The 57,671-nt window shown below is 68.8% G+C and carries 36 protein-coding genes, 1 tRNA gene and 1 pseudogene (1 of these 38 only partly in view); 9 read left to right on the top strand and 29 right to left on the bottom strand.

Annotated elements, in window-relative coordinates; all coding sequences use genetic code 11:
• Nucleotides 1–364: the 3' portion of a LacI family DNA-binding transcriptional regulator gene (locus WMF44_RS22520; RefSeq protein ID WP_437301162.1), read on the top strand. 662 nt of this gene lie to the left of the window's left edge; 364 of the gene's 1,026 nt are visible here — the last part of the coding sequence; the start codon falls outside the window, past its left edge; it ends in the stop codon at nucleotides 362–364.
• Between the two features lie 206 nt (nucleotides 365–570).
• Here WMF44_RS22520 and WMF44_RS22515 read toward each other — a convergent pair whose 3' ends face one another.
• The 4 genes from WMF44_RS22515 to WMF44_RS22500 form a co-directional block, all read right to left on the bottom strand.
• The gene (locus tag WMF44_RS22515; protein WP_437301161.1) at nucleotides 571–1,806 is read right to left on the bottom strand and encodes an MFS transporter; all 1,236 of its coding nucleotides are present in this window, start codon (nucleotides 1,804–1,806) and stop codon (nucleotides 571–573) included.
• A 128-nt stretch (nucleotides 1,807–1,934) separates the two neighbouring features.
• Nucleotides 1,935–2,807, bottom strand: coding sequence for an alpha/beta fold hydrolase (locus tag WMF44_RS22510; protein WP_437301160.1), 873 nt, complete (start codon nucleotides 2,805–2,807; stop codon nucleotides 1,935–1,937).
• Between the two features lie 141 nt (nucleotides 2,808–2,948).
• Complete coding sequence (locus tag WMF44_RS22505) at nucleotides 2,949–4,355, bottom strand: FAD-binding oxidoreductase (RefSeq protein WP_437301159.1); 1,407 nt, start codon at nucleotides 4,353–4,355, stop codon at nucleotides 2,949–2,951.
• 116 nt (nucleotides 4,356–4,471) lie between these two features.
• Nucleotides 4,472–5,380 (bottom strand): hypothetical protein, encoded by a 909-nt coding sequence (locus WMF44_RS22500; protein ID WP_437301158.1) that lies wholly within the window; start codon nucleotides 5,378–5,380, stop codon nucleotides 4,472–4,474.
• On the opposite strand from WMF44_RS22500, the gene WMF44_RS22495 reads away from it, so the two are divergent.
• The 4 genes from WMF44_RS22495 to WMF44_RS22480 all read left to right on the top strand — a co-directional run bounded on the left by WMF44_RS22495 (nucleotide 5,379) and on the right by WMF44_RS22480 (nucleotide 9,816).
• Complete coding sequence (locus tag WMF44_RS22495) at nucleotides 5,379–6,335, top strand: DUF3396 domain-containing protein (RefSeq protein ID WP_437301157.1); 957 nt, start codon at nucleotides 5,379–5,381, stop codon at nucleotides 6,333–6,335. The two genes, WMF44_RS22500 and WMF44_RS22495, sit on opposite strands and share 2 nt — an antisense overlap.
• Nucleotides 6,336–6,438: 103 nt before the next feature.
• Entirely contained in the window at nucleotides 6,439–7,521 is a 1,083-nt protein-coding gene (locus WMF44_RS22490; RefSeq protein WP_437301156.1) for an alpha/beta hydrolase, read from the top strand.
• A gap of 579 nt (nucleotides 7,522–8,100) precedes the next feature.
• On the top strand, nucleotides 8,101–8,517 hold the full coding sequence (locus WMF44_RS22485; protein WP_437301155.1) for a hypothetical protein: 417 nt from the start codon (nucleotides 8,101–8,103) through the stop codon (nucleotides 8,515–8,517).
• 474 nt (nucleotides 8,518–8,991) lie between these two features.
• Complete coding sequence (locus tag WMF44_RS22480) at nucleotides 8,992–9,816, top strand: CBS domain-containing protein (protein WP_437301154.1); 825 nt, start codon at nucleotides 8,992–8,994, stop codon at nucleotides 9,814–9,816.
• Nucleotides 9,817–9,839: 23 nt separating this feature from the next.
• On the opposite strand, the gene WMF44_RS22475 is transcribed toward WMF44_RS22480, so the two are convergent.
• The 3 genes from WMF44_RS22475 to WMF44_RS22465 form a co-directional block, all read right to left on the bottom strand.
• A complete protein-coding gene (locus WMF44_RS22475; protein WP_437301153.1) occupies nucleotides 9,840–11,651 on the bottom strand; it encodes a hypothetical protein in 1,812 nt (603 codons plus the stop codon).
• 125 nt (nucleotides 11,652–11,776) lie between these two features.
• On the bottom strand, nucleotides 11,777–12,847 hold the full coding sequence (locus WMF44_RS22470; protein ID WP_437301152.1) for an HmuY family protein: 1,071 nt from the start codon (nucleotides 12,845–12,847) through the stop codon (nucleotides 11,777–11,779).
• Nucleotides 12,844–14,742, bottom strand: a complete 1,899-nt coding sequence (locus tag WMF44_RS22465; protein ID WP_437301151.1) for a TonB-dependent receptor plug domain-containing protein — start codon at nucleotides 14,740–14,742, stop codon at nucleotides 12,844–12,846. Before WMF44_RS22465 ends, WMF44_RS22470 begins: the two co-directional genes overlap by 4 nt.
• Nucleotides 14,743–15,453: 711 nt before the next feature.
• Between WMF44_RS22465 and WMF44_RS22460 the strand changes: the two genes are divergently transcribed.
• Nucleotides 15,454–15,531 (top strand) — tRNA-Glu (locus WMF44_RS22460).
• A 515-nt stretch (nucleotides 15,532–16,046) separates the two neighbouring features.
• Here WMF44_RS22460 and WMF44_RS22455 read toward each other — a convergent pair.
• The 3 genes and pseudogenes from WMF44_RS22455 to WMF44_RS22445 all read right to left on the bottom strand — a co-directional run.
• Nucleotides 16,047–17,162 (bottom strand): annotated as a pseudogene (locus WMF44_RS22455) (recombinase family protein); the annotation flags it as partial.
• A 1,265-nt stretch (nucleotides 17,163–18,427) separates the two neighbouring features.
• Nucleotides 18,428–20,476, bottom strand: coding sequence for a hypothetical protein (locus tag WMF44_RS22450; protein ID WP_437301150.1), 2,049 nt, complete (start codon nucleotides 20,474–20,476; stop codon nucleotides 18,428–18,430).
• Nucleotides 20,477–20,601: 125 nt separating this feature from the next.
• Complete coding sequence (locus WMF44_RS22445) at nucleotides 20,602–21,549, bottom strand: hypothetical protein (RefSeq protein WP_437301149.1); 948 nt, start codon at nucleotides 21,547–21,549, stop codon at nucleotides 20,602–20,604.
• Nucleotides 21,550–22,639: 1,090 nt separating this feature from the next.
• On the opposite strand from WMF44_RS22445, the gene WMF44_RS22440 reads away from it, so the two are divergent.
• Nucleotides 22,640–23,155: a hypothetical protein gene (locus WMF44_RS22440; protein ID WP_437301148.1), complete on the top strand. Its 516-nt coding sequence runs from the start codon at nucleotides 22,640–22,642 to the stop codon at nucleotides 23,153–23,155.
• Nucleotides 23,156–23,612: 457 nt separating this feature from the next.
• On the top strand, nucleotides 23,613–23,744 hold the full coding sequence (locus WMF44_RS22435) for a hypothetical protein (protein ID WP_437301147.1): 132 nt from the start codon (nucleotides 23,613–23,615) through the stop codon (nucleotides 23,742–23,744).
• Nucleotides 23,745–23,893: 149 nt separating this feature from the next.
• Here WMF44_RS22435 and WMF44_RS22430 read toward each other — a convergent pair whose 3' ends face one another.
• The 3 genes from WMF44_RS22430 to WMF44_RS22420 all read right to left on the bottom strand — a co-directional run bounded on the left by WMF44_RS22430 (nucleotide 23,894) and on the right by WMF44_RS22420 (nucleotide 25,898).
• Nucleotides 23,894–24,667: a hypothetical protein gene (locus WMF44_RS22430; RefSeq protein ID WP_437301146.1), complete on the bottom strand. Its 774-nt coding sequence runs from the start codon at nucleotides 24,665–24,667 to the stop codon at nucleotides 23,894–23,896.
• A 296-nt stretch (nucleotides 24,668–24,963) separates the two neighbouring features.
• A complete protein-coding gene (locus tag WMF44_RS22425) occupies nucleotides 24,964–25,569 on the bottom strand; it encodes a LexA family protein (protein WP_437301145.1) in 606 nt (201 codons plus the stop codon).
• Nucleotides 25,570–25,733: 164 nt separating this feature from the next.
• Nucleotides 25,734–25,898 (bottom strand): hypothetical protein, encoded by a 165-nt coding sequence (locus WMF44_RS22420; protein WP_437301144.1) that lies wholly within the window; start codon nucleotides 25,896–25,898, stop codon nucleotides 25,734–25,736.
• 253 nt (nucleotides 25,899–26,151) lie between these two features.
• Here WMF44_RS22420 and WMF44_RS22415 point away from each other — a divergent pair, with 253 nt between their 5' ends.
• A complete protein-coding gene (locus WMF44_RS22415) occupies nucleotides 26,152–26,952 on the top strand; it encodes a hypothetical protein (protein WP_437301143.1) in 801 nt (266 codons plus the stop codon).
• A 79-nt stretch (nucleotides 26,953–27,031) separates the two neighbouring features.
• On the opposite strand, the gene WMF44_RS22410 is transcribed toward WMF44_RS22415, so the two are convergent.
• The 16 genes from WMF44_RS22410 to WMF44_RS22335 form a co-directional block, all read right to left on the bottom strand.
• Nucleotides 27,032–27,193 (bottom strand): SEC-C metal-binding domain-containing protein, encoded by a 162-nt coding sequence (locus tag WMF44_RS22410; RefSeq protein ID WP_437301142.1) that lies wholly within the window; start codon nucleotides 27,191–27,193, stop codon nucleotides 27,032–27,034.
• A gap of 76 nt (nucleotides 27,194–27,269) precedes the next feature.
• Nucleotides 27,270–29,255 (bottom strand): NACHT domain-containing protein, encoded by a 1,986-nt coding sequence (locus WMF44_RS22405; RefSeq protein WP_437301141.1) that lies wholly within the window; start codon nucleotides 29,253–29,255, stop codon nucleotides 27,270–27,272.
• 253 nt (nucleotides 29,256–29,508) lie between these two features.
• Nucleotides 29,509–29,826 (bottom strand): hypothetical protein, encoded by a 318-nt coding sequence (locus WMF44_RS22400; protein WP_437301140.1) that lies wholly within the window; start codon nucleotides 29,824–29,826, stop codon nucleotides 29,509–29,511.
• A 57-nt stretch (nucleotides 29,827–29,883) separates the two neighbouring features.
• Nucleotides 29,884–30,330: a hypothetical protein gene (locus WMF44_RS22395; RefSeq protein ID WP_437301139.1), complete on the bottom strand. Its 447-nt coding sequence runs from the start codon at nucleotides 30,328–30,330 to the stop codon at nucleotides 29,884–29,886.
• A gap of 32 nt (nucleotides 30,331–30,362) precedes the next feature.
• A complete protein-coding gene (locus WMF44_RS22390) occupies nucleotides 30,363–30,851 on the bottom strand; it encodes a DUF6884 domain-containing protein (RefSeq protein ID WP_437301138.1) in 489 nt (162 codons plus the stop codon).
• A gap of 80 nt (nucleotides 30,852–30,931) precedes the next feature.
• Entirely contained in the window at nucleotides 30,932–31,633 is a 702-nt protein-coding gene (locus WMF44_RS22385) for a hypothetical protein (protein WP_437301137.1), read from the bottom strand.
• A gap of 135 nt (nucleotides 31,634–31,768) precedes the next feature.
• On the bottom strand, nucleotides 31,769–33,334 hold the full coding sequence (locus tag WMF44_RS22380; RefSeq protein WP_437301136.1) for a YifB family Mg chelatase-like AAA ATPase: 1,566 nt from the start codon (nucleotides 33,332–33,334) through the stop codon (nucleotides 31,769–31,771).
• Nucleotides 33,335–35,102: 1,768 nt separating this feature from the next.
• A complete protein-coding gene (locus WMF44_RS22375) occupies nucleotides 35,103–35,393 on the bottom strand; it encodes a hypothetical protein (RefSeq protein ID WP_437301135.1) in 291 nt (96 codons plus the stop codon).
• A 74-nt stretch (nucleotides 35,394–35,467) separates the two neighbouring features.
• Nucleotides 35,468–42,778: a SpvB/TcaC N-terminal domain-containing protein gene (locus WMF44_RS22370; RefSeq protein ID WP_437301134.1), complete on the bottom strand. Its 7,311-nt coding sequence runs from the start codon at nucleotides 42,776–42,778 to the stop codon at nucleotides 35,468–35,470.
• 10 nt (nucleotides 42,779–42,788) lie between these two features.
• Nucleotides 42,789–51,803 carry a neuraminidase-like domain-containing protein gene (locus tag WMF44_RS22365; RefSeq protein ID WP_437301133.1) on the bottom strand — a complete coding sequence of 3,005 codons (9,015 nt, stop codon included), beginning with the start codon at nucleotides 51,801–51,803 and terminating at the stop codon, nucleotides 42,789–42,791.
• 1,321 nt (nucleotides 51,804–53,124) lie between these two features.
• Nucleotides 53,125–53,328: a hypothetical protein gene (locus WMF44_RS22360; RefSeq protein WP_437301132.1), complete on the bottom strand. Its 204-nt coding sequence runs from the start codon at nucleotides 53,326–53,328 to the stop codon at nucleotides 53,125–53,127.
• 187 nt (nucleotides 53,329–53,515) lie between these two features.
• Nucleotides 53,516–54,637, bottom strand: coding sequence for an AAA family ATPase (locus WMF44_RS22355; protein WP_437301131.1), 1,122 nt, complete (start codon nucleotides 54,635–54,637; stop codon nucleotides 53,516–53,518).
• A gap of 210 nt (nucleotides 54,638–54,847) precedes the next feature.
• Complete coding sequence (recA, locus tag WMF44_RS22350) at nucleotides 54,848–55,879, bottom strand: recombinase RecA (protein WP_437301130.1); 1,032 nt, start codon at nucleotides 55,877–55,879, stop codon at nucleotides 54,848–54,850.
• Nucleotides 55,880–55,977: 98 nt separating this feature from the next.
• Nucleotides 55,978–56,259: a hypothetical protein gene (locus tag WMF44_RS22345; RefSeq protein ID WP_437301129.1), complete on the bottom strand. Its 282-nt coding sequence runs from the start codon at nucleotides 56,257–56,259 to the stop codon at nucleotides 55,978–55,980.
• Nucleotides 56,260–56,445: 186 nt separating this feature from the next.
• On the bottom strand, nucleotides 56,446–56,718 hold the full coding sequence (locus WMF44_RS22340; RefSeq protein ID WP_437301128.1) for a hypothetical protein: 273 nt from the start codon (nucleotides 56,716–56,718) through the stop codon (nucleotides 56,446–56,448).
• Nucleotides 56,719–56,795: 77 nt separating this feature from the next.
• Nucleotides 56,796–57,296: an RNA polymerase sigma factor gene (locus WMF44_RS22335; protein ID WP_437301127.1), complete on the bottom strand. Its 501-nt coding sequence runs from the start codon at nucleotides 57,294–57,296 to the stop codon at nucleotides 56,796–56,798.
• Nucleotides 57,297–57,671: the final 375 nt, after the last annotated feature.

Raw genomic sequence — 57,671 nt, 5'->3', positions numbered from 1 at the left:
GCGCCTGATGCGCCGCGGCTTCGACGCGCGGGAGGCGCGGGCCGCGACGCTCGCGTGGGTGCGCGAGGGGGCCGACCTCGACGCGATCTTCGCGTGGTGCGACCACGCCGCGGCCGGCGCGATGGAGGCGCTGCGCGCCGCGGGCAAGCGCGTGCCCGTGGAGGTCTCCGTCGTCGGCTTCGACGACGCGCCGTCGGCGCGCCACCTCGAGCCCGCGCTCACGACCGTCCGCGCGCCGACGGACGGGGTGGGCTACCGCGCGGTGCAGGCGCTGGTGGACCTCATCCAGACGGGCAGGGCCGAGCGGAGGATCGAGCTGCCGACAGAGCTGATCGTCCGGCGGTCGTGCGGCTGCGATCTCTGAACCCGACGAGGATCCGCGATCGGTCGATCGAATTTCCGGAGAGATTCACAGGGAGGCGGGGAGACGGGGAGTAAAATCCCATCGATCTCCCCGTCTCCCCGCCTCCCTGTTCAATTTCTTTTTCTCGCTAAAATGCCAATAAAACGAGGGGATTTGGCAGGCTTCGACGTCGAGCGCCGCGATGGACCCCGCCGCGGGGACAGCGCTCATTCATTCCAGACCGGGACGCTGACGCGCTCTCCGGCGCTGCGCCGCGCGGCCGGGTCGTCGCCCGCGAAGACGACGGTGAACACGACGAACGCGGCCCACAGCGCCGCGAGGTGGTAGATCATCGCGACGCCGCCCGCGGCCTGGTAAATGGCGCTCGACGCCGGCGGGCCGAGGAGCATCCCGGCGGCGTAGAAGACGTTGTAGAGCGAGTTCGCGCGGCTGTAGTCGCGCGGCGCGGTGACGACGCCCTGGAGCGCCAGGCTGAGCGGCGATATCGACGCGAGCGTCGCCCCCGCGACGAACACGGCCACGCACATCGCGTCGTAACGATCGAGGTACACGAAGCCGAGGATCATCAGCGTGCCGATCGTGCCGAGCACGCGCATGAGCAGGAGGTGGCCGCGGCGGTCGCCGATCCGGCCAAAGACGTTGGTGAAGAGGAGCATGCCCACCGCGAAGTAGGCGGGGATCTGGATCGTCTGATCGCGCGTGACCCCCTTCTCCGCCATCAGGTAGAGCGGGAGGAACAGCACGACCGACGCCTGGAAATAGCCGTAGGCGAAGGTCGCGAAGCACGCGGTCTTGATGCGCGCGAGGATCGAGGCGGAGGACGCCGAGGGCTCCGCCCCGCTCGCCGCGCCGGCCTTCCCGTGGGCCTCGGACATGCCCGGCAGGTCGCGGTCGAGGCGCGCGAGCACGAGGACGGCCGAGATCAGCGAGATCACGCACGAGAGGAGGAACGCCGCGGGCATCGAGGAGAGCGCGACGATGTGCGGCGCGCAGAGCGGCCCGAGGACGTAGCCGAGCGCCATCGAGACGGCGTAGAGGCTCGTGACGAACGCCTTGTTGTCCTTGTCCGACCGGGCGAGCAGGATCGTCTCGCAGCTCACCCAGATGCCGACCGAGCAGGCCCCGTCGAGGAAGCGCACAGCGGCGATGGCGGCGAAGCTCGGCAGGAAGGGGAAGGCGCCGACCGCCCCCGCGTACCCGACCAGCGCGAGCACCAGCGTGGCCTTCGCCGAGAACCGGCGGATGAGCGTGTCCATCGGCAGCGAGAGCAGGACGATGCCGAGCGCGAAGCACGACGCGAGCAGGCCGATGTCGGTCTTGGTGAACCCGCGCGCATCGAGGAAGACGGCCGTGAGCGAGATGGCGATGCCGTACGCGAGGCCGAGGAGGAATATCGCGCCAAAGACGAGCCAGATGTTGCGATCAGGGATGCGGCGGAGCATGAGCGCCCGCCAGGTTCGATCGGTCGCTCCGCCGTGTCAAACGGGTACGTGCGTCAGGAAACGCGCCTCGCCGGCGGTCGCGCCGCGCACGCCCGCGAGCGCCGCGCGGCCGCGGGGGCGCGAGGGCGTCAGCGCAGGAACTCGAGGAGGAGCTGATTGACCTTCTCCGGCCTGTCGTAATGCACGAAGTGGCTCGCGTCGGGGATGCGGGCGACTCGGGCGTTCGGGACCAGCCGCGGATCCGGCGCGGCGAGCTCGGAGCCGAGATAGCGATCGTGCTCGCCCCAGATCACCTGCACCGGGAGGTCGATGCGGGGCTGCCTACCGAGCTCGCCAAGGCCGCCCGGACGGAAGAGGGCCCGGTAGTAGTTGATCATCGCCGTGAGCGCGCCGGGCTGCGACCACGCCTTCACGTAATGGGCGACATCCTCGTCGCTCACCGCGCCCGGGCGCCGCGGGTCGTCCTTCACCGCCGCGCGGAGCCACGCGAAATCGTCCTTCTGCGCGGCGAGCTCCGGGAGCTTCGGGAGCTGGAAGAAGAACATGTACCAGCTCTTGCGGAGCTGCCGCGCCGTGCGGAACCCGGCGAACAGCCGCTCGGGGTGCGGGCAGTTGAGGACGACCAGCCGCTCGAGGAGCGCCGGATACCGCGCCGCGAACCCCCAGGCGACGCCGCCGCCCCAGTCGTGGCCGACGACCGCGGCGGCGCGCTCCGCGCCGGAAGCCTGGATCAGCGCGGCCACGTCCGCGGTGAGCTCGGCGATCGCGTACGCGGCGACGCCCTCGGGCTTGTCCGAGAGGTTGTAGCCGCGCATGTCGGGCGCGATCACGCGGTAACCCGCCTCGACCAGCGCGGATATCTGGTGGCGCCACGAGTACCAGATCTCGGGAAAGCCGTGGAGGAGCACGACGAGCGGCCCGTCGCCCGCCTCGACGTAGTGGAGGCGCACGCCGCCGTGCTCGGTGAACCGGTGCGAGAGCTTGGATTCGTCGAGGGTCATCGTCTCTCCTTGTCTCCTTGCGCTGATTCCGTCGAACGGCCGCCGGCGCTCTGCCGCGCGGTCACGGGTTGAATCGCTGGTTGGTTGCTACATGGGGGTCCGGGGGCGCGGCGAGCGAGGCGAGGGGCGCGCGGGAGGCGCTCAGACGTCGATGATCTTGCCCGGGTTCATGAGGTTCAGCGGATCGAGCGCCCGCTTGATCGACCGCATGATCGCGAGCTCCTCGGCCGAGCGCGAGTAGGGCAGGTAATCCTTCTTGAGCAGGCCGATGCCGTGCTCGGCGGAGATGCTGCCGTGGTACTTCTTCACGAGCGAGAAGATGGCGTGATCCGCCTCGTGGGTGCGCTTCAGGAACTCCTCGCGCGTGAGGTCGTCGGGCTTCATCACGTTGATGTGGAGATTGCCGTCGCCGATGTGGCCGAAGAGCGCGATCTCCCACCCTGGATAGCGGGCCTCGAAGAGGCTCTCGAGCTCGGAGCAGAAGCCCTCGAGCTCCTGGATGGGGAGGGACACGTCGTTCTTGTGCGGCAGCCCGGTCGCCGACAGGCTCTCGCTGATCCCTTCGCGGAGCGCCCAGAGCTCGGCGGCCTGCGCGCCGTGCTGCGCGAGCGTGCCGTCGGTGACGAGCTCGCGCTCGAACAGCGAGGTGATCCACGCCTCGAGCGCCTCGGGCTCGCCGCGCTCGACCTCGATGAGCACGTAGTAGTCCGACGGCGCGGAGAGCGGCACGCGCACGTTCCGGTGGCGGCGCAGGCGCGCCTGGCATTTCTCGGTGAAGAACTCGTAGGCCATCACCACGAACGGCCCCGTCCGGGCCTCGCGGAAGAGCGCGAGCACGCCGGCGAGGTCGGGCACCGCGAACAGGAACACGTTGAGCGCCTCGGGCACCCGCGTGAGCTTGAGCGTCGCCTCGGTGATGATGCCGAGCGTGCCCTCGCTGCCGATGAACAGCTGGCGCAGGTCGATCCCCGTGTTGTTCTTCTCGAGCGCGCCGTTCAGCTCGAGCACGGCGCCGCTCGCGGTGACGACGGTGAGCCCGAGGACCCACTGGCGCGTCAGGCCGTAGCGGATGACCTTCACGCCCCCGGCGTTCGTGGCGATGTTGCCGCCGACCTGGCTCGACCCCTTCGAGGCGAAGTCGACAGGCCAGGTGAGGCCGTGCGGCGCGACGTGCTGGTGCACCGCCTCGGTCACCGCGCCGGCCTCGACGCGCACGCTCGCGCCGAGCACGTCGACGGGGCCCATCTTGCGCATCCGATCGAGCGACACGACGAGCTCGCCCCTGGCCGCCACGGCGCCGGCGGCGAGCCCCGTGCGGCCGCCGGAGGGCACGACCGGGACGCGGTGCTCGGAGCAGAGGCGGAGCAGCCGCGAGACCTCGTCGGTGGAGCGCGGGAGCGCGAGGGCCGAGGGCCTGGGCTCGTGGACCTTGGTCCAGTCGCGGCCGAACGTCGCGAGGTCGGCGGCGTCCGTCGAGAGGAAATCCGCGGGGAGCTCACGCTGGACGGCCTCGAGGAAGGGGCCGGGGAGGCCGGTAAGTGGGGTCATGGCTGGGTCGGTAGTGCGGCGCGGCGGCGAGGGCAAGCGGGCTGCGCGGTCCTCGCGGGTCAGCCGGCGCCCCGGGATCTCGCCGCTGCTCTGTGGACCGCCGAGAACCGCGGAGATCAGCCGGGCCTCTGGATGGCCTTCAGGAGCTGCGCGGCGAACGCCGGATCCTTGGCCATCTTGCGGGTGCCAAAGCGCCTGAGCCGCAAGAGGCCGGCCTGCGGCAGATCGAGGCCGTCGGGCGGGCGTGGGGTGCGGCGGCCTGTGCCAGCCAGCAACCGCGCGTAGTCCTCGGCCCGGATGGGCCCGTTTCCGTGCTCGATTCGCGCGACATAGGCGGCGTCGTAGGCGTGCAGCAGATCCATCTCGCCCCGGCTCGTCGCCTCGTCGATGGCGGCGGCGTACCGGCGATCGAGCGCTGTCCAGTCGGCCTCGGTGAGCCGGCGGGCTTCGAGGATCTGCGCGCGCGAGCCCGGCTCTTGATCCATCTCCGCTGCGATCGCCGCGCACTCGTCGAGAGAGACATCGACCGCGGGCTGCTCTGGCTCGCTGGCCGGCGCCTCCGGAGGCACGCTGGCAGCAGGAGGTGGCGTGGCGGGCGGTGAGGCCTCGATCTCCGGTTCCGGCGGCGGGTCGCGATACGGCGCGTCGCTCGCCTCGATCGGCGCGACGAGCGGCGGAGGCGGCAAGGGGGAGAGGACCGCGGCCGGCTGGAACGGAAGCGGGATCGGGCTGGGCAGGAGCGGCGCGATGACCGTGCCGGTGCCGTCCGTGAGCCCAAGCGGGGAGGTCTCCGCGGGATCGGCGCAGGCGACGGGCGCGGCGTGCGCCGGGGCGCGCGGCGCGTCGTGGACTTCTGCGGAACGTGATGCGTCCACGAAGAACGGCATCACCGGACCTTGGGGCGCCAGCGACACGGCCACGGTCCTTATCGCGTCCTCGTCGTCGTCGCTCGGCGGATACGTCTCAGCGCTGTTCGGCACGGCGCGGCTGGCGGCCCGCTCCGCCTCGGGCTCCTCCAGGGTCATGGACGACAGAGGTCGCACCGTCCTGCAGATCGCGCTGCTCGCCACGATCTACTTCGAGCGCGGGCACAGCCTCGAGAAGCGCCGGGCCGTGGCGGCCTGCTTCGAGGAGTACCGCGCCATGGTGGGCGGCCATCTGCGGTGGGCTCACCCTGGGGCGAAAGGGTTCGACCGCCTCGACGGCCCCGCCACGCGCGACCCGGCGAAGTGGCTCGTGGATCCAGGCCTGAACGAAATGCGGGGCTGGGAGTTCCTCTGGCATGGCGGCGCAACCGACGAGGAGGCGAACCATTTCAGGATCGGCGCGCTGGGCTCGCGAAAGTGGGAGAGCGATAGGCATGGATCGCTCAGCTACTTCTCGTTCGCGCTGCCCATCACATGGTTCGCCGATCGTGAGGGTGGCTTCCCGAGCCTGCTCTTCCGTTTCTGTGAGAGGATCCAGCCCGTCCACGGCTATGGCGGTTTCGGCCTCGTCCAGTCCCCGAACCGCTTCCTCAACCAGCTGCACGAGAAGACGGTGTATGCGCTTGCGATGCGGCACCCGGGGCTGGAGATCGATTACCCGATCACGCACAGCCTGTGGCTGCGGGACGGCATCAAGGGCGTCAACTGGCTGACGATCCTCGGCGAGCGATGGCTCGCAGCGCTGGGAGGCCGGTCGGCGCTGGGGCAGGCGCTCGGCGGCACCGCCGAGCTGCGCGAACTGCAGGGCGGAGCCCTCGTCATGGCCGGCCCGCATCCGGAGCTCGGGGATACGAACCGGGCGCTGTACCCCGTCTCGTATGGGCCCGTGTCGAGGGCGCTGAAGCCGATCCGGGTGAAGACGCACCCGCGCGTCCACTCGATGGGGCCGTTCGGCAAGGAGGAGTTCGAGGCGTGGCTCGCTCGGCTCGATGGCGACCGGCAGGACGCGGGGCAGAGGAGCGGCGGGCACGGCACGAGCCTGCCCCCGCGGTGACCGCAGCGCGAGGCGGCGTTCACGCAGCCGTTGCCCGACGAACGCGGAGCCGGCGCCTCCCTCGTTGCGGCGCCGCGCCCGACAGGGCACCGTGACAGGAGGCATGGAGAAGGCACACGGCGTGGACGGGGACGCGGGCGCCCGCGGCGCGCTCGATGTCGTCATGGCTGGGGGCGTGCCTACGGCACGCGGCGGCTGGAGCCGTGACGGGCGCGCGGCTCTGCTCGCGGCGCTCGCCCTGACGCTGGCCACGTGCGACCGCGCCGCCGTCGGCGCCCCGCGCGATGGCAACGGCGCGGGCAGCGCCGGGGGCGCGGGTGCTGGCGAGCTTGGCGAGGATGGCGCCGCCCGTGCCAGCGTCGCGACCAGCAGCGGGGCTTCCGGCGGCGGCGGCGAGGGCGGCGGCAGCGAGGGCGGCACCGGTGGCGACGGCGAGGGCGGCACCGGTGGCGAGGATGCCGGCGCCGCCAGCAGCGAGGGCAGCGCGCCGAGCTGGCAGCCGGTCGAGACGGACTGGTGCTCGGCAGGGTGGATCGGCCTGGACGACCACACCTGCTTCCATGTGCCGGAGACCGCGCCTCGAGGCGCGCCGATCCTTTATGTGCTGCACGGGGCCATGGCGCCCGACTCGCTGCCCGTGGACCTCCAGGCCACCGCCGCGGAGGCCGCCGGGGCGCTCGGCGCCGTCGCCGTGTTCCCGCGCGGGAGACCCGGACTCTGCACCTGGGATCCGTCCGTGGAGACCTACCCCTGCTGGCCGACGCGCCGCGAGACCGTCGACGCCGCGGCGCCCGCCCTGCTCGAAGAGTGGATGCGCGCAGAGGCGCTGCTGGCGCGGATCCTCGGCGGTACGTTCGGCAGGCGTTATGTCATGGGATTCTCCAACGGCGGTTATTTCGCGAGCTACGTGGCGCTCGAAGGCCTCGTCGCCGTCGACGGCGCGGCGCTCGTCGGCGCGGGGCGCATGGTCATCGAGGAGCACCTGTTCTCCGAGGAGAGGCCGCCGATCTTCATCGCCGTCGGCGAGCTCGAGCTCGCCTCCACCATCGCGAGCGCCGAGAACCTCGCCGACGTGCTGACCCAGCACGGCTGGGAGCACGAGCTCGTTGTGCACCCGGGGCGCGGCCACGAGATCCACGCCGACGACTTCTCTCGAGCCTGGGAGACCTGGGTCGCCGCGCCCTGAGCTGCCGCGCGCCGCCGCCGCGCTCGCCCGGCGGAGGATCAGGCCGATTCGACAGGACCCCTGACGCTCCCGACGCGGGATGCCCGGAGCGTCCTTTTTGAGCACTCTTGCGTACACGAGCGCAGGGGAGATGGGCTGAGCGCGCCGGGCGGGGCGGCGCGGATCGCCTGAGGACGGCGAACGCATCTGCGGTGTTGTCGCCCCTTGTCTCACGTTGTCGGCGCGGAGGCTCGACATCGTCGGAGACACCTCGTCGACGCGCGCTGCGCCGAGAAATCCGCAGCGCGCGAAAGGCGTGTTATTGCCGGAGCCGCCGCGTCGCGAGAGGCGCTCGCGGCGGGCGCCGAGTGTGCCTGGGAGCGCCTTCTCTGCGCAGTGATCGGGCGCGAGGGGACGCGCAGGATCACCGCGGGGTCGTGCGCTGTTTAGGAATGTCGGTTTGTCGTTGCCTCGCGCCCGCGGCGCGCACCCTCGGGCGGCAGGCTCTGCACACCAGCTCTCGGGCATGAGCGCTGCTCTCTCCGCAACCCGACTGGCGCGACGGTCTTGCAGACGTCGCGGGCCGGGCAAGGAGGAGAAATGGTCGAGCTGTTGAATACCAGGTTGATGTGCGTCGCGATGGCGATGGCGGCGCTGACCACCGGGTGCGCGGTGGGCGCGGGCGAGGCGGACGTCGACGAGAGTGATGCGGACGAGGCCGTGACGGTGGAGGAGGCCTCCCAGGCGCTGTGCGGGGCGCGGAGCTGCGGGGCCCCCGGGGGTTTCGAACAGGGCTGGGGCTGGCCCAACGGGACCTTGGGCTTCCCCAACGGGAACTGGAGCTTCCCGAGCTGCGGCAACGGGAGCTTCGTCGGCGGGAACCCCTGGGTTAACCCGGGCTGGAGCAACTGGGGCAACTTCGCGAACAGGCCTTGCGGCTGGAACAGCCCCTGGGGCGGCTTCAGGGCGCCGTGCGGCAGGCCCGGCTGGGGCGGCGGCGGCTGCGGCAGGTTCTAGCCCGCTGGCCCGGAGGCCATCCGCGGCGACGACGGCGAGCGCGGGCCCTGGACCGGCGCGCGACAGGCCCTCCGAACACGAGGGACCCCTTGCGCGCCCGGCGCCCGAGCGGCGGGTCGTCTGATGTGTCGCCCGGGGGAGTGACCGGGGTCCTGGCCTCCAGGAGCTTCGCGCTTGCCGCAAGCGCCTGGAGGCCAGGCGCCCCGGGTCTCCGGATCGGTGACGGCCGTGCAGCTGACGGCCACGTTCCCGGGCCCCCCACCTGTCGCATTTTAGGACATCGCCGCCTGGCACGCGCACCTGGGTCTGGCGGCTCAGCCGCTGCCCAGCCCGTTACACACCTCGGCGCAGATCACGCGCCGAGGCGCCGTGCCTGCGCTTGCGCCAGGCCTGGCAGCCCTCGTCGGATGGCGGATCGCTTCTTGCTCCATCCGGAGCGCGCCGGTGCGCCGGCGTCCTCGAGGAATGCCGGCCATGATGTCTTTTGCGACACCCGTCTCGCGTTACATGACCTGTGAAGTCATCGCGGCGTCCGACATGACGCCGCTGCCAGAGGTGCACCGCACGCTGGGCGAGCGCGCGATCTCCTGCGTTCCGATCCTGGACGCGGCGTCGCGCGCGATCGGCGTGCTGTCGCGCACCGACCTGCTCCGGCTCGGCAGGTTCGAGACGAAGACGAACAGCCGAGGGATGCTGCTCACCTTGCCCGATGTGCCCGCGCGCGCCGTCCTGCGCCCCGGGATCATCACCGTCGGGCGCGCGACGCTGGTCGTGCAGGCGGCGAGCGTGCTGCTGAAGCACCGTATCCATCGCGTGTTCGTCCGCGAGGACGAGGCCTTGACCGGCGTGTTCAGCACCAAGGATCTCCTGCTCTCCCTGGTCGAGGCGCGGGACCCGACGCCGATCGCCGGGCTCATGTCGGCGCCCGCGTACACGATCCCGCTCGACGCGCCGCTCGCGCTCGCCGCCGACCGGCTGACGACGGCGCAGGTGAGCGGGCTCGTCGTGGTGGATCCCGGCGGGTGGCCGGTGGGGATGTTCACGCAGACCGAGGCGCTGCTCGCGCACGGCGTGCTCTCCGATTCACCGGTCGAGGACGTGATGAGCCCGGCCATGGTCTGCCTCGACGTCCGGACGCCGCTCCACCGCGCCGCGGCCGCCGCGCACGCGGCGCAGGCGCGGCGCGTGCTCGTGGTGCAGGGGCGGCGGCTCCGCGGCGTGCTGACGGGGCTGGACTTCGCGCGCGCCGTCGCAGGGACGGGCGTGATCACCATGGCCGCGAGGTCCAGGGCGGGATAACGCCGGCCTCGGCGAACGCGGCCTCACCGCGCTGCGGCGCGGGCCGCCATCCGCTCGACGACCCCGTCGGCGCCGGCGGTCAGGCGCGCGGCGAGCGCGCGGGCCGCGGCGGGCGAGGCGGACGCGACCCCCTCGACGGCGCCGAGCCGCGCGCGGCGCGGGAGGCGGGGGTCCGCGGCGAGGGCCTGGAGCTCCGCGAGCACGCGCGCCGGGGCGGAGGAACGCGTGGCGGCGCGGCCCGCCGCGGTGAGGGCGCGCGCCCTCACGTACGCCGGCGCGCCGGGATCGCGGCCGACGGCGAGCAGCCGATCGGCGTCGGCGCCGGCCGCGCGGAGCAGCTCGTCGAAATCCGCGCCACGGGCCGCGCTCTGGCCGCAGAAGTGCCCCGCGAGCAGCGCTGCGGCGTGCGGCGGGAGCGCGGCGGTGGAGGCGAGGCGGTCCGGCGCAAACGAGCGAGCACCCTCGCCCGGAGCCGGCGGCGCGATGGGCGCTCCGCTCGCCGGCGTGTCCGCGTCGGCCGGGAGCGGGACGGCCGCCCCGCCTCCCTGCTCGACGATCCCGCGGTAGAGCGCGCTCGCCCGCACGATCGCCGTCTGCTGCGGCGTCATCGTGCCCGAGAAGTCGCCCCCCGTCGGGAACATGAGATTCCCGAAATCCGGGCAGCGATCCATCTGCGACTCCACGTCGCCGCACCGCGAGGTGTCGTCCAGCGGGTCGCCGAAGTCAGCGTCGAACTCGGTGGTGTGGAACAGCCCGGCGAGGTGGCCGAGCTCATGGCGCAGGATGACGGTGTCGACCGAGGGCTCCTCGTAGAGCGTGACCACGATGCCGCTCAGGTGGGTGCCGTGCTCGACCGCGACCGAGGGCACGGCGGGCGTCACGCCGGACGCCTGCACGATGCTCCCCCCGAACGCCGTCACCGCGATCACGTTGAGGGCCGGACGGCCGGGGGCGCCGGCCGTCTGCTCGAGCAGGCCGGGGAGGAGCTCGTCGTCGACGAACTCCCACTCCGAGCCCAGGTGGTGGATGTTGATGCTGCCCACGCCGAGGCCCACGTACCCCTCGTACGCGGCGAGCAGCGCGCGCCGCATGTACTGCTCGGAGACCGCCTCTCCGGCGATGAAGGCGTTGATGTCGATCTTCCCGCCGTGAAAGCGCCCGTCGAGCGTCCGGCGGTGCCACACCGAGAGGCGCACCGGCTCTGCCAGGGGGCCGACTCCGCGGTTGCCGAGCTGGATCCAGTAGGTGCCTGGCGCGAGCGGCGCGGATGCGTCCGCGCCAGTCTGGGGGACGGCCGCCGTGCCGATGCCCTGGTTGAAGAAGGCGGCCATCGTGCCTGGGATGGTGTAGTCGGCCGCCAGCCGCCTGCCGTCGGGGCCGAGGATGCTCTCGATCCCGATCGGCTCGAAGCTCGGCGATGACGCCATGATCTCGGCGACGGCCGTGAAGCCCAGGGTGCCCGGCTGGACGAACACCGGGATGCCCTCGCCCATGCTGACGTTGTTGTGCTCTTCCTTGACGAGGGGCGGAATCGGTGGGGCCCCCCCCTCGCCGGTGCTGCCGCCTTGACCGGCCCCGGAGGCGTCTTGCGGAGCGGAGCTCGCGGTGTCTCCGGAGCTCCAGGAGCCGCCGGAGCCCCCGGAGCCGTCGGGCGGCGGCTCGAACCCGTCGACCACCACCCTGCCGCCGCAGGCGCCCGCGACGAGGGCCGCGAGCGCGCCCGCGGCGAGGAGAGCGCCTCCGCGCACCTGCGTTGCCCGGCGCTCACCGCCTGGTTTCCCGTCCACGCGAGACGGATCGATGGCGCTCGATGCCGGTGCAAGCGACGTTGACATAAGCATGCTCCTGCGTCGGCAAGGGCCCTCCCTCACCGCGCGCGCAGTATGCGCGGGCCCTCGCGCGGTGTCACGCGCTGCGCACGCCCGTGACCTCGGCGGGTGTGCGATGGCGCGCGCGGCGCTCATTCCACTTGCTTGACGCGCATTCTCACCCGACCTGGAGATGCTCCCGTCGCGCCCTCGAAGCGCTCGATGACGATCACGAAGCGCGACACGCCGTCCGCGCCCTGGACGAGCCACGCGGCGTCCTTGGCCGGCGCGGGGGGCGTCGCGCCGGGCTCGATCCACCGCCCCGTGAAGGCGGTCGCGATGTGGTCGCCGCGGTAGGGGACGGCGGGATCGGAGAGGGCCGCGTGGTCGGCCGCGTCGAACCGCGCCTGCTCCGACGCGGCGGTGCGCGCCTTGACCTCGGCGAGCTCTTCGGAGTCCGATGCATCTGCCTGGAGGTCGGCGGCGCGCGTGGTCCCGGGGCCGCCGAGCTCGCCGTTGACGCTGACGAGCGACCTTCGGAAGCAGACACTCCAATCCGTCGACGCGCGCGCCTCTTCGGGCGTGAGCATCAGCTGCCGGTCGCCCGCGAGGTCGAGGCAAGCGCTCGGCTCGGTCTCGGGCGCGTCGATGCCGCCCGCTGTCGCGTCGAGATCCTGGACGTCGACGGTCGGGCCGGAGCCGTCGGGGAGCACCTCGGCGTAGCGGAGCTGATAGAGCGCCGTGACCGGCGCCCCGTTCACCTCCCCGTAAAAGGAGGAGATCTGGAGCTTCCAGTACCTGCCCTCGTGCTCGATCGCGTGGACGTGGTAGCGGCTGAAGGCGACGTGCTCCTCGCCGTCGTAGGCGTACCAGCGCGAGAAGGCGCCGCCGGAGTCGTCCGTGAGCAGGAAGGGGGTGCTCGGCAGCTCACCCGCTCTGTAATCCTCGAGGCCGATCGGCAGCGCCCCACCTTCGCCGGGGCCGCTGAGGCCGCTGTTGGTGAAGACGTCGTAGCCGGAGAGCGCGAGATCCCAGTCGGTGGACGCCGCGCCGTCGCCTTCAACGAGCGCGATCTCCGGCGTGGCGAGGCGGAGGAAGACGCGGCCGGTGACCGGCACGTCGACCTCGAGGAGCGCGCCGTCGTCCGTGGTCCCGGGGTCTCCGCCGTCGCCGCACGCCGGGGTGAGCAGGAGAAGCGCCGCCGCGACCGATCCTCTCGTCATGAGTCCTCCCACGGTAGATCGGCGCGGACGCCGACGTAAAACGTGCGCCCCTCGAGGGGCCGGTGATCGCCGCGGCGCTCAGGGTCCTTCTGCGCGCCAAGCAGGTTCCTGACGCCGAGATACGCTTGCGACGACGGCCAGAGCGGCCGCGCGAGCCGCGCGTCGAGCGTCGTGAACCCGGGGGCGTACAGGTCTTCCTCGGCGCGCGGGTCTCTCTCGACGAACGCGCCGCTGATGGTCCGGAGACGGGTGACGAGCTCGATCCGGAGCGGCAGAGCGGCGCGGAGCGACGCCTGCGCCGTGTGCGGCGGTTTGCCCGAGAGCGGCTGTCCGGGATCGGCGGTGTCGTCGCGTGTCCAGAGGTAGGCGTAGCCGGCCTCGACGCGGAGCCACGGCGTGGCCTGGAGCGTGGCCGAGAGATCGAGGCCCGCGGTGCGCGCCTCGGCGATGTTCGTGTAGGTGTACGTATCGACGCCGTCGGAGGAGCTGACGGGCTTCGGGTCGACGTCGATCAGGTTGTCGACCCAGTTCGAGAAGGCGCCCGCCCGCGCCGTGATCCCCTCTCGGGGGATCCACGTGACATCGCCGTTCACGCCCCAGGACGTCTCGGGGGCGAGCTCCGGGTTGCCCTCGAGGATGTAGCCGAGGCTCGAGTGGTCGAACGAGAAGCCGAGCTCCTTCGCGCTGGGGGCGCGGAATCCGCGCCCGCCGGAGACGCGCAGCGTGAGCGACGGCGAGGGCCTGTACGCGAGGGCGAGGCGTGGGGCGACGACGCCGCCGTAGCGGACGCGGAGCTCGCCGCGAATGCCGGGCATGACGGTGAGCTCGTCGGTGAGCTTCCACCCGAGCTGGCCGTAGAGCGCGGCGCTGCCGAGCCGGGTGCTGGGCACCTCGTCGTTCGGCGGGATCTCCTCGGTGCCGGAGGTGGTCACGTCGGTGATCTTGAGCACCTGGTCGAGCGTCTCCAGCTCGGCGCGCGCGCCGGCGACCCAGGTGCGCTTCCCGTCGGCCACGGTGGCGATCGCCTCGTAGCTCTGGAGCGTGCCCGAGCGCTCGCGCAGCTCCTCGTAGGGCGAGCCGCGCTGGTCGCGGCCGCTCGACCGGAAGGCCCATTGCTGGCCCGCGGCGAGGCGCAGGCTGGAGCCGCCGCCGAGGTCGAGCGTCTCGGCGAGGTGCAGGGTGATGCGGTCGGTCACCTCGGGGAGGTCGTAGAGGTAGACCCCCAGGACGGGCCGTTCCTTCTGCTCGACGCCGTCCTGCTCGTCGTGGATCCAGCGCGCGCGGAGCCGCAGGTCGATGCCCCTGCCGAGCGCGGCGCCGGCGCGCAGGCCGAGGAGGGTCTGGGAGCGCTCGGGCAGGGCGGTGGGGGCGTCGGCGCCGGCCTCGGGATGGGCGAGGTTCTCGGCGGGCTCGACGAGGGAGAGGCTGTCCTCCCGCTGGAACGAGGCGTCGGCGCTGAGCCAGGCGCGCTCGCCCCGGTAGGCGCCCGATCCATGGAAGAGGAGCCCGGCGCGGCTCCGGCCTTCGAGGCGGGCGCGGCCGCTCAGGCCCGGGTGCTCGGGGGGCGCGGAGAGCACGTTGACGACGCCGCCGATGGCGCTGGTGCCGTAGAGCGAGCTGGTCGGCCCGGTGACGAGCTCGATGCGGGAGACGTCGCCGAGCGGGAGCGACGAGAGGTCGATGGCGCCGCCGGCGTCGCCGATGACGCGCTCGCCGTCCTCGAGGACGAGGACGCGGTCGAGGTCGAAGCCCTGGATCTGGATGGCGCTCGGGTTGCCGAGCGCGCCGTAGGCGCTCGGGTTGACCTGGACGCCGAGCTCGCCGTCGAGCGCCTCACCGACGTTGGTGGCGCCGCGGCGCTCGGCCTCGTCGCGGGTGACGACGCGCGTGCGCACGGTGGCGCGCTGGCTGCTCTCGGGGGTGCGCGTGCCGGTGACGACGACCTCGAGGGGAGGCGGCGCGGGGGGCGAGGGGGGAGGCGATGGAGAGGGACGAGGCGACGCGGGAGAGGAAGGCGAAGGAGCGGGAAGAGGAGAAGGGGAAGGGGGCGCGGCTGACGGCTGCGCGGAAGGGAGCTGCGCGAGCGCAGGGCGCGAGAACGCGGCTGTGACGAGCGCCGGGAGCGGGCAGAAGGCGAGCAGCGCGGCGCGCGTCAGGCGCCGACGCCGGGGCACGGTCCTCCCTGGGACATCGGAACGGCAGGCTCGAGGCGCGGGGACGGCAGCATGGGGAGAGCTCGGCCTGTGCGGCGTTCGGTCGATGGGGTGAGGTGGGGTGGGGGATGGTCGCCCGATTCAGGGCGGTCGTCCAGCGGTTCGCGGGGCGGTGGGCGCGGTAGATGGCGCATGGCGCGCAGCGGGAGCAGCGAGGGAGCTCGCGTCGGGACGGAGGCTCGTGGCGGGCGAGCGGTGAGCGGCGATGCCGAGCGACCGACGCCTCGGCGGGAGGCCTGCGGCGCGCCACGAGAGGCCCCTCGGCCGGCGCGCGTCGCGGCTGCGGGGGGTCTCGGGGCGGGAGCGGGCCCGACGGCGGAAACCCCAACGGGCGACGCGAGTTGGGCTTGCATTGCTCGACGACGGACGGTAGGGTCCCGCGCCGAATCGCCGGTCCCCATCGTCTAGCCCGGCCCAGGACTCAGCCCTTTCAAGGCTGCTACGCGGGTTCGAATCCCGCTGGGGACGCCATCGGTAGTGCACCTGGCACTACCCTCGACGGCGAGCATCGCCTCGAGCCCGACCTCTCCCTCGATCCGATAGCGTTTACCCTCGGGCGTCTCGATCGGGGTGAAGCGCAGGGGCCCGTTGAGGAGCGACTCAAGCGCCCTACGCGCCTCGTCGGGATTGCGCCCCATCAGGCTGCGGAAGTCCTCGAGGCGGCTGCGGGCCTGCTTCTCCAGCCGGCGGACCTCCAGGTCGAGCACGGAGGGCGCGGTCCGGATGGCGGCGAGTCGGGCCTCCAGTGCGGAGAGGCGCTTCTCCCTTTCCGCGATCATCTTCACGATGACCTGCGGCTTCTCGTCCGTGGCCAGCAAGGCGGCCCCGAGCCGGTCAATTTCGGCCCTCAGAGCGCGCACCTGCGCCTCAAATTCGGGGACCTCGCTGTCGGTCGTCTTGGCGCGCTCAGCGAGGCGGCGGCGGAGCTCCCGGAGGGCCTCGGCGATCACTTCCTCGCGGAGGACGTTCTCCTTGAGCCAATCGAGCAACGCTTCATCGACGGTCTCGACGGGGCGGCGGAGGCCGTTCGAGCACACCGCCTCGCCCCGGTCGCGATGCCAGGCGCAGGCGTAGACCTTGACTGTATCGTAACTGACTCGGCCGTTGTTCACCTTGATAGGGCCGCCGCACTCGGCGCAGCGCGCGACACCGGAGAGGAAGTAGCGCGGCCGAGGTCCGCGTGTAGTCGAGCCCGTCGTGCGCTTGCGGCCTTCGTTCCGCGCTTGTACGGCGGCCCAGAGCTCGTCGTCGATGATCCTCAGCTCGGGCACCTCGATGGTCACCCAGTCCGACGCGGGGCGGGCGACGCGGACCTTCGTGCCGCCTCGGTAAGTTTTCTCGCGTTTGCCCCAGACCAGCAGGCCGCGGTAGCGCTCCCGGTGCACCATGGCGCGGATCGACGTGAACGACCATGAGCCGGTGCCCCGCTTGCCTGCCTTCGGCGGCTCGACGCCGCGGGCGTTGAGGTCCTTGGCGATCGTTCGGAGCCCTTCGCCGTCCGCGTAACGCCGGAAGATCTCGCGGACGATCTTCGCCTGCTCCTCGTTGATCTTGTACTCGACCCGCACGCGCCGATCGCCGTCCTTGACCTCGACATTGTCGTAGCCGTAGACCCTGCCACCGACGTTGAGCCCGCGACGCGCCTTGGTCATGAGGTGCTCGTGCGTCCGCTGGCTGATCTTCTCCCGCTCGAGCTCGGAGGCGAAGTTGCGCACGTTGATCACGAGCTTGTCGAAGGCGCCGTCGATCTTCACCTCTTCGTCAGTGAAGTAGTAGAAGAGCCGGACGCCGGCATCGAGGAGGTCCTGGATGAGGAGCGACGTCCGGTTGGTGTCGCCGCCCAGGCGCGACTCGTCGCGCACGACGACGGCATCGAAGGCGTGGCGCTCTGCCGCGTTGAGCATCGCGATCAGCCCGGGCCTCTTCTTGAACTCGGCGCGACCGTGATCGGCGTCGACGAAGATGTGCTCGGGGGCGAGTGTTCCGCCCTGCTCTGCAATATAGCGCGCTCCCTCTCCCGTCTGCACATCGATCGAGGCGGCTTGGTGCTCTTCCTTGCTACGGCGGGCGTAGAGAGCGGTGCGAAGGCCAAAGAGCTTCATGATGTTCCCGGAGGGTACTTCAAGATGTCGACGAGGAGGTCCGCGAGCGCACTTACGAACGGGCGCAGGCGCTGATCAAGGGGAGGCGTCGGACCCGAGCGAGGCGACCTACGCGGGGCCGAAGAGGGGCGCCCACCAGTATCCGGCTGCGGCGCCTGCGATGTGCCTGCCATGCAGTCGGCGGAGCCATTACGAGGTCCGGGGGGGCTTTGATCAGACGATTTCGTCAGACGAGCGAGAACCGCGACAGTGCGCGGAGGTTGTCCCGCAGGGCCGGGATCGCTCACCGCAGCGGTAGCGGTGGGTGCTGGGACTGGCTCTGGTGGTGGCGTCGGATCAGCCGTCGCGTGCGACTGCGTCGATGAGCGTCGGGTCCGGACCGTTCGAGAACGTGGGGCTGGCGTCGGTTCGGGACGGAAGCGGCATGCCCGATCGCTGCGTGCACGAGCGTTCTCTTCACCGGCCCGCTCGGCGCGCTTCGCAGCCCACCTCCGCCATCTCTCGGCGAGCTGCTCGGGGCTCACGCGGTAGTGGTGGCGGCTGAACTGCGCGATCGTGCGCTGAGCGAGTCGAGCCGACGCGAAGGGATCGTACTCCTGCCAGTCGTCCTCGGTCCAATCGGCGGGGTCGGAGATGCAGTGGTAGTCCCCGTCGAGCAGCCGCCAGGTCTTGCCGTCCGCGTCGTGGTGGTACTCCGGGGGCCCTTCCTCCTCCGCAAGAATGGCTTCGTCCGGAGCTAGCTCCTGAGCCTGATCCAGCTCGTCCATGGGACGAGGCTTCGCCACAGCATCATCTTGATCTTCGAGCGCATCCGCCTGGATCTGGCGGGCGATGGGCTGGATCTCGTTGAACGACGACATGTCCATGAGGAATGCATCAGCACATTGCATCGGTTGAACTACTCAGCAAGTACTATTTTGATCAACCGCTCGGTCTTCATTGAACCCACACACACACCTCGTGTCGCCGATCGGTGGCTCTCGATCGTGGCTCTCGATCGTGGAGCTCGACGGCCTCGCCACAGAAAAAAACGGGAATGTGCTCCCCGCCTTCGGCGGGGTCGCCCCCCTGGTCGTCACCCGTTGGTAACTACCTGAGATTACAGAATTTTCTCGGTTAACCTGTCCCCTTATAGATATAGGCGGGGCAGGTTAACCGGCTCCTGGAACGGGCTGGTTCCAAGCGGGTCCGACGCAGCCGTCAGGCTGCGGAAGGGCACGCAGCTTTTTTTATTGTCAGCATGACGTCGAGAGACTCGAACCGACTCAGGGCACCGTAGATGATCGGGCGGAGACCCCGGTTCTCGGCGTCATGAGCGATTCGATCTCCCTCCAGAGCGCGGTGTGGCCGTATTTCTTCTTCGCCTTGGTGATGGCGGCCTTGCTGACCCCGAGGAGTTGAGCCAGATCCTTCTGCATGATCGCGCCCTGCATGCCCGTTGCCCGCTGAAGCTTCAGCACATCACGGGCTTGGACGAGAAGCGCCGGAGCTTGTCCCAGCAGCTCGCTCTCCGTGGTGAACTCCATGTTGAAGAAGGGGATGTCTATGTTCGAGAAGAAGACGATGGTCTTCGCTCTCGTCGGATCATACGGTCGCAAGCGAAGCATGGCCTGGGCGTACTCGGCTTGGTGAAACGCGTAGAAGACGAACATGGGGCCGCCCTGGAGATAACCGCGATCAGCGATGCGGGTTCCATTCGTCGCGGTGACATAGCCCTCTGATGGACCGCCTTGCTGGGGTACAACCCGGTAGTCGAACGGTTGCTCGTTGGGCCCAGGTCGGATCTGGGACATGAACGCTCTTGCCCGCGCCTCGATCTCGATCGCAGGAAGCTCAGGCGCTCCGAGGACGAAGAGCGCGTCGTAGTCCTTGATCGAGTTGTCCCCCCGGTTGGCCCAGAAGAACATGATGTCGTCCTCCGCCACGCTCTTGAGGATCCGGTTCTTTACGTGGGGCTGCCCGTTGAACAACTGACGCTTCACCACCATGGCGACCTTGTGCGTCGGGTTGTTCAACTTGTGCATATCGACGATGCCCATCAGCCGATCGATCGCGGGGCTCTTCGGATCCATGAGCGTGCGGTCCGGGTAGCGGTGATCGAGGGTCTGGAGAATGCGAGCTGTTTGCTGCACGCTGACGCGGACATCGATGATTGGCCGGCCCGGAAACAGATGGAGAGGGATAATGGGATCGCTCGTGGCGTCCAGGAGCACGACCGGCACGTTCGGAGGGATTGGAGGGACTACAAGCTGGCCAGCAGCGATGCCGCCCTTTCCCTCCGTAGACGGAAGCACGACCACGCACGTGGGTCTCGCTCCGGTATCTGCCGCCAGGGCGTCGGCGAGCTTGTGAAGCTTCTCGCTGAGCCTCTTGGGCAGTTGAAGCTCCTGGATGAGGTACGCCGTGGCCATCGGATCGATCTCCTGGATGCCGTCCACGGCGTCCTTGGCACGCCGTGTGTCGCGCTCGTCCGCCGCTGGCTGTTCGCGAACGAGCTTCCCAGCTGCCTGCAGTTGCTCCGCCGCCGTGGGGAGATTGTCGATGAACCGGTACCCGAGATCGCGAAGAAGCACGCGGAGCTCAACCCGGCGGCGGCCGGGAGGTGGATCTTCGAGCAGATCGAGGACTACGTTGAAGAGCTTCGTGAATACCTGCGCAGTGGACGTGCACAGCCGGGAGCCCTCGAAATTCCTGACGGCCGTGAGAAGTTTGACGATCTCGTGCTCCTTCAGGGTGACCGCCTGAAGGATCTCCTTCACCGGCGACTCGTCGATGATGGCGATCTCGCGCCCCTTGAACAGGTACTCGTCCCTGTTGCGCAGCCCGAGGCGGGCGTGCGTGGCGAACAGCCAGCGCGTCGACGGCTGCCAGTTCTGATACCTGCAAGACTTGAAGTCCGGGCAGGGCTTGCACGCCATCCGCTGCTCGAAGCGCCCGAGGCCCATGAACTGGAGCGGCTTGATACGCTTGTCGAGCTGAGAGCAGAAGCCGGAATCCTCGCGTGAGGGGCGCTTCTCCAGTTCCGGCGTGAGGCACGGCGCTGTACCGGGCGAGGGAGGAAGCGGCGTCACTCCTGGAAGCGGCGCGCTCAGGAACTCGCGCAGCTGCCCCTCCAGCTTGTTCCGCTCGCCGAACCACACGACCCGCCGGTCTCGCAGGAGCTGGGCGGTGATGTGGCTCTTGCCGAGCCCGCCTGGAGCATCGATGTGGATGAGCGGTGCTGGCACCTCGCTCGAGTCGAGCCCCACTTTTAAGACGTGTGTGAGCCTGTCTACGAGCTCGGCTCGGGCCGTCGTCAGGTCGTTGTTCGGCACGATGACCCTCCGAAGAGGTTGCCGAACGACGACAGGTGATGGAGAATGAACCTGCTCGCGTCGGCCAGGATCCCGCGAGTTGAGGCCCGGTCAGGGTGGAAGCTGACCGGGCCGTTTTTTGCACCTTACCAGGGTTCGTCGCCGGAAAGGGAGAGCAGGATGGTGGGCGTGAACTGCTTGCGGTTGCCGTCGTTTACCGCCGTGAGGTGCCCGTCCTTACCCTCGGCGAACATGCCGAGCCCGCTGCGCCACGTCCGAGCGGTGTAGCGCTCGGGGGCTGCGCTCGCGTTGACGTGGATGTGCCGAGGGTGATCGCGGCGCAGGATCCGCTCCGCCGCAGCGTGATGCTCCCCGAGCGCGAGGCCGTCGAGGCAGGCGTAGAAGGCGCGCTTCTTGTACTGGGGGTCCTTGTGCTTCGTCCGGACCTTGGGGTGCTGCATCGCCGTCCAGACCGTCGCTGCCAGGGTGCAGAGCGGGGCCAGCAGCGGCTGCTCCCGGAGCCTGGCCGTGCCGTTGAACGTCGCCTCGACACGGGGCGCCAGGAAGCCTGCCAGCGCCTCCACCTCGCCGAGGTCGCTCCTCCGGGATCCAAGCGGACGTACCGGCGGCGGCGGGCTCTCGGGCGCGCCTGGCTTCCTCGTGTCGCCGTCGCGGGGCACGGTCGCGCTGAGCCGGAGCGTGTAGAGTGAAAGGCGTGGGGCCTCGTCGGCTGGGTCTGGATCGACTCGGGTCAGCACGCCGCCGCGCTCGATCCAGGTCGTGTCCGGGACCTCGCCGACCAGCTCCCAGACCTGGCAGTAGTCGTCGCGGCTCCTGATCCGCAGCCGCTTCACGATGTCGAGCCACCGCGGCTCCAGCCCGAGCTCTTGGTACGGTTCGGACCAAGCAGGGCCTTCCAGGAGCGGGGGACGCATCAGTGCGCGAAGGATCCGCACGGCTTGGGGATCATCAGCGTCCGGCGTCCGCTCGATCCGCGTGGCGAGGCGATCTTCGAGCTGCGCCAGCTCGCCCGCGGACACGCCGGCCACGACATCGTCGGCAAACACCTGGGGCAGCACGAGGATCCGCGCCATGGCAGGAAGAGGGTAGCCATACAGCCTGCGGGCACGTCAACCCGAGCTCACCGGGAACACGCCACACCTCGGGGGGACAGCGCTCCGTTCCCGCCGCTGGTGCCTGCGGCGACGTGGCGACCCGGAGCCTCCGATCCTGCTCTCGGGATTCAGCCCCCGACGGTACTGCGGTCTACCGATCCACTTATGTAAGTGGATGAATTGTATGACTTTTACGCCGAAGAACCGCAGGCGGCCATCCAGCGTCTGGCGAGCACTTCCATGCGCCATCCCTATGGTGGCACCGGGGATCGGCAGTTTTTCTTGCCGTTCGCCGGCCGCCAAAACGCTGCCGCGAGCGGTTTCCCCTCGGCTCCACCGCCTCGCTCCTCGTGTCGAACCTCGCTGCGCTGACGGGAGGTGGATTGCTGTAAAGGCAGGCAACTACTACGAAAAATCCTGACGGCGATCCCGCACCTCGGCCGACGGACCTTCGTCTACGACCGACGTGCTCGCCTTCGCCGCTGGGTGGGCCGCTCGGAAGGACTTTGGAGGGGGCATCCGGCTCGACCCGTCGAGCATCCCGTCGTCTTCTTGGCCCGAGAGGACGAGGACCTGGGATGGCTCCGATGGTCGCAGGGCACTGCTGCGGACGCTCGCTGCTGGAGGTGCTCGCGGCGCCGCAGCCCCCGGCCGGCAAGTTGCGTTTCAGGAGCTCGAGGAGCCGCGGGGTAGGCCGAGCGCTTCAAGCCTCATGGGAAGGTCGATCCTGGCACTGCTGCCCGTGGCCGGAGGGACAAGGCCGGCCATGCTCCTCTACGTTACCTCAGGGAGCTCGGCGCGAAGGACATCGTTACGGTCCCGTGCGGGCACCCGAAGAACATACCGACGCGATCATGGCCACCTTGCCCGAGCACATGATCACAGGCACGAAGAGGTATCCTCGGCGACCATCGACATCGAGCCCGACGTCAAATCGTGTTCAGGAAGGTACGGCAATGACGCGACGGACGTTATGCCGCAGACGACCACCAACTTGGTCGAGAATTTCGAGCTCATCAACACCAGGTAGACACGACCTCGATGTAGGGCTTTCCATATCGTTTGACTTGTGGTTGACTATCTAGCCACCTACCAGTTCGCGAAGGAGGACATCATGATGCATACGACGACCACGATGCCGCCGAGCCAGCCCACGAGGGACAATGACGCACTGACGAGGGCCGCCCAGCTGACGCTCGGGGACAACAACGCGCTGACGAGGGCCGCCCAGCTGACGCTCGGGGACAACAACGCGCTGACGAGGGCCGCCCAGCTGACGCTCGGGGAGAACAACGCGCTGACGAGGGCCGCCCAGCTGACGCTCGGGGAGAACGCCCTCAGCGAGGGGGCGCGGCGAATGAGCGAGGAACTCGGGGGCGTCTCGCTCAGGGACGGACTCGAGCGGTGCCACCCCGCCTCCCGCCGTGGCATGGCCGACGGCGTGAGCGCCGCCACTCCTCCGGGCGCGCTGCCGCTGGTCGTCCCCACTTCTTCCGCGTCCGACGAGGCGCTCGAGATCTTGAAGAAGTGCGCCGACGCCGCCGAGAAGGTCCACGGAACGGGCAAGTACGCCCGGACGTCATGACCGCGCGCCGGCAGGCTCCTGACGCGCTTCTCGCATGAGCCGGACGCCACCGCCCGGGGGGCGCCGTAAAGTCAAGCCACGCACCGTGATGCCTCACGCCCTTACCCGGAACATCCCAAGCGGGTACAGTGGCATCGTTACAGCCAGGATGTCGAGGCATTGCTCCTCAGCAAGAGGCGGACACGACCGCGTGCACGCTCCGCGGGCTGGAAAAGCACCGTCTCCCGCGGCTGCGTCAACGTGATGGCCCCTCCTCGGCCGGACTGGATCGTGCACGAGCGCTCGCCGGGGAGATCGTGCGCGGCGCCGCGATCGGATCGATGCGCTCCGCCCGCGGATCAAGGCGGCCTTGAAGTTCCCGGAGGTACGCGAGCGATGCCGCAGGCTGAAGGATTACATCCGTCGTAGTCTCAATTCCCGACTGCTCTCGGGAATAAGAGAGATGAGGAGGATCCCCATGATCATCATCGTCTCTCCGATCCGGTTCTTCTTTGGCCTCTGCTCCTTGTGCATCGCCGCCTTCGGTCTCGGCGTGGGCGTAGGAAGCGGAACCACCGCCACGGACAAGCCGGAAGACGCGACGAGGTAGTCGTACAACAACGTCAAAGAGCTGGACATCTGGAGATGAGCGCTGCGGCGCTCGACGAGGGATCCCCCCTCGTTTTAGCCTCCAGCCAGTCCGAACGTCGCGTAGGCGATCCAGGGCTAAAGGAACGGGCGTGGGCCCGCTCCGCGGCATCACGCCGCGCGTCGCATCCGCCGGGTCGGCATGCCCCTTGTGCTGGAGATGGGGACCTGCGACTTGTCGGGCCGGCCTCGTACCCTGCGTCGGACTCGGCTGTCCGGCTGTGCGTCCTCGTGTATCGCCATGCGCTTCGACTGCCCGCGACGAACGGCATCGGGCAGGCAGGCGTGCCTGGCCAGGTTCTCGCCGAGCTCCTCGATCCGCCTGCAAATGGCGAACATCGAGGAGCCGATCTCGCCGGAGATCTCCTCGAGATCGAACCCGGCGGCGCGCAGCTCGAGCATCCGCCGGTCGTCCGCGGGGAGGTCCGCAAGCCAGGCGGTGAGATTGATCGCGGACAAGATCCGCCGTGTGGGGTTGCTGCTGGTCGCCTCGGCGAGGCCGAAGCCGACCGGCGCCTCGTCCTCGTCGGGGCCACGGTGCTCGTCCTCGTCGTCGAAATCGCCGAAGCGCAGCACCTCGATACGCCCCTCCATGAAGTTGCGCGGGTCGAAGACGTCGCACTTCCTCTGGTATCCGTTGCAGGGAACGTAGTACCGGCTCGCGTCCGTCGCCCGCGGGCCGCAGGAGTGGACCAAGATCGCGTCGTCGAGCAGCTCGCCGCGCTCGGCGTAGCGCTCGTACATGGCCCAGGTCTGTGCGATCGCGTCTTGCGGTCGGTCCTCACGAACATGCTCCGGAAGGAGTCGGGCGACGGGGTTGAAGATGCCGCGCGTGATCCTGTCCTCGAAGCTGCGGCGCAGATCCGTCGGGATACTCAACCTCACGATGTCCTCCATGCAGCGCGCACACGGAGGCCCATGGCTCTACGTGACGCGCAGGATAGTGCGCCACGCAGGCGCGATAGACGTTGCTGAACTACATCTTGAAGATCACCGACGGCTCCCCCGTCAGGCTGCTCTTTGCGTGGATTTCTCCATGTTTTATCCTCGCTGAGAGCCACGGTTTGCGGGAGGGGAGGCGTGATCCGCGTGGGTGCTGGCGCCGAAGCCGCCGTTGAACTTGTGGGCACAAAGTCCAGAAGATGAACTACAGGCTCGGAACGGCTTTGCGCGGCACCGCTTCATCCATGCCCGTCCTCGGGCTCCAGCAGCTCCCAGAACCTCGCTGCGTCTTCCTCGGGATCTCCCTCCTCGTCCTGCTCGCTGCACAGGCGCAGGTACTCCTTCTCGGCGATGTCGAGCACCCGCTCGCGCGCTAGCCGCGCGCCACGCGGCGCGATGCCGGCCGCGCGGACCATGTTCTCGACGGCGTCCGCCGCGGCGGCGATCAGCGGCAGGCTGTCCGCGTCGTCGATCCCGATGGCGATCGCCCGCGCGAGCATGACCTTCACCACCTCGCGCCCCGTCTGCTCCACGACCGTCGCACGCTCCGGAAGATCGTCGGCCGAGCCGGCGACGCGCCGTCCACGCGGGGTCGGTTCGTCACCGTCAAGCGGCGGCAGCTCCGCTGCCGGGACGAGCACCCGGATCGAGCGGGCCACGCCGGGCTCTCGCGCGATCAGCCCCCGCTGCTCCAGGGCGAGGATCATCCGGTGCACGGACGGCGGGCTCACCTTGAAGTGGTCCTGCATCTCCGCTTCGGAGGGCGCGTGCCCGTGGACGGCCGTGTAGGCGGGCAGGAAGGCCAAGTAGCGTCCTTGCGTCTCGGTGAAGCGCGGCTTCTGCATGACGGCGGCGGGATTTCAGTACAGCTCGAAGAACCGATCGGTCCCAAGGCGGACCACCAACCGGCTGAGCAGATCCTGAAGCGATCCGCCCGAGAGCGGCAGGAAGCCGCCGTCGCCGCGGTAGGTCATGCGGTGGACCATGTACCGGCCTGGATCGGAACCGTCTACCGGCCGGGATCGGAACCGTCCCGCACGAGCTTCATGACGGGGGTGTACCTCGTCGGGCACGTGCTCGGGACATCGAGCCCGAGCAGCATCCGGCCGGTGCCGAGCTCCCGCGCCAGCGCCGTGATGTCCTCCACCCCGCCGCCCACCGGCTCGCTGATCACGATCTCGCCCCTGCGGGACGAGCTTCAGGTCGGTGTGACGCGGGCGCGAAATCGCCATGCGGCGAAGCGAGCCCCGTTCTCGCGCCGACGTCAACCACGTCCGCCCCTTCTCCTCGATCTCCTCGGCGTCGGCTACTCGGCTCGGTCCGATCGACCGGCTGCGCGTTCAGCGGCCCTCCCGGCGGCTGGACCGCTGAACTTTCCGCCGCGCTGGGGATGGAAGCCCGCCGCGCCGCCTGCTATCGCTGGCCCGATGGCGAAGAAGAAGCCTGCGTGGCTCTCGATTCTGCCGGGCAATCTGGATCCGTCGCGCTTCACGCTCGACCAGCTTCGGAACGTGAAGGCGGCTCACGCCTTCCTCACCGAGAGGATCGAGGGTCCGCCTGGTTTCGCCGAGTACATGCGTGCGTACCGCTTTCTCCTTTTCTTCGGCATCGCGTGCGTCGCGGAGAACAAGTACCCGGCGCTGACCCGCTGCTGGAAGGACTTGGAGAGGCTCTTCATGAGCGACCCGGCCTTCGAGGACGGCGTCTTCGTCCAGAGCTGGGCGCTGATGGACTTCCCCTTCGGCCCCGAGCGCCAGACTGCGCTCGACTACTTCGAGGAGTTCCTCAAGGGGACCGAGGCGGGGCCGGGGTTCTTGCGCTTCATCGACGAGGCGCGCAAGAGCCGTCTCGGCCTTTACCAGGACGCCGGACGGACGAAGACCGTCGCGAACTTTCGCGAGCTGATCTCGGGCCGGACCATGTCGGCGTTCCCGTCGGTCGATGCCTACGGCAAGGGCGAGATCCTCCTGACGCGCGCCATCCGCCACGGCGAACAGGTCTTCCTCTGGGGCGACCCGAAGGGCTTTCCCAAGGAGATGAAGAGCCAGATCGAGAACATGGTGCGCGACAAGCTCTTCTACTTCATCGAGGAGACGACGCCCGAGGCCCAGTTCGAGGCGTTCATGAAGCTCGCCGGTCCGTACTGGATGTCGTGCGTCACGAAGAACGACGCGATCCCCATCCTCGAACCGGACCACTACCGAACGTACCTCGACCGCCGCGCGTAGCTTGCCCCCAGAAACCGACGGGAGACGTCACGTCGGACCACCTCCGCGCTCGAGCCGCTGCTCGTGCCTTGCCCTGCACCTACGTCCCGCAGCATCTCTTGAACTTCCGCCCGCTGCCACAGGGGCAGGGATCTTGCCATCCGATCTCTCCCGGAGCCGGGCGACCTTCCGGGAGATCGCGTCGCGCTCGCCGCGCTTCACGACCGGAAGATCCCCGGCCCGCATGCCCCGACCGAGGCACGTGACGAAGTGACCGCTGCGCGTGACGACCAGGAACGGGCCCTGCACGGGATCGTCGAGCGAGACTCACGGCGCGACTACGGAAGCTCCCATTCCGAGGGCCCGCCCGTGCGGTCAAGCACCTTGCGCATCTTGGCGAGGAGCACGTCGACGGCCTCCAGATCGCGAATGGGCTTGTCCTCGGAGGCCCTCGTGCTCCTCACCATGTGTCGGTAGTCGATGAGCTTGTAGACGCAGTCGAGCGCGCCGCGTGGAACGCGCTCGAGGGCCTGCTCGAAGAGCGTGCTTGCAAACGGCACGGCGAGCGCAACGTCGAAGAGCGAGAGGAGCGCGAAGCAGCCGACGACTTGATTTTTCACGAGGTGATCGTCGTCCCAGAGCCAGCACTCGATCGGCTCGTTCACAGGTGAATCGTCGGCGGCCATCCGCACCAGCACGCCGTAGGCGGGCCGATGGCGCAGGGCTCCGAGCGCCATCGCCGTATAGGCCCGCTCGCTCGGACTGGCGGAGCTGAGCGCTTGAATCAGCCCTGGACCCGCGACCTCGCCGATGTCGTCGACGAGGCGCGCGACGTCGAACGCATCACGCGCTGGCACCACATCGGAGAGCCGCCGCGCGATCGTGCGTCGAAGCTGGGTCGGGAGGCGCCCGCCGGCGACCTCGGCGCATCGGGCAGCGAGCAGCGTGGCCACCGGCGGCTCACCCCGATCCGCTTCGAGGAGCTCCCGAATGAACGCGGCCGCGTCCACCTCCGGTATGCCCGCTGCGTGAACGATGGTCTCATGAAACCACGGATTGTTTCGCGTCTCGATGAGGAAGTCGAGCGCGCCGATCCTGACGTGATCGAGCGCGTTCAAGTACGCTTGGTAGGAGAGGTCCGCGAACGAAAAGAACCCGGGGCGCGGCTCGAGCAGCAATCCCTGGTGCCGGCGGATCTCTTCGATGACGCGCTCGACCATCCCGTCGATGTCCTGCGCGAGCTCTCCGAGCTCACCGGCGTCGCCGGCCGCTTCGCGCTCGAGCGGGCCGCCCTGGGGATCGCGGTCGCTGTCGCCGTGTTCATCCTCATCCATGTCGTCTTCTTCGTCTTCTTCGTCCGCCCTGCGGAGGACGAGGCGCGGCCCCTCGACCCAGCGAGCGCCGTTCAACTGCTGTCGCAGGAGCGCGGCCAGCGGCTCCACGGGGAGCTCGACAAGCTGGTCGCAGTGCATGCGCCAGGCGATGGCTCCGAAGAGGAGCCGCCGGTCGCGCAGATCGAGCGACTTCAGGATCGCGTCGGGCGGGAGCTCTTCGCCGGCGTAGCGCTCGAGCAGCGCGTCGATGGTGGATGCGATCAAGGACGTGCGGCGCCCCGGATCCCGTCGCGCCAAGAAGTGATGCGCCGCGACCACGCGGGAGCCGGGCTGCGGCAGGAGGGTCGCCGTCACGAATCCGCGCAGCTCCACGCGTGTATAGCCCGGGATCCCCGTGCGACGCGGGCGCGTCGTGACCACCATCGGATTTCCCGGATTGGCCTCGGCGAACGCCTCGACCGACTCGGAGAGCCTCCTCGCGCCGGATCTCGCCTCATCGAGCCCGTCGACGAGCACGAGAGCGCGGCGTTCCTCGAGCGCACGGCGAAGGAGCACGACCCCGCCGATCGGCGAGAGCTTCGCGATGGCGCGTTCGCTCAAGCGTGGGTCGTCGAGGAGCGACACGGGGACGACGAACGGCACGAGCGTCCGCGTGCCCGGACGGTGGTCCGCTGCGGCCCGCGCGGCGAGCCGCGCGATGAGCGCCGTCTTTCCCGAGCCTCGCCCGCCGACGACGAGCACGCGCTCGTGGCGGGCGAGGAGCTCGGGCACGGTGCATCTCGACGGCGCATCGACCCGGCGCGGCAAGACCTCCATGTCCACCGGGCGCTGCTCGTTCCGGATCAGGACGCGAACATTGGTCTGACTGTGCTCGCTCCAGACCGAGTCCACGTGGTCCCGCTCCACGGACAAGAGGACCCCTGCCGGATCGTTCGGCGCGCTCGCGGTCGCGTCGGTCCACAACCATCTGCGCAGGTTGTCGTCATCCATGGCGTGACAATGCAAGGATGCGGGTGCAAGCACCATGTGGTGGGGTAGAAATTTCGCAGTCTCAGCCGTGGGCGGCGGCTTGAGCGTGATGTTGCTCCGCCACTCGAGTGCGCTGCAAGGGGTGCCGGTGCGCGACCTGACGGCCGCCGGCTCGAAGCGGGGCAGCCCATCGACGGCGCCGACCAGGGGCAGAAGGTGTAGTCGGTCGGGTTACCGAGGATGTACTCCGCGATCTTCAGTACCCGCGCCTTGTTCAGCGCCCGCTGCGCCCGAAGCTCGGCCGCGCCTTCACGTCGCTGGGCGCCAAGAGGTGGGGCAGCTCGCGCAGCCTCACCAGCACGACGTAGTACTCGTGCCGCGCCTGGATGCCGCGGGTCGCGGGCAGCGCCCAGTCATCCGACGCCTGACTGTTCATGGGGAGCCCGCTCGACTGCGGCGCCTCGGCGGTGCCGGCCACGGGCAGTGCGCGCCTCGCGACGCCGGTCGTCTGCTTCGACGGCTTCTTCATCGCGTGCCTCTCGTCGTCCTCGTTGTCGCGCCAGCCGGCGGGCCCGAGGTTCCTCGAGCCCACCAGGAGCGCGGATTAGCGGAGCGCCAGCCACCGATGGCGGCGCTCGATGGACTCACGTCACGACCCGACGAACCCGCGGCCCTTGCAGAGGACGTGGACCAGGATCACGGACATGCTCACGCGCGGGTTGAACCAGACGACGCGCCCGTCCTCGTCCTTCTGCCAGATCCTCCCGTCGGCTCGCGGGCGGACCTCACGGCGTCGTCGACGTGCCGAACTCGATGACCCGGGTTCCCTCGAGCATCGCGCTCCCCGCGGGCGGGCAGGACGCGCTCGCCCTGCCGCAGCGCCCTCGAGCGAGTCGAGCTCGACCGACGCCATGGTGATGTACCAGTGCGCCCGGCAACCCTGGCAGAGCCGATCGGTGTCGTAGGCCCAGAGCGGGCGCAGGTTCTTCCGGACCTTCCGCGCCTGCTCCTTCTTGATGCACGAGATCGGCCCGGTGCATCGGAGCGCCTCGGACTTGTTCGTGCTTTCGGCGAGCTGCCGCGCCCGCTCTGCCAAGGTGGCGAGCTTTTTCGCACGGGCTCTCGGCGTCATCGCGCACCTCCCGAGGCCCGCTCGTCGGTTCGATTGGCCGGGGTGTTCGCCCTGAGCCACTTCACCCGCGGGCCGCAGCCGGCGATGCCGCGCAGGGGCTCCTCCGGCCGTGGCAGGTTGTGCCAGTGCGCTCCGTGCGCGAGCGCGCCAGCGTACAGCGTACCGGCGAGGACCACGAGCTGAGGCGGCAGCTTGAACGACGGCAGGAGCTGCCCGACCGTGCGCACGCCCCAGTCCTCGCGCTCGCGCTTGCTGTACAGGTGCAGGCTTCGATCATATGGGCGGATCACGGCCTTCGGTGCGACTGCGCCGTAGAACGCGGACACGATGAGCACCGCGTCGCAGGTCCTCTCGGCGTAGTCGTACGCGGCCCGGAAGAGCGCCGACGTGTAGAGCTCGCGCGCAGGCGCCGAGTGCTGCAATTTCGAGGCCGAGCAGCCCACGAGCGCGACCCGCGGGGCGCCCGGCTTCCTCTCCGTGAACATGGACCTCTCCCATCGCGCCGCGGAGCGGCGCGTGTGGAAGCGCGCCCGAGGGAAGCCCCCAGGCGCACCAGGTTGCTGCTTCAGAAGAGCGCCGGCCCCGCTCCGCGCGGCGGGAGAGCCTCGACGGTGAGCAGATGCCGATCCGCGACTTCTTCTTCCGTTGTCCTGACGACGCGGACGGAGCTGTAGCCTTCGTCCTCCCGGCGTCGGACGATGACGCGTTCACCCGCTGCCGTGATGAGGTGCACCGCGCCGCCCGGCACCGTCTCGATGCGGATGACGCGCAGCGCCTTCATCGCGACCTCCTCGACGAAGAGCGCCGGCCCCGTTGCTTCTGCTCGCGCAGGCGCAGGCCGACCATCTTCGCGATCGCCTCGGCGCCCGCGTTGTCGATGGCCCGGGCCCACGATCTGGGACTTCTGCGAAGCGGCCTGCGCGATCAACAGGAAGCAGTCCACGACCTCGTGGAGCAGAGGGAAGGGCGGCGGGCCGATCTCCTCGAAGGGGGCCGGGATGTCGAGCACGCGCCCGTCTAGGCAGCCGAGCCTCAGGGCGTCGAACCAGTCATCGGTCTCGGCGAGCGGCACCACCCAGTAGCCAACGAGGCCGAGGTCAGCGAGCAGGTCCTGGTAGGACTTCATCATCGCGATCGCGAACTGGTGGTAGTAGCCCCACTGCGGATCCGCGGCCGTGCACGCCCGAAGGAGCCTCCGGGTGAGGCGACGGCGGACACGATCCAGGACCGGCGGGGGTACGGTCTTCTTCCTCGCGAGTCTCAGCATTCAACCCTCCAATGAAGAAAACGGCGCGCAGGAGTGCCTGCACGCCGCTCTCGTGTTCTTGCTTCTCAGCAATCCGAGGCGATCTGCGCTGCCGCAGCGGCCCGTTCCCCTCCGGACGCCGACGTGCTCGGCACATCACGCCGGGGGCGTCGCCTCGGTTCCGCGAGGCGTGAGCAGCACTGCATGCACGGCCTCGGCGATGTGCGGGGCGCGCACGCCGTCGCACCCGTCGAGGTCCGCGATGGTGCGCGCGACCCGGAGCACGCGGCTGTAGGCCGCCGCGGAGAAGCCCAGCCGCTCCACAGCTTGGGCGAGGACACGCGCCCCAGCCGCGTCCGGCGTCGCGACTTGCTCGATCTGCTGGGGGGAGAGCTGGGCGTTGGCCGGCGCTGTCGCGCCGGTCCGTGCTCGCTCCTCCTGTGCAGCGCGGGCCGCCATGACGCGCTTTTGCACCTCGCAAGACGGCTCGTCCGTCGCCCTGCTCTGGAGCGCGGCTACATCGACTAGTGGGAGCGCCACCTGAACATCAAAGCGCTCGAAGAGCAGGTCGCTCAGCCTGGCGCGGTAGGCGCGCAGCCGCTCCGGGGAGCAGACGCAGCGCCGCGCGTAGTACCCCGTCAACCCGCAGGGGCACGCGTTGATGGCGGCAACGATGAGCGCCTGCGCCGGGAAGGTCGTGCGCGTGCGCCCCCGGACGAGGGTGATGCAGCCCTCGGCCAGGGGCTGCCGCAGGGTTTCCAAGACGCTGCTCCGGAACTCGAGCAGCTCATCGAGAAAGAGCACCCCATGGTGGGCCAGGGACACCTCGCCGGGCCGCACCGGCTCACCGCCACCCACGAGGCCAGCCCCGCTCACGGTGTGATGGGGCGCGCGGAAGGGACGTGTGCCCACGAACCCAACGTCCGGCATGAGCAGCCCGGCCACGGAGTAGACCGAGGTGACCTCGAGCGCCTCGTCGAACGAGAGGGATGGCAAGATCCCCGGCATTCGCCGTGCGAGCATCGTCTTTCCGGACCCGGGCGGGCCCATGAGCAGGAGGTGATGTCCGCCCGCCGCGGCGATCTCCAGCGCCCGCCGCGCGGCATGCATCCCACGGAGGTCGGCCAGATCGGGCGCTGCCACCGGGGGCACGATCGGGAAGGGCGGTGACTCCCCCGCGCTCTCCAGCGGGGCACCTTCACGCATGTGGCGCACCAGCTCGACCAGTTGGTCCGTCACGAGCACGCGGATCCCGGGCACGCTCGCGGCCTCCCGGGCGTTCGCCTTGGGAACGATGGCCCGGGTGATGCCGTGGGCGATGGCCCCGCGCAGGCTCGGGAGCACGCCGCGCACGGGCCGGATCGCGCCGCCGAACGAGAGCTCGCCGAGGACCACCGTGTCCTTCAACGACGCAGTGGAGATCTGCCCCAGGGCGGCGAGGACGGTGAGGGCCATCGGCACGTCGTACATTCCGCTCCTCGCGGCTTCCTCTGGTGCGACACGGACGGAGACCCCGTGACGGTGGAGATCCACGTTGAGCTGCTGCAGGGCGGCGAACACCCGGATGCAAGTCTCCTTCTGGCGCGCTTCGCTGAGGCCGACGATCTCGAAAGCGTCCGGCGCCCGCGTGATCGTGGCCCCAACGCGAACGAGATGCGCCTCCAGACCGATCAGGGACACCGAAACTGCGTCGGCGCGCAGCATGTTCTTGGATTGCTTCATGTCACGACTCCGAAAAAGCCAAAGCGGCGCACGGAAGGTCCCGCACGCCGCCTGGGGCTGCTGCTCTGGTTGTGGTTTACGGGTGAGGGCTCCGCGTGCACTTGAGCGCCTCTGCGGCGGTCTCTCCGAGGAGGAGCCCGGCAACGCGCTCCGCTACGACGACGGCCAGATGGCCTCCGAGCTAACCGCCCCACGCAGGCCGGCGACGGCCGTGGCGCCGCCCTTCTTCGTCGCGCCCGCTGTGAGCACGCGGATGATGTTCGGGACGGCGGTACCAGGGCTCTGAGGGCCGAAAGTGGAAACGTTGGACATGAGGACTCCTGTGCGCCCAAGCGGGCGCGGTGAGACAAGAGCGGGGATGGATCAAGGGCAGACGCGGGCTCATGGATCAGCCCGCGAAGCGACCGGGTTCAGCTCATGCAGGCGAGGATCACCTGCGCGATCATCGTCAGAATCGCGGCCGTGATGCGCAGCGCCTTGATGAAAAACTTGGTGTTGTTCATGGGTTCAATGCCCCCGTGGAGGGGCTCTCCTTCACAACTCTTATCACTGCGTGTCGCGGCTCATTGCCTCATGGTGGCGAAAGATGCGACGGTCGCGCCCGTCCCATGGCCAGAACGCGAGGTGGCCCAGAGCGAGCTACGAGGGCAGGGGATCGGCCACCCTTCCTGCTGGCTCACGAGGCGAGCCGCGTGGTTGCCTCGGCCCGGAGGGCCGAGAGCGCGCACGGTGTGCAGCTGATGCAGGACGCACGGCGAGCAAAGTGCCGGCGCGGCGAGCGCCGCGGATCTATCCTGTCACCATCGTAATCCGTCCGAGCCGCGAAAGTCTCTTCCGTGCGGACGTCGCCTCGTTGGAGCGGCTCGCTAAGTGGCTCGGTTTGCCGGAGCCAAGGCGGTGGCGTACGGAGCGCGAACGCAAGGCGAGGATCGTTGAGTCAATCGAGCGGCACGAGAAGCGGCTCGCCAAGTGGAGAGAGCCAAGGCCGCGGGGGTCAAGGTGGGTGGGCGGTAACTTTCTCCGGCACCGACAACGGGCGGCTGGCCGCCCCCGTCTTGGCATCGCGTGCCCGCTCTGCGGGCCGCTGCTCGCCCCAGGGGCCGCGGAGAGCCGATGAACTGAGCATCGCCATCTTCTCCTGGGTGGCCCAGGACGAGCGATGGCAGGTCGCTTCCCGGTGTCGAGCTGGCCAGGAGCGTGCCCGCCGGCAGGGCAAGCACGTCGGCCGTTCCCGAGCGATCGCGGATCTCGACCAGGCCATCGAGCTTCGTGCCCAGGGCCTCTCCCTCCGGGAGACGGCCGAGAAGCTCGGCGTGTCGTCCTCGGTCCTCCATCGGGCGCTTCGAGCCATGACGGAGGCGTCCCAGACGTTTCGCTCGAAACCGGCTGCTCGATGCGCTGATTTCCCGGGAGATCCGAGGGGTCGATCCGGGGGACGCGGTGTGCCAAATGCTTCAGCTTCTGGAACACCGCCGCTGGGAACCTCTCCATTATCCGCTCCGGGCGTCACCATCCTTATCTTCGGCCCGCTTAAACTGGCGTATGGACATCTCTCGATGGCGAGGCTCAACACCAACAATGCCGGGCTGTCGAAGGCGCACATCGGCTCCCCAGCCCCAGGGCCGGGACTAGCGCCTTCACGTGGCACATTTTCGTGGTGCGAATTGTCTATTTGGCGTGGGCCACTGGTGCGAGCGCCAGAGAGGTATCCATCACCTTCTGGTGCCCTCGGGCGAACAATGGGGGGACGCAGCAACCTGAGTTCAATTTATATTTTATTATTGTCAGCAGAGAAATACATCAGTTCAAGCCTCCTCTCTTTCTCCGAGTTTAACTCGACCGCACGTCGGAGTGTCCGATGGTGCTCAATCTCCCGTGCGGGAGCACTTCGGAGAAAACGAACGAGATCCGCCCTCTGCTCGTCGGTCAGCATTGGCCGCGCAACGAAGACGTTCTGCACGGGCTCGTACTTCCAATCCGGGTCATTCGGCGTAATTTTCAGTAGATACTCGTAGAGCGAGCTCCACCACGGATCCCATTCCTTCTGTTCGGGATCCACGAAGAGGTATGCACAGGTGGTCCGCAATGGAATATCGATACGAACCTGACGTATATGGCGCTCACGATCCGACATTAGAAGGCTCCAGGTGGAAGAGGTACAATCGTCCCCGATCTGAGAATCGTCTCCCGTGCCCCCGGCGTGAAAATCCATTCCATGTGTTGGGGCATGTCGCTGATGGGCCGCACCCTCAATTGCCCGAGCGAACGAAGCTGGTTGGCCGACTCACGAGGCAGCACTATCGCAACGCCGCCAACCTCACCTCCACCGGCCTTGGCCACGGTTCGCTCACCAAAGAGTCGAGCAACTGCCGGATCAGGTGCGGTGAAAAGCTGCTTCCCAGGCAGTAACTCGAAGCTCTGCGCGGCCTCTGCTGTCGTTCCGTGCAGGAAGTACTCGTATCCTGCCAGCGACTCGCCGAGCTCCGCTTCGATCGCTTCACGGACTCTTACCCTTGCGCCTGCTCCGCTTGTGCCGGCTCCAGCCTCAGCGGCTGTTTCGGCGGCAAACCGCTCCGAGAACGTGAACAGCTTGCCGCCGCCGTTTGCACCCGCGCCGTACCACCCGGGCAGCTTCCCCGCTGCCATTCGCGCCCCCGCAGCGATCTCGCCCCACGGGACGAAAGCGGCTCCAGCCTGAACGGTCTGCGAGATCCCCCGCCCAGTCTCGTAGTTATCCTTTAGCTGGAACTTGCGTAGTCCCTCTGCGCTAGCAGACGGCGCTTCTCCATGCAGCCCACTCAGGTCAACGAAGAACGAACCCACGAACGTCAGTGGTCCACCCAGCAGTGCCACCGAGCCAAGCGCGGCGTGCCCAGCGCTCTCGATCACATCGTGCTTCATGCCCGTCTTGGCGGCCTCCCAGCGCTCCTGCTTCGTCGCGGGAGTAGCACGAGCGATCTGGGCCGCTTCCCGGGCAGCTTCCTCTCTGGTCTTCGCTGCCTCGGCTGCCTGCTTTCTCTGCGCCTTCTGCTCTTCCGGCGTTGCAGATGGCACCCCAAGCTGGGCTGCGTTCACCTCGTTGATCCGCTGTAGCGCCTCAAGCCCGTAGTTCGGTTCGTCTCCCTGCTTCCCGCTCGGATCCCTCAGCCGAACCGGATTCCCCCGCACGTATTCGTACAGGTTAGGGCCGTCCACCAGCCCCGCCGGATCCGCCGCCGTCCACCTTCCCAGCCACGGCGCATAGTAGCGCGCCCCGTAGTAGTACAGCCCCGTCTCCTCGTCCTTCTCCTTGCCCGTATAACGATACCGCCTTTGGCTCACCTCCGCCGCGCTGCTGGTCGACCAGTACGCCGTCGTCCCGAAGGGATGGTACTCCTCGTAGCCGATCACGAGCCCTGCCCCGTCCACCTCCAGCGAGGCCGACCCGAGGTGGTTGTCGAGCTGGTAGCGCACCCGCGGCGTCACCGTGAACGGCCCCGAGGGATCGACCGTCTTGGTCTCCACCATCGCCACCCGTCGCGCGCCATCCACCACGTGCAGCGTCTGTCGCTCGAGCATGAGCCCGGTCGCGTTGCGCTTGCGGTAGACCTCGTAGCCGCCGATGTAGATGCGCTCCTCCACCAGCCCGCTATGCTCCCAGACCTTGCGCACGCGCTGCCCGGCGGCGTCGTAGGTGTAATACACGACTCCGCCGCCGTCGAGATCGGTGCTTCGCAGCTGGTCGTTCTCATCCCACGTGAGCGCTGCGATGTGCGGCATGGCCGTCATGTTGCCGTGGGCATCATGGACATACATCGGGCTGGACGGCTCGTCTTCAGGAGCCCCGAAGGTGCTCTTGAGCCGGTTGCTCGTCATCTCATAGGAATACCGCCGGATCCAGGTTCCCGCGCCGGCCAGATGCTCCATCCGCTGGATGTTGCCGACGGCGTCGTAAAAGTACTGCTCGGTGTAGTTCCTGAGGGCCTGTGCGTCGTTCGCGTGGGGCAGCGCCTGTATCGGCAGGTCGTTCTGGTCGCGCTGCACGTCGGCGAGCCCACCCGCGTGCTCTCGTCCCGTCGCCTCGATCAGGCGATAGACCGCGTCGTAGATGTACTGCGCGTTCGGCGACACCACGGCGTTGTTGAAGAACACCGTCTGCTGAGCGCTATCGTTGATCTCGACGATGTTCCCGACGGGGTCGTACGTGTACGTGAGGTTCTGGAGAACGGCGCCATCCGAGCTGCGCGTCGTCCGGAGGCGCGCGAGCCGGAAGGTCAGCGGATCGTACGTGTACGCCGTGGACGTGCCGTTGCCGTAGTCGATCCGCTCCCGCTGGCCCTTCGCGTCGTAGTCGATGTTGTCAACGAAGGTCGTCCATGCCGCCGCCCCCCGGACGCGCACCTGGATGCGCTCGAGCAGGCTCGCCTCGTTGTACGTGGGCTTGATCTCGCTCGCATCCGAGGCGGTCAGGCCATCCGGGGCGGTCAGGCTCGTCGGGCGGTTCAGCGCGTCATACGCCGTCTGCGTTCCGAAGCTCTCGGCCTCGAGCAGCGGCTCGGCGGCGGCGGCGATGGCGGCCACATCCGTGAGCGCCGACAGCACCGACCAGTCGGCGTCACCGTGCACATCGCTGCGCAGCCGGCGCGACGCCTGCAGCAGATTGCCCTTGAAGTCGTACGCCTGGCTCGTCACCACACCCGCGCCATCATACACCTGGTGCGCCTGCCGGCGCAGGTTCAGGGCGGTCGCCTGCGGATGGGCTTCGCCGTAGACGTACCGCCGCGCGAGGCGCTCGCTCGCTGAGAGGGGTTGCACGTGCTCGAGGGTTATCCGGCGTAGCACGTCATAGGACCATCGGTAGCTGAACCCCCGGCCGTTCCAGCCGCGGAGGCGCTGGCCGGTCGCGTCCGCCAGCATCCAACGCTCGCCGCTGTCCTGGCTCTTCTGGTAGAGTAGCTGCCCACCAACGCCGAAGCGGTGACGCACGGCCGGCTTGCCGCGCGCGTCGGTAACCAGGAGCGGATGTCCCTCGATGTCGAGGGTGGTCTGGGTGACGTACTGGCCCTCTGGGCCGTTGTTCGCGACGGTGCGGAACGCGCGCCCGAGCGCGTCGAGGTGGCTGACGGCCGGGGTGCCCGTGTGCGCGGAGGCGAGGTCTGCCGCACGGCGCTCGGGGTCGCCCGGCGGCAGCGCCTGGCGCACGGCGTACCACGTGCTCTCCAGCACGGTATCGTTGGGATCCTCCGACGTCTGGTTCCAGGCGTCGAAGGTGACCCTGGAGAACGTGCCATTGGGCAGATCGGTCCGGATGAGCCGGCCGAGCGGATCGTACCGCAGGATCGGCGTGACCCCCCACTCGACGAGCTCCGCTTCATCTTCGTACTCGTGGGTTGCACTGAAGAACGGCTCGTACTGCTTGACGGGATTGCCCTTGTTGTCGAGCACCACGCGCCCAGTGCCTGCCCAGCGCGATGTCGCGTGCGCGAAGACCAGCTTGCCTTCGGCGTCGTGCACGAGCGCGCCGCTCGAGTCGCGCGCGGGCGCGAGCCCCGGCTCTGCCCGCACCTTGCGCAGCACCTCGTTGCCCGAGCCGTCGGAGTAGCTGTACGTGTCGAGCCAGCGCGGGTTGCCCGCGCCGTGCTGCTCGCGGGCGCGGGCGTGCACCACGTTCGGCTTGCCGGTGCGGCGAAAGCGCTCCAGATCGTACGCGAACGTCGCTGTCGGATCGTCGAGCGTGTCGCCCTCGCCGGCTCCCGGCTTGCCCATCACTGCCATCGCCGTGACCCTGCCCAGCGCGTCGAACCGTACCTCGCTCTCGTTGTCGTTGGCGTCGGTCAGCCGCGCGGGGGCGAGGATGCGGTAGTCAGGAACAGCGACCACGACATTGCTCAGCGGATCCGTCGCCTGGGTCACGAGCAGGCAATGTGCGTCATAGACCACGTGCGACGTGTTGCCGAACGGATCGACGAACACCGTCGGCAAGTAGAACTGGGCTGCCGAGGGCACCGCGCGCCCCGAGGACACCCAATAGTCCGGGTCGCCGTCGAGCTTGACGTACCCGCCCTCGGCGAGGATGGCGTCCGTCACGCGGTCCCCGAACACCGATGTGACGAGAGAGGCGGTGAGCGCCTTGGCAAAGCGCTCATAGACCAGCGCCCTGCCCTCGACCTGACCGAACGGCAGGGGTCCGGTGAGGTCGTCGCGCCAGTACGTCGTGCGCGCCTGCTGCAGGAGGCGCTTCTGAGAGGAGCCGTCCGGCGCGGCGTCGTACGCGAGCACCGCCGCGGCGTCGGCTGCGTGCAGCACCGTGCCGAAGGGGAGCACGCCCTCCTCGTCGAGCGGCAGCCCGTGCAGCTCGTACGTCGCGCTCTCCAGGGGGACACCGATGCGGTAGGCGCCGTCCCCGCTCGGGATCAGGTGCGCCACCTTGTGCTCCGTCAGTATTGCCTTTCCCTCCGCCTGCTCGGGGAACGCTGTCCGCGCCACCCGGCGACGAACCCCGATCTGCGCGACCCGCTTGACGGCGCCGTGCTCGTCGACCTCCAGCGTGAGCGTGTGCGTGATGCGCGGGTCGCTCGCGTCGCGCTCGTAATGGTACTCCAGCGTCTCGCGCGCGTGGGGGAAGAACACGCCGTGCGCATTGCCCACGGCGGGCTGGAGGCGCTGGATCGAATAGCTCTGCTCTGTCACGAGGTACGGATGCGGCTCCTTCATCGAGCCGTCGAGGGTATAGACCTCCTGGCGGAGGACGCGCCCCTTGAGCGCCCGGCACGCCTCGCGCATCTCGCCGGCATTCAGGCCGTCCGGAAGGTGCGTATCGTCCAGGCGGATCGCGGCCCCATCGCCAGCGTAATACTCGCTCTCGTACTGCCCGGAGATCGCGCCCCGTTCGAACCAGGCGCCGGTATGGAACCATGTCTTCGTGCGCACGGGCGGTAGGTGCAGCTCGGGATCGGCGTTGGCCGGCGGCGGCGTGACGCCGGCACCGCTGAAGGCCGAAAAGGACTCGGTGTCGAGCTGCTCGACCATGCCGAAGCCACGCATCTCCCGCTCCACGCCGTCGTAGTCGCCGTGATGGTACGCGTACGTCGTGACGAAGCGGTGCCGCGAGACCGCGTCGAACACCTCGACACGCTCGACGACGTGGACCACGAACGGGAGCCTCGTGACCCAGGGGTGGCCGGCCGCCCGATCGGCCAGGTAGAACTTCGTCGAAGGCGCATACGCGAGCCGCGTCTCGAGCCCCAGGTTGTTCTTCACCAAAGCCAAGAGATACGGCTTCTTGCCGCCGAGCAGATCGATGTACCGGAGCGGCGCCGCGACGGCGCCGGGCAGCGGGCTCGACCACACGAGGCACCCTGTCCCGGTGCCGAGCAGATCGAGCGCGGCGACGCTGGACAGCGAGCTCTGGTCGGGCAGCCGCGGGAGGAGAACCGGGGCGCCGAGCCCGTTGCCCGCCTGGTTCTCGTAGATGCGCGCCCCCTCGCGGTGAATGTAGAGGATGTCGGTGGTGGCCGACCCGTCGAGGTCGGCGAGCCGGATCCGGCGCGGGTCGAACTGGTCCGGCTCATCGAACCAGGGCGCTCGGGCCATCTCCACCTTCGCCCCGAACCGGCCATACCCCAGGTTGGGCCAGTAGCAGACGCTGCCGTTGCGGATGCGGACCAGATCGGTGAGCCCGTCGCCGCTCATGTCGGCGAGGAACAGGGTCTGGGTGCCGTCGGCGAAGACGAGCGCGGGACCATGTTCTCCGTCGCGCGGCGCCGGCATCGTGATGGGCTTGTCGAACCCTCCTTTCGCGAGCGACGGATACCACACCATCACGTCGCCGCGCGCGAGGAGGATGTCCTCGTGTCCGTCGCCGTTCAGGTCGACGAGCTGGAGGTTCGGGTCCGACCAGTCGATCACCGGCTGGGCGGCAAACGGCACGAAAGGCGTCCAGGAGCCCTCTCGGGTCCGGTCGAAGTAGCCCGCCACGGGCCGCTCGAAGAAGACCATCTCCTTGTAGCCATCGCCGTCGAGATCCAGCACCTCTAGCCCACCGCTGCTCAGCGAAGGCCTCGTCGGCAAGGCGAGCGCCGGCCCGAACTCCCCGCCGCCGAGGTTGCGCTTGTAGAACAGCGCCTCGCCCTGGCGCGCGAGCAGGCCGGGAAGCGCTTCGCCGTCGAGGTCCACCCAGGCATGCGTTCCTTGAAGCGCGCCGGCGAGATCCGCCGCGCTCGTCTTGTCGAGCTCTTTGACCGTCGTCTGGATCTCGGGGAGCGAGTAGCCGAGCTCGATCGGCGGATACGATTCCTTGGCATAAACGAGCGTCTCCGGATCGCGGACATACCCGGTGTGCGTCACCGACGTGAGCCGGGTGAGGACCGGGCTGTCCGCATAGGTGAGCTCGGTGGCCTTCACCAGGCAAGGGCTTGGACCGAGCTCCTCCATCGTGTGGAACATCAGCACGCGCCGGCAGAGCCGGTAGGTGCGGATCTCGAAGCCGGCGCGGTAGGTGGAGAACGCGTCGGCCCGGCACGGCCAGGTGCCCGGCCCCTCGATCGCCGGCGCCTCGGCGTCGTGCTCGCCGTAATCGAAGACCACGTCGAAGAGCATCGACGACGGGTCTCCCGGCGTCGTGTTGCCGTACCGGATCCGCTTCAGATAGCGGTTCACGATCGCCGAGGCCCCGGCGTGCCGGTGCGCCTCGTGGGGCCCGCCGCGCGTCACGCCGGCGAGATCTTCGGGCTTGTACTCGTACGTGATCACGTTGCCCCGGTCGTCGCGCGTCTCCTCCAGAAGCCAGGAGAAGATGCGCCGCGGCGCCTTCGGATTGGCGATCCGCGCGCCCTCCGATCGCCCATAGATGCTGGTGACGTTGTCGCGGGTCGTCACCTTCCAGTACACCGCGCCGCTCGTCCGGTGCTGGCGCCGCTCGATGCGCGCGAACTCTCCCTCGATGCGCGGCCGATAGCCGTAGACGAACTCCTCGCCGTCCTCATCGCGGTGACGCTTTCCGTCGTCGCCCAGCATGGGAACCAAATCCTCGGCGCCGGAGAGCACGAACACGTCCGACTCCTGCGCATCATCGTAGCGCGGCAGCCCTTTCTCGGTCTTGCGCGTGATTTGGGGCACGGACAGCCGCCACCCGATGCCAAAGGGGCCGCTCCCGGCGCCCGAGTCGTACACGAGCGAGAGCTCAGGGTGAAACCCGGATCGGCCGGGGCTCGTGGCGATCGGCACCGTCAGCGTTCCGGTGCCTATGGCGGCGCCGACGGAGAACGTCTCGCCGATGCCACGGATGGCGCCGCCTCCTTTCGGCAGGGTGGGCGTGGGCGAAGCGATCGGTCTGATGCCGCCCTCGTGGGCCCCGGTCGTTCGTGTGAGCCCGCGCTCGTTGGTCCCGGTCGTTCCCCATCGTGCGGGCGCTGGGAAAGCATCGCGCTGGGCCTGAGGATCGTTCGTCGAAGATCGATGGCTCATGGTGCCCCCCTCAGCCTGCCGTGTAGTGGACGACCAGGGCGATGTCGTCGAGCTCGGCGGCGAGCTCCGTCGCAGCCTCGGTCGCCGAGAGCACCCACGTGCCAAGGGGTGCGTTGGAGCAGTCCTTCTCGTCGCGGAGCAGATCCTGGCGAACGGGCTGTTGCTGGTCGTTGAGGATGGGCGCTAGCTCGAAGTCGATGCGTTGAGCGGTGCCCGGAGGAGGCGTCAGCCCGAGAACGAAGGACAGGGCCTTTTGCGGCTTGAGCTTCACAACCGCCTCGACCCGGTGAATCTTCAGCTCCTTGCTCCGGAGCTGGAACGGAAATCGCTCCGGCCCCAGCGCAATGGGGAGCGTGCGATTGCCCGCCGGATCGAGGAAGCCCTGCCACGCCGAGGAGAACTCCTGGCGCAGGCTGATCAGGCGCGCGAGCGGCGTCTCCTCCGCGTTCTTGAGCCATTCATCGCGCGCGGCCCGCGCCGCATCACGGAGCGGCCCGCCGCCGTCGCGCGCCGTGTAGCGCAGGTGGATGACCACGTCGGAGAGGGTGTCGACATCGAACGCCTGCGTGTCCGCCGGCAACTCGATCTGCCAGTCGGAGATCGCCCCGGCGCCCTCGAAGGGCAAGTACCGCTCGTCCCGGAAGTTGAGCTCGAACGTCCCGCTGTCGTTCTGGGCATGGCTGGTCGCGATCGCCTGGACCGGCGTGAACCCCCAGGCGACATCCTGCTCCGACTGCGCGGCATAATCGGCGGGGTTCGTGGTGGTACGCACCCTGCTCGACATCAAGGTCAGTGTGCAGTTGACCGAGGCGTAGGGCCCGGCGACGCAGGGCAGCGTCAGGCTGACGCTCTTGATGCGCCTCATGGTGTGTCCCGGGTAGTCCATGTCGAACAGCGCCTCGGGCAGCCTCACGACGCACTTTCCGGTCGCTTTGAGCGTCATGAGCGCGACCGGATCGTGCAGAAGCAACGACACGTGCTTGGTGAGCTCGAGCTCGCGCCGGTCGTGCTCCATGTAGGCCAGCTCCAGGCGCTTGAGATCGAGGCTCAGGCGCTCGCCGGCGAGCAGGCCGCCGCGCAGGTTGTCCCACTGGCCGAACTGGATATAGGACGACGAGCTGACGCCGCGCTCGAAGCGGAAGGCCTTCTCGGCCCGCTTGGCCATGTCGTAGGCGAGCTGGAATGCCTGGGTGTAGACGGCGGCGACCTGTCCGGCCATCCAGTGATAGAGCTGCTCGCTCGTGAACTTGTCGCGCAGGTAGGCGTGCGCCTCATGGGCCTGCTCGATCTGGAGGTTGTGGGCGGCGAGCTCCTTTTCGGTGATCGCGACGCGCAGCTCGGCGGCGGCGATCTGCTTGTCGAGCTGCACGAGCTCGCGGGCGGCGAGGTCCTCCTGCAGCTTCCACTCATCCCAGCGCCGCTCGTAGCTGCCGATCGTGGCGCTGACCGCCGCCGCCTCGCGCAGGAGCGTGACCGCGATGCTCGCCGCCTTGGTGCCGGCCTCCGACGACGCGCCCAGCTTGCTGCCGTCCACCGTGGTGGTGAGGGCCACGGGGCTCGCCATGCCGGCCGCGCCCGCGGTCACCGTGGGGACCATGTGCGCGGCCGCCGCGCCGGCCATCATCAGCTCGGTCACGACCTGGGCCGCGGAGGCCGCGCCGCTCATCATCAGATGACCCGCCTCCCACACGTTCATGTACGACGCGTCCCGGTAGAACTGGTGGCGCCGGCTGACCCCCTCGCGCGACGCGCGCAGCGCGGCCAGCCCCTCGCGCGCCTCGGCCACTTGGCCCTCCTTGACCTGGCGCAGCGTGTCGAGCAACTGCACCTCGTGCCCGGCGCGCAGCACCGCGAGCGCCTCGGCGTCGCGCTTCTCGCGCCCGGCGAGCAGCGACGCCCCGAGCGCCTTGACTTCGGCGCACAGCTCGCTGGCCTTCTGCAGCAACACCTGAAAGCGGTGGTGCGGCGCCGGCACCGCGACGTCGTTGATCACGGTCGTGAGATCCACGCCCGCCGCGGCCGCCTGCACGAGCAGCGCCGGGTCGATCGGCGGCTCGTAGAGCGGCAGCTGCCGCACGACGCCCTCGATGTTCATGCAGTGGCGGATCTTGAACAGGCGATCGGCGACCGTGTCCCAGTAGCCGAGGAGCTTGTCGTTCGGCGGTACGCAGAAGTAGAGCGTCGTCGGAAGGTTCAGCGCCTCTCGATCGCCGCCCTCGTCGTCGTCACTTCCGGCGACATCGGCCGGGTCGACGAAGGCCTCGATCTCGACGAGCGCGTTCGAGAAGCTATCGAGCAGCGGCTCGAGCTCGCGATAGGTCTTGGGGGCAACGGTCGCGCGCGGCGGGATCGCGCGCGGGCGCGGGCCGAGGATGCCGGCCGCGAGCACATAGAGCTGGGTCGCCTCGTTGATCGACTCGATCGTGTCGCGACGGAAGAGCTGATCGCCCCACCGGATCAGGTTGTCGATGTACTTCATCACGACCGTCTTCTGGTAGGCGACGATCCGCATCCGCGCGAGGAGGTGCGGGTTGAACGGCTCGCGCCGCCAGGCCGCGATCTGGTTCCGGAGCTGCTGCGAGAGAGGGTCGCGCGGATCGAGCTCGCCGAGCAGTGTGAGGATGGAGTACAGGTGGGTGTTCTCGTAAAACGGGCGGAATTTCCAGAACCGCGCCGGCACCGGATCGGTCGATCCGGTGGTCGGGTCGAAGATGGCGTGGAACCAGCGCTGCGCCTCCTCGAAGCGCTGGTTTTCGCTCAGGCGATCAGCGATGAGCAGCGGCGCGTGGAAGAACAGCTCCCAGTTGTACGCGGAGTAAGCGCCGCCCCAGGAAAAATCGATGTCCTCGATGGGGTACGGGTCGACGACCGCGTCGCCTGGGCTGTACACGTCCTCGAAGGCCGAGCGGCTCTCGAGCTGCAGCGGCGGCGTGCGCCGCGACCAGTTGAGCAGGCCGTCGAGCACGCCATGGCGGCGCAGCTCGCTGATGAGCTCGCAGACATACGGGTGCTGGAACGTGGCGAAACGCAGGTGGTGGCGCGGCATAGGCCGGAAGCTGTACATGGGCTCGGACGGCTCGTTCGCCCACTGCTCCACCTCGCGGCTCATGGCGAGGGTGACGCTCCTGAGGCCGGTCGGCGCCGTCGCGCGCATGCCAGGGAAGGCGAGATCGGCCTGCTGCAATGGCGGCAGGGGCTCGGGCTCGGGGGTGACGAAGAAGCTGCGGGTGCTGTCCTCGTAGAAAAAGGGATCGTTTGCGAGGAAGTCTTCCTCCGAGTGCGGCAGGACGAGCCGGAACGTGCCCGGGGTCTTGTAGAGCACCGTGAGCACTTCGCCGCCCTCGGCGAGCTCCTTGTCCGTCGCCGATTTGACCCTGCCGGCCGGCGCGTACATCCGGCCGTCGTTGGTGCGCGAGGCCAACTCGCGCAGCGCCATCCGGTCCTGAATCGCCCGGCCGGGACGCCGGAGGGGGACCAGGCGGTATTCGGAGGTGTAGTCGCTCAGCTGCCAGCTCCCACTGCAGCCCGAGAGCACGAACTCGCCGCGCACGAGGCTCGGGGACCAGGTGGGCGCGACATCGAGAATCGCGCTCAGTGAAACGAGGCATTGCACCACGAGCTCGCTGGGCTGGTGATTCCCGCCCGAGCGGGAGAAGGCCCGGAAGTGGATCGATGCGTCGAAATCTGGCGGCGGCGTCGATTTGAACAGGCGGAGCGGCGGTGTGTCCACGACGCGCCGTGCCGACCACTTCCCATCCTCGTACTCGCTGAATGCGAGCCTTACACGGATGTCGGCGCTGGGGGGTTGACCGTTCTGGTTCGTACCCTGATTGTCCTGCGGGACCTCCTCGAGCATGGCCCAGAAGAGCAGCAGCCGGTGCTCATGGACGACCGGGATCAGGTGCTCGCTCTGGATGTCGAGCTCGATCTTCTCCCACGGCGTCCAGGTCGCGCCGCGCACCAGGCGGCGGTAGAAATGGACGTGCGGCGCGCCGCGGGTGCGGGCGAAGACGTGCAGCACCTCGGGGGCAGAGTCCATCGCCACGAACACAGCTTCCCGCTCAGCCACCAAGCCCATCACCTCCAGCCGCGCAACCTGGTCGAGCTTCTCCAGGTAGCCCCGGAACGCGCGCTCGGCGCTGCGCTCGTCGAGATCGCTCTGCAACATCTCGTTCTCGAGCGCCTTGAAGAACGGCGTCTTGTCGTCGCGCAGCTCGGGCTCGATCCAGTTCTCCGGGTACAGGAACACCTTGCGATTGGCCTCCCACACCCGGTAGCTCTTGAGCCACGTCCACTCCCGGGCCGCCTCGTCGCCGAGGACGACATCACGCTCCAGGCGCAGCAAGGCGCGCTGGACGAAGAGCTGCACCGAGCCGATCGCCTGCTTGACGCGCGAGGTGAGCTGGCACGGGCTCATCTCGACGTCGACGAGGAGCTCGGCGAAGAGCTCGTCCGAGCTCGCATACCCCCGCTTCCAGACGAGCGTGTCCACGAGGGCCCCGCGCTGACGCTCGCGCAGCACGTCCCGCAGCGGCCGGGCCAAGGCCGACCACGCCTCTTCGCTGTACTTGGCCTTGACCGCGTTGCGAATGCTGGCCGTCGTCGCCCGCGCGCCGGCGGGTGTCTGATCGACGTCGGCCCAGGGCGTTGCCTGTGCGGCGGACATGCCGAGGCGCTTGAGCAGGGCGGCGGCGTCGGCGAGCCGTACCAGCTGCTGATCGAGCCCGAGCGCTGCGAAGGTGGCCGTGAACCACCCACCCGGCCCGGCGAGCGACGACAGGTCCTCGAGCGGCCAGCCTGTCCGCCCGGCGATCTGGGCGAGCAGATCGATCGGCTGCCCCTGCGCATCGACGCCAGTGGCGTGCAGGCGGAAGAGCTCCGCGAGCGCAGCCTTGCCAGCCGGCAGCGCATCGCGCACCCGCAGAAGGGCCGTGAGCCGCAGCCAGCCGTTGAACTGCGGCAGCTGCGGCGCGGCGGACTCGACGGGCAGGGCGTTCAGGTCGAGCCACGCAGGGTCAATCACCCACGCCAGCTCGTCCGCGGTGAGCTTCAGCCGGCGGACCAGCGTGGCGATCTTCTCCAGGCGCACGAAGGTGCGGCGCCGGTGGGTCTCGGACGGGGTGGGGCCGCCATCGAGCCCTCCGAGGAAGTCGGCGATCGCCTTGCGGTTCGGATCGACCTCGGCAACGAGGGTCTCCGTGAGGAGCCGCGCCGTCGTCGCCGCGTCCAGACGGAGCTCCTCTCCGAGCCGCTGGCGCACGAAGACCTCCGCCGAGAGCGGTTCGCCAGTGTCTGCGGGCGTGTTCGCGTCCTCGGGCGCATCCGCTGCGCTCCGGATCCGGGCGAGGCCGGCCGTGAGATCGGCGAGCACGGCATCGATGCGGGCCTGCTCAGGAACCAGGCCGCTCGCAAGCGGCGCCACATGACGCAGCACGTAGCCGAGGGGAGCCACGCCGAAGCCCGTCGCGCGCACCGCGAGCGCCGCCTCGACGAATCGCCGTGTCACGTCCGGATCGGTCGTCGTGAGGACATCGCTCCCCGACATGGCGCAGAGCGCGAGGAGATCCCGCAAGGGCAGCTTGAGCGCCCGCGAAAGCGAGGTCGCCCGGAACAGCTTCGACAGGTTCGCGAGGTTCAGCAGGCCGCCGCTCACCACCGGCGGAGCATGGATGGCCGCCTGGCTCACGGCGCTGTCCGTGAGGAGCGCGAGATCGGCCGCGCTGAGGCGGAGGGCGGCGAGCACGGCAGGCGCGTGATCGGCGATCGGTTCGTCCGAGTCCGCGAGCTCCGAGCCGCTGCTGTTCAGGCGGAACGCCGGATCGACCGGGTTGACCACGGTCTTGTTCAAAAAGAGCCGCTCGTAGAGCGAACGATCCTCGGGCAGAGGACCCGAGCGTGTCTGGATCGGCCCCCACAGAACGAGCATCTCGAGCACGGGCATGCGCAGCTCGGTTTGCAGAACGGCGGCGCCCGCCAGCCTGATCAGCGTCTCGTCGCTGGTGCCGCCGCCCAGCACCGAGAGCGCCTGGTCCAGCTCGGCAACGGACCAGCCGAGCGCGCGGCGCATCCGGGTGAAGCGGTTCATCCGGTGCAGCCCTTCGGGCTCCAGGGCCGAGACGCGCAGCTCCGATGTCTTGCACGTCAGCGGGTCCGCCCCGTCGGCCGCGCTGATCTCGAGCAGCCCATTCGGGTTGACGAAGCGCGTGTGAAGCAGGGCCGTGAGTTCATCGTAGGTGACCCCGAGGCGATGCATCAGCACGGCGACGTTCTGCAGCACCACGACCCAGCTGCCGCGGATCGGGTCCTCGCTCGCGCCGGTGGGATCGGGGATGGCATTCGCGCTTTCGGAAAGTCCCCAGTGCATCCACGGTTCAAAGGGCCCTGGAGCTCCGGCAGGTGGCGTCCCGGCGAGGAGCCTTCGGTCCTCCTCGGAGAGGCGGAGCCGCTCGAGCGCGATGTGGACGCCGTACTCGGCGGGATCGACGCCGTCCGCCCGGCGGAACACCTCCATCAGGTGAGCGCGGGGCACGCCCAGATGATCGAGGTAGAGGCGCGCCTCTTCCAGCCCCTGGTTGAAGGGGAGCCGCCACGGATAGCGCTGCGCGGCGAGAAGCTCGTACGCTTTGTCGTAGACGACCTGTTTCGACGGTGGGGGCGGCTGAGGCTGGGCGGCGAGCTCGGGAGCCGTGCCCGCCGTCGCGATGTGATCGGGGAAGCCGACCACGGGCGAGAGCGAGGTGTTCGCGACGGCGTACTCCAGGATCTCGTTCACGAGATCCACGTAGGGAACGGCCGTGTCCGCGTTCTCGCACGTGAGCTCCAGGCGGGCGATGTCCGGACGCCGCTCGAGCAGCACGTCGCAGGCCGACTTGTGGGCGCTCGGGATCGTGGTGTCCTGCTGCTCGAAGAGGTTGTATCTCGTCTTCGATCCAGCGGCGGGCACACTGGCGGCCTGGCGCTCGAGGAACTGCAAGAGGTCCACGAGGTAGGCGGCCGGGCTGTAGACCGACCGGCAGTGTCCGCAGGCGCAGAAATCCAGCGAGCCGAAGAGCGTCGGCCAGTCGGGAAAGCCCAACGCGACCTCGCCCGTGAGCGGTTCAACCTGCGACAGCACGTACATCGTCGTAGCGTTGAACGAGGCATGATGGCGCGCCGCGAGCGCGTGGGAGCTACCGAGGACGCGATCCGCCGCCTGGTAGATCGCGGCCGCGCGATCCGACCCGATCTCGGTCGAGACGAGCCTGGAGAAGCGGGCGCGACCCATGCGGACGATGCTCTGCGCGGAGTCGAGCCCGTAGCTCATCAGCGTTTTGATCTCGGAGGCGGAGGATGTGAGCTTGTGCAGCCGCTCCATGCCCGCCAGCTGGGCCATCGTCACGGCAGGCTGCGCCGCGAAGGAGAGGGCGCTCGGGTTGAGGCTCAGGTGCTCCCGGAGCCGGCGATGCCCGAAGTCGAACTGCGCCTCGTCGAGGAAACGGACTGCGTCGCCGAGCGCTGGAGCGGCTGTGCGGAGGCGGCCGGCGAGGGCGGCTCCGGGAAAGGCTTTTTCCAGGGTCCGGGTCAGGACCGCGGCATAGTTCTGCCGCTTTTCCTGGATTGTGGCGCCTGGCACGGTGCCGGGGACGCCCACGGGCGCCCCGTCGACCGTCTGGTCGAACAGGGTGAGCCAATCGGCCTCGTCGCGCCGCGCCAGATCACGCAGCGAACGCACCGTGCCGGACTGGAACTGCTCGTTCAGCTTCTTGATGAGCGGCACGTGGTGGCGAGTCACGGCCCCGAGCTGAAAGGTGCGCTGCGCGCCGGCGATGGCGTCCTGCGGCAAGCTCTTCGAATTGCGGAGCGTTCTCCAGAACGAGGGGATGTCCCCCTGGTGCTCCACATAGCGATCGAGCAGCAGGTTCCGCTCGCTCGATACCGGAATGGCGCTCGCGAGCATCTGATCCAGCGATCCTGCACCAGGCACACTTTCCTGGGATGCAACGCCTGCGACGAGGGGCTTGAGCTGCGCCAGCACCGTATCGATATCGGCCGGAAGCATCCAAGGGATAACTCTCTCCTCAGTGGCCCACGTGAGGGCTTCGCGCAGCGTCGGGAGGCCACGGGAGAGCAGGGCCGGCCGCTCCGCCGGTAGGCCCCACCGCAGAAGCCCATAAAAGATCTTGGGGTCGATGCTGGTCCCTTCGGCCATCCTGGCCGCGGCGGCCGCCAGCTCGAGCATCCGGCGATCCACGCCGGCGCTGCAGGCGGCCAGCGCGAGGCGGTCCTCATCGAGGTTTTTGAGCTCCAGCGCGCCGAGGGTGGGCGCGACGGCGGCCATGAGGCGCTCGTACTCTGAGATCGCGCCGGGGTAATTGCCCGCGACGACCATGTCGACAACGGCCGTGGCCGGCGCGTGGCAGACACGACGCGTGTACAGCGTGAGGAGCGTCGCGCCGTTCTGCTTGCAGGCGCTCACCTCGAGGTCTGCGTGTGCCTTCGAGGCGCGTCCGAGCTGGCTCCGGGGATAGGCGATCCGGTAGTACCCCGCGGCGTCCGTCGCGCTGTTCCCGAGGAACTTGGGCGCAGGCGGGTCGAGATTGCGGTCGTAAGCGTGGACGATCATTCCTTCGAGCGGAGCGCCCCTCGAGTCGGTGACCCGGCCGCGCACGCTCCAGAGCGTCGGCGCCCCAGCGCTCTTGGGTTTCGTGGGGTCCACCGGAATGCGCAGCGTCTGGTTGGGTCCGTTCTCGTGCCACATGATGGACTCTTCCGTGTCGATGAGCAGCTGGCTGCCCTGGTAGACACGAAAGAACGCCAATGCGGGGTGGGCGCCGAGGAGAGGGCGGAGCGCCGCCGCATCGAGCCCGACCGCGAACTCACCCAAAGAACCGGTCGTGACCGCGGCGACGACCTCGGTCGAGGCGGCCTTCAGCCAGACCTCGACCGTCACGCCCGGCAAGCCGGCTGCGCTGTCGCTGCCGGTGGGGCTGCGGCTGTCAACGACACGACCCACGACCGTGAGCTTCTGCTCGTTCTGTTCCATCATGGGATGATGACCTTCCGTAGAGGAATGCTGGGTTGATTCAAAGAACTCACCATCCGCAGGGCGGGGGAGCAAGCAATGCAGCGAGACTACACGGCGAGCGAGAGCTCGCCATGCCGAAGAGCCATGTCATGATGACGTGAAGACAGCATCCTGATAAGCCCGCGATTCTGCTTGGAATTCCATCGCCACAGGCCGACCCCTGGGCTCGGCCGTGCCCGCTGCGGCGTGGTGGAATGCCTCCCGGAAGGCGGCCTCCACGGTCGTCTGGCTACCACGAGGGAATGGTCGAGAGCACGGCGGCTCCGCGCAGAAGGGGCGACCGCAATGGAGGAGCCATCACAGTCCCACGTGCAGGCTCCACCCATCCCGCCCGAACAGCGGTGCCACGACTTGGAACAACCCTGATGGATCCACGAACCCGCCCCACCCCACGAGAGGCCTTCGTTGCTGGTGTTTCTTAAGTGGAGAAGGCTTGTCTATTTGTCGCTCCGAGATCAAGGCACGATCTCGTTGCAGCAAGTTTTCGACGTCTGCCGTACTCGGACTCGTGGAGGATGCGCCGATCCTATCGCGAGCGTCCTCTCGAGTTCGCGCGCGGTGCTCAACGCAAGCAATATGCCAAGGGGCGCCGTATCCATCCTGGCTCGTGGACGCTGAAGGCCTCTCGTTCGCAGCGGCTTCAATCTTGCAACCCCACACGCAAGGGGTGAGGCGGCGTCGGTTCGGTCATGAGGGCGGCGGGGGACAGGGACGGGCGCGCCTGGAAGCGCACCAGGATGGGGGTACCTCTCGTCGTGTGCCCAGTCGCGCGGATCAGGCCGACATGGGCAGTACCGGCGCAGAGCGGGACGTGCGCGGTGTGGCGCACGTCGAGGACAGGGGGTTTCGTGGATGGCCAGGCGGAGGGGACGAGACGGCGGAGGCCGACGTCGCCATGCCTCGAGATGAGAGCGCGCCGATTCTCCCACGAGCTGCTCGCGTTCCGTACACACCGCATAGGGGCGGGTTCCCGTATGGAGGATTAGGCAGGGCTCGCCTTGGCGCGACGTACACAGTGGGACATTTTCATCCGCGCATCTGGCCATGAGATCGGCAGAGGCTCGAGCTCGAAGAGTCAGATACTGAATGGTGTCACTGAACGCGAGGGTGTCGGAGCCGGACTCTACATAGAGGCTCGCACAGCATCGAGCGTCACGCTAGAAGTTTTGGGCAATGAGCGAAGCGAAGCGTTGGAGTGAGTGGGCCTCCTCGAGAAGCAACAAGGAGCTAAAAGGAGAACTGCGGAGATCTCCGTCCGTTCTCCTACGCCCTGCGCCTCGAATCAGGCCGCAGCTTGGAGCTCGGCCGCCGCGGCGGCTTGGCAACTCTCCATGTAGCTCGAAAACCACCGCGCCAGCCCCTCGATGAGCTGCACGGTGCCGATGTCACCCCGCACGAACCGGCACAGGATCTCGTGCTGCTCCGCCACGGCGTCGTGGCCGAGCACGAGCACCCGCGCCTCGGGACGTCCTCCGAGAAGCCTCATGCGATGTACACCCGCCGGTAGAGACCGAATCGACCGTACACCTTGAACACGGCTTCGGCTTGGATCTTGTTGATGTCGAGCACGAGCTGGGCGACGCGACGCAGAATGTTCATGGTCGTCCTCCTTCACGTTGCTTATCCCCGCGCGTGCTCTGAACTTGAGTTGACGCTTGATGCGACGCCTGAGCTCACATGTTGTGCATCCCGCCGAGCGCGCCGGATAGCCACAGCCGCGAGAGCGTCATCCCCCTCTCCGTGCACCTGGCGAGCGCGTCGCTGTACCTGACCCGGCCCACCTCCGTCGCCCCGCTCTCGTGCCGAGCCACGATGAAGAGACGCACCCGGTCGTCCCTGAGGTCGAGCGCATCGAGCACCTCCGGCCGCTGCGTGACCATAAGCAGTTGCGGCCGCCCGGGCTCGTTCAGCAAGATATGCTGCACTCGTTCAGCAAGCCGGAGCGCTAGACGTGGGCTCAGCGCGTGGTCAGCGTTCTCGAGGGCCAAGACGGACGGGCCTTCGGGGAGCAGTAGCAGCATGAGCGTGTACAGGATGAGCCGCGTGCCGTCGTCGGCGGCGCCGGTGGAGATCCATCGCGCATCGCGGCGCAGATGACGGTCAGCGAAGCTGACGCCCTCGTCCGACACATCCTCGGTCCACTCCGCGAGCCTGCGCACCTCATCGACGATCCGTCGCCAGAGGACACGCTCCCGTTGCAACTCGGGGGCGCACTCGAACAATACGCCCTTGAGCGACTCAGGGGAGGAGCCGTGCGGGCTGTAGATGGCGAACAGATCCAAGGCACGAAGCAGCGTGCTGAGCGGCCCTCCGCCATGCGTCGCGCACACCAGCGGAGCGATCCCGCGATCATGCTCCGGCTTGATCGCGGCCACACCCCTGGTCTTTCGATCCAGCACCAAGCACCCCACCTCGTGCTCTCGGGCGGCAAGCTCCTCCCCGTTCTCCATCAGTCGCTCACGGGCGAAGTTCCATGACCACGACCGAGTCTTAGGTTCCCGGAGCCTGGCTTCGTAGCGGGCTTCCTCGGCCCACGCCTCAATGATCACCTTCGTCTGCCGACGCCTTGACGTCCTGAGGAGGGTGCGTTGCCGGGTCCGCGTCACTCGCACCCCGCGTGCGTTCAAGGCGTCCGGGTCCACGTGGCCCTGCGCAGCCGCGCCGAGCAGCGCGATACCCTCGAGCAGGTTGGTCTTCCCGGCGCCGTTCGGCCCGACGAACACGTTGAACTGCCCGAGCTCCAACGTGACATCCACGATCGTTTTGAAGCCCTGGATTCGGACTCTCTGAAGCATGATCTTTCCTCGGTTGCTGATGGGAAAGCGCGGCCTGCGCCGCGCGACGGGAGCGGCGGCCGTCGCGGGGAACTCCAGCGGGGTGCGGCCCACCCGGCTGGAACCCGCTCGCGCATGGCGATGACCGCGGGCGGATCTCGGGGGCGGGGAGACAGCCCGCCGCCGAGCGCTGCGGGCTGTCCACCTGCTCTTGTCGTCGCTGCCGAGGGCTCAGGTCCCCGCGGCTTCGACCCGCTGGCGCGTCTGGGGATCGTGCCCGGCCGCCTCAACGCCGGCGCGCACAGCGGCGGCCAGCGTTCCGTTCGCGAGCAGCGCCTCACGAGCTCGATCGCGCCCGTGGCCGATGTGCTCGCCGCGGAAGGCGAGGTGCGCGCCGTTCTTCTGGATGACCCCGATCGCGAGACCATGGTCGACGAGGTCGCCGGCGGCGTCGATCCCCTTACCCCAGCGGATGTCGAACTCCGCTTCCTTGAAGGGCGGCGCCAGCTTGTTCTTGACGATCTTGACTCGCGTGCGGGCTCCGACCGTGTCCTCGCCCGCCTTCATGGTCCCGACCCGGCGCACGTCGAGGCGCACGCTCGCGTAGAACTTGAGCGCGTTGCCGCCCGTGGTCGTCTCGGGGCTGCCGAAGACGACGCCGATCTTGTGGCGGAGCTGGTTGATGAAGATCAGGGTGGTCTCGGTCCGGTGCGCGATGCCCGTGAGCTTGCGGAGTGCCTGGCTCATCAGCCGCGCCTGCAGCCCGAGGTGCTGGTCGCCCATGTCCCCCTCGATCTCGGCCTTCGGCGTGAGCGCGGCGACCGAGTCGATGACGATGATGTCGACGGCCGAGGAGCGGGTCAGCATCTCGGCGATCTCGAGCGCCTGCTCGCCGCTGTCCGGCTGGGAGACGAGGAGCCGGTCGGTGTCGACGCCGATCGCCCGCGCGTAGGTGACGTCGAACGCATGCTCGGCGTCGATGAACGCCGCGACACCACCCGTCCGCTGGGCCTCGCGCATGGCGTGCAGCGTGAGGGTGGTCTTGCCGGACGACTCCGGGCCGTAGATCTCGACGACACGGCCGCGCGGGTACCCGCCGACGCCGAGGGAGGCGTCGAGCGCGAGCGAGCCGGTGCGGATGACCCGGATCTCGGGGATGTTGTCACCACTTCCGAGGGACATGAGAGCTCCCTTTCCGAATTGCTTCTCGATGGCGCCGACCACGGACTGGACGGCGCGGGCCTTGCTGACGTGAGCGTTCATGGTGAAGGTCCTTTGCTGAATAGGGGGGTTGGCGAGACAGGAGAGTGCCGCGCAGCAGGCAGGGCCTGCGCAGGCGGGCGCCCTTGCGTGAGCGATCGTCAGGGGAGGCCGCGCTCCGCAGCGTCGAGCAGGTTGTGGATGGTCTCCGTCGCCTTCTCGATGCGGCGGCGCGCCTCGTGCCTGGAGAGAACGCGCTCCTGGACGGGGCGCGTGGCATCTTCGGCGGCGTTCAGGCCCTGGTCCACCTGCTCCCGAAGCGCGGTGAGCCACTTGCGCATGTAGCTGGCATCGTCCAATCGGACGGCGTCGTTCGGTGGCGGCCGCTCGGTACGGCCGTCCCAGGTGTCGTCATCCGCCGGGTACTGGCGAGTCTCTGTCATGGTGGATTGCCTCCAGTTTGGCCTGCTCGAAAGGAGGACGGTGCACAGGACTCCTGTGCGCCGTAGCTGAATCCGAATTGTTGATGGCTGAGCGTCGGGGATTTTCGGCCCTTCTGGGTCTCGGCATGAGTGCTGAGGCTTGGAAGAGAGGGCACGGTGTGCGCCGTGATAGCGGGGCGGAGGAAGCTACTCGCCGCGGTCCAGCTGAGAGTGCACGGCGATCTCGCGCAGCACCTCGCCAGGCGTGCGTCCATCGTTGTGCGCGATGGCCTCGATGACCTTCTCCAGCGGCTGCGAGCACAGCCGCGGCCCCATGACCACGCGGGGCTGGATGTGGATCGGCGGGGCGCGCGGATCCAGCCTCCTGGGCGGCAACCAGGCGTAGGGGATGTCCCTGGACCAGTCGCGCTCTACCGAGAGCGCCGACTGGTAGCCCTTTGACTCCAAGTAGTCCTCCATGTCGTGGGGAGATACGCACCGTGTGACTGGCTTGCCGGGGAACGTGACACTCATGCGGTGCTTGGGACCTCCGAGGTTCATCGGCGCCCCTTTCGCTTACGCATGCGCGCGAGCAGCTTGCGAGCCCGGCGGAGCCGGCTGACGGCGGTTCCGCGGTGCAGGTGCAGCACGCTCGCGATCTCGGTGCCCTCATGACCTAGAGCCGCCAGGGCGAGTACCTCGCGCGCCCAGAGCGGCATCTGCCAGAGCGCGAGGAGCGCCTCCATCTCGGCACGCGCCTGGAGTTGCGCCTCGAGATTCAGACCCACGGCGTGGCGCAGAGGACCGAGCGGCTCGTGGTGCAGGACCTCGTGACGCACGTACGCGCTCTCGAGGTAGTGCACCGCGTGCCGCCAGGCGACACCGCGGAGCCAGCGGCGAAGCATTTGCCGAGCGTTTGCAGCCGGGTCGGGACGATACCGGCCCGCCTCAATCGCCTGCCAGGCACCCAGGACCACCGCCTGCGCGACGTCGGCGCTGTCGCGCGCCGGGACGCCGCAGGAGATGAGCGTGGCCACGATGAAGGCCCGCTCCGCCATGACCGCCGCGATGCTTGGCTGGACCGGGGGATGTGGCGCGGCGGGTGGATGGCGCGCCCCCTTGCGCCCGCGGCTCACCCGCCCCTCTCAGAGTTTCGGTAGCGGTCAGCCGCCCCAGGAGCGTGCGGCCCGCTGTGTCCTGTGGTGCCGGCCGCCTGTGCGGCGCGCGTGGCCATGGTTGGCGACGAGAGGTGCGGGTCGGCAGCGGTGTGCCGTCGGCTTCGCACGCGGACGCTCATGCCTCCTGCGGGGCAGGAGCGGGAGCCGTACAGCCCCAGCTGGTTGCTGGGCGCGGTGTGGAGCCGGATTGCTCCGATATCGGTCGGGAAAGGCGGATGGGAGCGAGGGCGCCGGCGCGACGGCGCACGGCCCCCT

Source organism: Sorangium sp. So ce426 (assembly GCF_051475585.1).
Classification (GTDB): Bacteria; Myxococcota_A; Polyangia; order Polyangiales; family Polyangiaceae; genus Sorangium; species Sorangium cellulosum_B.
Note: the sequence above shows the minus strand (reverse complement) of the source record. Positions and strands in the feature narration are given on the sequence as shown.

Bases quoted from the DNA above. Each gene is read 5' to 3' on its own strand.
- WMF44_RS22355 (WP_437301131.1), bottom strand. From the start codon at position 54,637: ATGCTTCAGAGAGTCCGAATCCAGGGCTTCAAAACGATCGTGGATGTC.
- WMF44_RS22515 (WP_437301161.1), bottom strand. From the start codon at position 1,806: ATGCTCCGCCGCATCCCTGATCGCAACATCTGGCTCGTCTTTGGCGCG.
- WMF44_RS22505 (WP_437301159.1), bottom strand. From the start codon at position 4,355: ATGACCCCACTTACCGGCCTCCCCGGCCCCTTCCTCGAGGCCGTCCAG.
- WMF44_RS22390 (WP_437301138.1), bottom strand. From the start codon at position 30,851: ATGTTCACGGAGAGGAAGCCGGGCGCCCCGCGGGTCGCGCTCGTGGGC.
- recA (WP_437301130.1), bottom strand. From the start codon at position 55,879: ATGAACGCTCACGTCAGCAAGGCCCGCGCCGTCCAGTCCGTGGTCGGC.
- WMF44_RS22380 (WP_437301136.1), bottom strand. From the start codon at position 33,334: ATGAAGCAATCCAAGAACATGCTGCGCGCCGACGCAGTTTCGGTGTCC.
- WMF44_RS22480 (WP_437301154.1), top strand. From the start codon at position 8,992: ATGATGTCTTTTGCGACACCCGTCTCGCGTTACATGACCTGTGAAGTC.
- WMF44_RS22500 (WP_437301158.1), bottom strand. From the start codon at position 5,380: ATGACCCTGGAGGAGCCCGAGGCGGAGCGGGCCGCCAGCCGCGCCGTG.
- WMF44_RS22495 (WP_437301157.1), top strand. From the start codon at position 5,379: ATGGACGACAGAGGTCGCACCGTCCTGCAGATCGCGCTGCTCGCCACG.
- WMF44_RS22425 (WP_437301145.1), bottom strand. From the start codon at position 25,569: ATGCAGAAGCCGCGCTTCACCGAGACGCAAGGACGCTACTTGGCCTTC.
- WMF44_RS22475 (WP_437301153.1), bottom strand. From the start codon at position 11,651: ATGTCAACGTCGCTTGCACCGGCATCGAGCGCCATCGATCCGTCTCGC.
- WMF44_RS22485 (WP_437301155.1), top strand. From the start codon at position 8,101: ATGGTCGAGCTGTTGAATACCAGGTTGATGTGCGTCGCGATGGCGATG.
- WMF44_RS22340 (WP_437301128.1), bottom strand. From the start codon at position 56,718: ATGGAGGACTACTTGGAGTCAAAGGGCTACCAGTCGGCGCTCTCGGTA.
- WMF44_RS22370 (WP_437301134.1), bottom strand. From the start codon at position 42,778: ATGAGCCATCGATCTTCGACGAACGATCCTCAGGCCCAGCGCGATGCT.
- WMF44_RS22405 (WP_437301141.1), bottom strand. From the start codon at position 29,255: ATGGATGACGACAACCTGCGCAGATGGTTGTGGACCGACGCGACCGCG.
- WMF44_RS22385 (WP_437301137.1), bottom strand. From the start codon at position 31,633: ATGCTGAGACTCGCGAGGAAGAAGACCGTACCCCCGCCGGTCCTGGAT.
- WMF44_RS22510 (WP_437301160.1), bottom strand. From the start codon at position 2,807: ATGACCCTCGACGAATCCAAGCTCTCGCACCGGTTCACCGAGCACGGC.
- WMF44_RS22365 (WP_437301133.1), bottom strand. From the start codon at position 51,803: ATGATGGAACAGAACGAGCAGAAGCTCACGGTCGTGGGTCGTGTCGTT.
- WMF44_RS22345 (WP_437301129.1), bottom strand. From the start codon at position 56,259: ATGACAGAGACTCGCCAGTACCCGGCGGATGACGACACCTGGGACGGC.
- WMF44_RS22470 (WP_437301152.1), bottom strand. From the start codon at position 12,847: ATGACGAGAGGATCGGTCGCGGCGGCGCTTCTCCTGCTCACCCCGGCG.
- WMF44_RS22445 (WP_437301149.1), bottom strand. From the start codon at position 21,549: ATGGCGCGGATCCTCGTGCTGCCCCAGGTGTTTGCCGACGATGTCGTG.
- WMF44_RS22335 (WP_437301127.1), bottom strand. From the start codon at position 57,296: ATGGCGGAGCGGGCCTTCATCGTGGCCACGCTCATCTCCTGCGGCGTC.
- WMF44_RS22435 (WP_437301147.1), top strand. From the start codon at position 23,613: ATGATCATCATCGTCTCTCCGATCCGGTTCTTCTTTGGCCTCTGCTCC.
- WMF44_RS22490 (WP_437301156.1), top strand. From the start codon at position 6,439: ATGGAGAAGGCACACGGCGTGGACGGGGACGCGGGCGCCCGCGGCGCG.
- WMF44_RS22360 (WP_437301132.1), bottom strand. From the start codon at position 53,328: ATGAGGCTTCTCGGAGGACGTCCCGAGGCGCGGGTGCTCGTGCTCGGC.
- WMF44_RS22415 (WP_437301143.1), top strand. From the start codon at position 26,152: ATGGCGAAGAAGAAGCCTGCGTGGCTCTCGATTCTGCCGGGCAATCTG.